General features: G+C 73.1%; 47 protein-coding genes and 2 pseudogenes (1 of these 49 only partly in view). 16 read left to right on the forward strand and 33 right to left on the reverse strand.

The window, feature by feature from the left end:
- From ADK41_RS09365 to ADK41_RS09420, 12 genes and pseudogenes are all read right to left on the reverse strand, one after another.
- On the reverse strand, positions 1 to 846 hold an 846-nt coding region (locus ADK41_RS09365), incomplete at its 3' end, for a sugar phosphate isomerase/epimerase family protein (protein ID WP_432422509.1).
- Between the two features lie 89 nt (positions 847 to 935).
- A complete protein-coding gene (locus ADK41_RS09370; RefSeq protein WP_051842815.1) occupies positions 936 to 1,952 on the reverse strand; it encodes an SCO3242 family prenyltransferase in 1,017 nt (338 codons plus the stop codon).
- A gap of 278 nt (positions 1,953 to 2,230) precedes the next feature.
- Positions 2,231 to 3,400 carry an inositol-3-phosphate synthase gene (locus ADK41_RS09375; protein WP_030819026.1) on the reverse strand — a complete coding sequence of 390 codons (1,170 nt, stop codon included), beginning with the start codon at positions 3,398 to 3,400 and terminating at the stop codon, positions 2,231 to 2,233.
- Between the two features lie 129 nt (positions 3,401 to 3,529).
- Positions 3,530 to 7,246 (reverse strand): ThuA domain-containing protein, encoded by a 3,717-nt coding sequence (locus tag ADK41_RS09380; RefSeq protein WP_030819028.1) that lies wholly within the window; start codon positions 7,244 to 7,246, stop codon positions 3,530 to 3,532.
- Between the two features lie 278 nt (positions 7,247 to 7,524).
- The gene (locus ADK41_RS09385) at positions 7,525 to 8,523 is read right to left on the reverse strand and encodes a sugar phosphate isomerase/epimerase family protein (protein WP_030819030.1); all 999 of its coding nucleotides are present in this window, start codon (positions 8,521 to 8,523) and stop codon (positions 7,525 to 7,527) included.
- A gap of 15 nt (positions 8,524 to 8,538) precedes the next feature.
- Positions 8,539 to 9,747, reverse strand: a complete 1,209-nt coding sequence (locus tag ADK41_RS09390; RefSeq protein WP_030819032.1) for a Gfo/Idh/MocA family protein — start codon at positions 9,745 to 9,747, stop codon at positions 8,539 to 8,541.
- Between the two features lie 80 nt (positions 9,748 to 9,827).
- Positions 9,828 to 10,874, reverse strand: coding sequence for a substrate-binding domain-containing protein (locus tag ADK41_RS09395; RefSeq protein WP_030819034.1), 1,047 nt, complete (start codon positions 10,872 to 10,874; stop codon positions 9,828 to 9,830).
- A 17-nt stretch (positions 10,875 to 10,891) separates the two neighbouring features.
- Positions 10,892 to 11,911 (reverse strand): ABC transporter permease, encoded by a 1,020-nt coding sequence (locus tag ADK41_RS09400; protein ID WP_030819036.1) that lies wholly within the window; start codon positions 11,909 to 11,911, stop codon positions 10,892 to 10,894.
- Positions 11,908 to 13,425 carry a sugar ABC transporter ATP-binding protein gene (locus ADK41_RS09405; protein ID WP_030819038.1) on the reverse strand — a complete coding sequence of 506 codons (1,518 nt, stop codon included), beginning with the start codon at positions 13,423 to 13,425 and terminating at the stop codon, positions 11,908 to 11,910. Before ADK41_RS09405 ends, ADK41_RS09400 begins: the two co-directional genes overlap by 4 nt.
- Positions 13,426 to 13,738: 313 nt before the next feature.
- Positions 13,739 to 14,920, reverse strand: a complete 1,182-nt coding sequence (locus ADK41_RS09410) for an ROK family protein (RefSeq protein WP_030819040.1) — start codon at positions 14,918 to 14,920, stop codon at positions 13,739 to 13,741.
- Between the two features lie 219 nt (positions 14,921 to 15,139).
- Positions 15,140 to 15,406, reverse strand: a pseudogene (locus ADK41_RS09415) (FCD domain-containing protein); the annotation flags it as partial.
- A 15-nt stretch (positions 15,407 to 15,421) separates the two neighbouring features.
- Positions 15,422 to 16,369, reverse strand: a complete 948-nt coding sequence (locus ADK41_RS09420; RefSeq protein WP_030819044.1) for a beta-ketoacyl-ACP synthase III — start codon at positions 16,367 to 16,369, stop codon at positions 15,422 to 15,424.
- Between the two features lie 334 nt (positions 16,370 to 16,703).
- Between ADK41_RS09420 and ADK41_RS42990 the strand changes: the two are divergent.
- A pseudogene (locus ADK41_RS42990) lies at positions 16,704 to 17,053 on the forward strand (2Fe-2S iron-sulfur cluster-binding protein); the annotation flags it as partial.
- Positions 17,054 to 17,073: 20 nt separating this feature from the next.
- Positions 17,074 to 17,922: a formate dehydrogenase accessory sulfurtransferase FdhD gene (fdhD, locus tag ADK41_RS09425; protein ID WP_030819046.1), complete on the forward strand. Its 849-nt coding sequence runs from the start codon at positions 17,074 to 17,076 to the stop codon at positions 17,920 to 17,922.
- Positions 17,923 to 18,116: 194 nt separating this feature from the next.
- On the opposite strand, the gene ADK41_RS09430 is transcribed toward fdhD, so the two are convergent.
- The gene (locus ADK41_RS09430) at positions 18,117 to 19,175 is read right to left on the reverse strand and encodes a bile acid:sodium symporter family protein (protein ID WP_167353462.1); all 1,059 of its coding nucleotides are present in this window, start codon (positions 19,173 to 19,175) and stop codon (positions 18,117 to 18,119) included.
- A gap of 519 nt (positions 19,176 to 19,694) precedes the next feature.
- Here ADK41_RS09430 and ADK41_RS09435 point away from each other — a divergent pair.
- Positions 19,695 to 21,521 carry an AMP-dependent synthetase/ligase gene (locus tag ADK41_RS09435; protein ID WP_030819049.1) on the forward strand — a complete coding sequence of 609 codons (1,827 nt, stop codon included), beginning with the start codon at positions 19,695 to 19,697 and terminating at the stop codon, positions 21,519 to 21,521.
- Positions 21,522 to 21,655: 134 nt separating this feature from the next.
- Positions 21,656 to 22,444 carry an aldo/keto reductase gene (locus tag ADK41_RS09440; RefSeq protein WP_051842818.1) on the forward strand — a complete coding sequence of 263 codons (789 nt, stop codon included), beginning with the start codon at positions 21,656 to 21,658 and terminating at the stop codon, positions 22,442 to 22,444.
- A gap of 369 nt (positions 22,445 to 22,813) precedes the next feature.
- Here the strand turns inward: ADK41_RS09440 and ADK41_RS09445 are convergent, their stop codons facing one another.
- On the reverse strand, positions 22,814 to 23,716 hold the full coding sequence (locus ADK41_RS09445) for a class I SAM-dependent methyltransferase (RefSeq protein ID WP_030819053.1): 903 nt from the start codon (positions 23,714 to 23,716) through the stop codon (positions 22,814 to 22,816).
- Positions 23,717 to 23,881: 165 nt separating this feature from the next.
- Entirely contained in the window at positions 23,882 to 25,606 is a 1,725-nt protein-coding gene (locus ADK41_RS09450) for a glycoside hydrolase family 6 protein (RefSeq protein ID WP_030819055.1), read from the reverse strand.
- 492 nt (positions 25,607 to 26,098) lie between these two features.
- Between ADK41_RS09450 and ADK41_RS09455 the strand changes: the two genes are divergently transcribed.
- Together ADK41_RS09455 and ADK41_RS09460 are read left to right on the forward strand one after the other, a co-directional pair.
- Positions 26,099 to 29,014, forward strand: coding sequence for a glycoside hydrolase family 48 protein (locus ADK41_RS09455; protein ID WP_030819061.1), 2,916 nt, complete (start codon positions 26,099 to 26,101; stop codon positions 29,012 to 29,014).
- A gap of 141 nt (positions 29,015 to 29,155) precedes the next feature.
- Positions 29,156 to 31,819: a cellulose binding domain-containing protein gene (locus ADK41_RS09460; protein WP_030819063.1), complete on the forward strand. Its 2,664-nt coding sequence runs from the start codon at positions 29,156 to 29,158 to the stop codon at positions 31,817 to 31,819.
- Positions 31,820 to 31,889: 70 nt separating this feature from the next.
- Here ADK41_RS09460 and ADK41_RS09465 read toward each other — a convergent pair whose 3' ends face one another.
- From ADK41_RS09465 to ADK41_RS09475, 3 genes are read right to left on the reverse strand one after another with little or no spacing between them, the layout of a single operon-like run.
- A complete protein-coding gene (locus tag ADK41_RS09465; RefSeq protein WP_030819065.1) occupies positions 31,890 to 33,761 on the reverse strand; it encodes a rhamnogalacturonan lyase in 1,872 nt (623 codons plus the stop codon).
- The gene (locus ADK41_RS09470) at positions 33,758 to 34,573 is read right to left on the reverse strand and encodes a class I SAM-dependent methyltransferase (RefSeq protein ID WP_051842781.1); all 816 of its coding nucleotides are present in this window, start codon (positions 34,571 to 34,573) and stop codon (positions 33,758 to 33,760) included. Before ADK41_RS09470 ends, ADK41_RS09465 begins: the two co-directional genes overlap by 4 nt.
- A 5-nt stretch (positions 34,574 to 34,578) precedes the next feature.
- Positions 34,579 to 34,884 carry a 4a-hydroxytetrahydrobiopterin dehydratase gene (locus ADK41_RS09475; RefSeq protein WP_030819070.1) on the reverse strand — a complete coding sequence of 102 codons (306 nt, stop codon included), beginning with the start codon at positions 34,882 to 34,884 and terminating at the stop codon, positions 34,579 to 34,581.
- 135 nt (positions 34,885 to 35,019) lie between these two features.
- Here ADK41_RS09475 and ADK41_RS09480 point away from each other — a divergent pair, with 135 nt between their 5' ends.
- The gene (locus ADK41_RS09480) at positions 35,020 to 35,838 is read left to right on the forward strand and encodes a helix-turn-helix domain-containing protein (protein ID WP_030819072.1); all 819 of its coding nucleotides are present in this window, start codon (positions 35,020 to 35,022) and stop codon (positions 35,836 to 35,838) included.
- Here ADK41_RS09480 and ADK41_RS09485 read toward each other — a convergent pair.
- Positions 35,820 to 36,245, reverse strand: a complete 426-nt coding sequence (locus ADK41_RS09485) for a hypothetical protein (protein WP_030819074.1) — start codon at positions 36,243 to 36,245, stop codon at positions 35,820 to 35,822. The two genes, ADK41_RS09480 and ADK41_RS09485, sit on opposite strands and share 19 nt — an antisense overlap.
- A 222-nt stretch (positions 36,246 to 36,467) precedes the next feature.
- Here ADK41_RS09485 and ADK41_RS09490 point away from each other — a divergent pair, with 222 nt between their 5' ends.
- Both ADK41_RS09490 and ADK41_RS09495 read left to right on the forward strand, forming a co-directional pair.
- Entirely contained in the window at positions 36,468 to 37,331 is an 864-nt protein-coding gene (locus ADK41_RS09490; protein WP_030819076.1) for a helix-turn-helix domain-containing protein, read from the forward strand.
- 69 nt (positions 37,332 to 37,400) lie between these two features.
- Complete coding sequence (locus tag ADK41_RS09495; protein ID WP_030819078.1) at positions 37,401 to 38,216, forward strand: SAM-dependent methyltransferase; 816 nt, start codon at positions 37,401 to 37,403, stop codon at positions 38,214 to 38,216.
- 19 nt (positions 38,217 to 38,235) lie between these two features.
- On the opposite strand, the gene dnaK is transcribed toward ADK41_RS09495, so the two are convergent.
- The 4 genes from dnaK to ADK41_RS09515 all read right to left on the reverse strand — a co-directional run bounded on the left by dnaK (position 38,236) and on the right by ADK41_RS09515 (position 44,047).
- Positions 38,236 to 40,110 carry a molecular chaperone DnaK gene (gene dnaK / locus ADK41_RS09500; RefSeq protein WP_030819080.1) on the reverse strand — a complete coding sequence of 625 codons (1,875 nt, stop codon included), beginning with the start codon at positions 40,108 to 40,110 and terminating at the stop codon, positions 38,236 to 38,238.
- A gap of 86 nt (positions 40,111 to 40,196) precedes the next feature.
- Positions 40,197 to 40,928 (reverse strand): glycerophosphodiester phosphodiesterase family protein, encoded by a 732-nt coding sequence (locus tag ADK41_RS09505; RefSeq protein ID WP_030819082.1) that lies wholly within the window; start codon positions 40,926 to 40,928, stop codon positions 40,197 to 40,199.
- 80 nt (positions 40,929 to 41,008) lie between these two features.
- Positions 41,009 to 41,437, reverse strand: a complete 429-nt coding sequence (locus ADK41_RS09510; protein ID WP_030819084.1) for an OsmC family protein — start codon at positions 41,435 to 41,437, stop codon at positions 41,009 to 41,011.
- Between the two features lie 534 nt (positions 41,438 to 41,971).
- Positions 41,972 to 44,047 (reverse strand): phage holin family protein, encoded by a 2,076-nt coding sequence (locus ADK41_RS09515; protein WP_078661758.1) that lies wholly within the window; start codon positions 44,045 to 44,047, stop codon positions 41,972 to 41,974.
- A 400-nt stretch (positions 44,048 to 44,447) separates the two neighbouring features.
- Here ADK41_RS09515 and ADK41_RS09520 point away from each other — a divergent pair, with 400 nt between their 5' ends.
- Positions 44,448 to 45,221 (forward strand): MBL fold metallo-hydrolase, encoded by a 774-nt coding sequence (locus tag ADK41_RS09520; RefSeq protein WP_030819088.1) that lies wholly within the window; start codon positions 44,448 to 44,450, stop codon positions 45,219 to 45,221.
- Between the two features lie 32 nt (positions 45,222 to 45,253).
- Positions 45,254 to 45,880, forward strand: a complete 627-nt coding sequence (locus tag ADK41_RS09525) for a DedA family protein (RefSeq protein WP_051842820.1) — start codon at positions 45,254 to 45,256, stop codon at positions 45,878 to 45,880.
- Between the two features lie 19 nt (positions 45,881 to 45,899).
- Here the strand turns inward: ADK41_RS09525 and ADK41_RS09530 are convergent, their stop codons facing one another.
- The 5 genes from ADK41_RS09530 to ADK41_RS42050 form a co-directional block, all read right to left on the reverse strand.
- The gene (locus ADK41_RS09530; RefSeq protein ID WP_030819092.1) at positions 45,900 to 46,955 is read right to left on the reverse strand and encodes an MBL fold metallo-hydrolase; all 1,056 of its coding nucleotides are present in this window, start codon (positions 46,953 to 46,955) and stop codon (positions 45,900 to 45,902) included.
- The gene (locus ADK41_RS09535) at positions 46,952 to 48,199 is read right to left on the reverse strand and encodes an aminotransferase class I/II-fold pyridoxal phosphate-dependent enzyme (RefSeq protein WP_030819094.1); all 1,248 of its coding nucleotides are present in this window, start codon (positions 48,197 to 48,199) and stop codon (positions 46,952 to 46,954) included. Before ADK41_RS09535 ends, ADK41_RS09530 begins: the two co-directional genes overlap by 4 nt.
- A gap of 138 nt (positions 48,200 to 48,337) precedes the next feature.
- Positions 48,338 to 48,979, reverse strand: a complete 642-nt coding sequence (locus tag ADK41_RS09540) for a hypothetical protein (protein ID WP_030819096.1) — start codon at positions 48,977 to 48,979, stop codon at positions 48,338 to 48,340.
- Between the two features lie 68 nt (positions 48,980 to 49,047).
- Positions 49,048 to 49,914 carry an RNA polymerase sigma factor SigF gene (locus tag ADK41_RS09545; RefSeq protein ID WP_167353463.1) on the reverse strand — a complete coding sequence of 289 codons (867 nt, stop codon included), beginning with the start codon at positions 49,912 to 49,914 and terminating at the stop codon, positions 49,048 to 49,050.
- Between the two features lie 152 nt (positions 49,915 to 50,066).
- A complete protein-coding gene (locus ADK41_RS42050) occupies positions 50,067 to 50,207 on the reverse strand; it encodes a hypothetical protein (RefSeq protein ID WP_167353464.1) in 141 nt (46 codons plus the stop codon).
- A gap of 160 nt (positions 50,208 to 50,367) precedes the next feature.
- Between ADK41_RS42050 and ADK41_RS09550 the strand changes: the two genes are divergently transcribed.
- From ADK41_RS09550 to ADK41_RS09560, 3 genes are all read left to right on the forward strand, one after another.
- Positions 50,368 to 50,760, forward strand: a complete 393-nt coding sequence (locus ADK41_RS09550; protein WP_030819099.1) for a DUF2795 domain-containing protein — start codon at positions 50,368 to 50,370, stop codon at positions 50,758 to 50,760.
- A gap of 69 nt (positions 50,761 to 50,829) precedes the next feature.
- Positions 50,830 to 51,255: a CBS domain-containing protein gene (locus tag ADK41_RS09555; RefSeq protein WP_030819101.1), complete on the forward strand. Its 426-nt coding sequence runs from the start codon at positions 50,830 to 50,832 to the stop codon at positions 51,253 to 51,255.
- Positions 51,256 to 51,276: 21 nt separating this feature from the next.
- Positions 51,277 to 51,822 carry a type 1 glutamine amidotransferase domain-containing protein gene (locus ADK41_RS09560; RefSeq protein ID WP_030819103.1) on the forward strand — a complete coding sequence of 182 codons (546 nt, stop codon included), beginning with the start codon at positions 51,277 to 51,279 and terminating at the stop codon, positions 51,820 to 51,822.
- Positions 51,823 to 51,834: 12 nt separating this feature from the next.
- Here ADK41_RS09560 and ADK41_RS09565 read toward each other — a convergent pair whose 3' ends face one another.
- Entirely contained in the window at positions 51,835 to 52,122 is a 288-nt protein-coding gene (locus ADK41_RS09565; protein WP_030819105.1) for a DUF6158 family protein, read from the reverse strand.
- A 61-nt stretch (positions 52,123 to 52,183) separates the two neighbouring features.
- On the opposite strand from ADK41_RS09565, the gene ADK41_RS09570 reads away from it, so the two are divergent.
- Entirely contained in the window at positions 52,184 to 53,296 is a 1,113-nt protein-coding gene (locus ADK41_RS09570) for a Vms1/Ankzf1 family peptidyl-tRNA hydrolase (protein WP_030819107.1), read from the forward strand.
- 15 nt (positions 53,297 to 53,311) lie between these two features.
- Here the strand turns inward: ADK41_RS09570 and ADK41_RS09575 are convergent, their stop codons facing one another.
- A complete protein-coding gene (locus ADK41_RS09575; protein ID WP_030819109.1) occupies positions 53,312 to 54,931 on the reverse strand; it encodes an ABC-F family ATP-binding cassette domain-containing protein in 1,620 nt (539 codons plus the stop codon).
- Positions 54,932 to 55,075: 144 nt separating this feature from the next.
- Between ADK41_RS09575 and ADK41_RS09580 the strand changes: the two genes are divergently transcribed.
- Complete coding sequence (locus ADK41_RS09580) at positions 55,076 to 55,915, forward strand: methyltransferase domain-containing protein (RefSeq protein WP_030819111.1); 840 nt, start codon at positions 55,076 to 55,078, stop codon at positions 55,913 to 55,915.
- Between the two features lie 43 nt (positions 55,916 to 55,958).
- Here the strand turns inward: ADK41_RS09580 and ADK41_RS09585 are convergent, their stop codons facing one another.
- The 3 genes in view from ADK41_RS09585 to ADK41_RS09595 are tightly spaced (each overlapping or abutting the next) and all read right to left on the reverse strand, a layout consistent with a single transcriptional unit that may run on beyond the window.
- Positions 55,959 to 56,279 (reverse strand): gas vesicle protein K, encoded by a 321-nt coding sequence (locus ADK41_RS09585; protein ID WP_051842783.1) that lies wholly within the window; start codon positions 56,277 to 56,279, stop codon positions 55,959 to 55,961.
- Complete coding sequence (locus ADK41_RS09590; protein ID WP_030819115.1) at positions 56,276 to 56,464, reverse strand: gas vesicle protein; 189 nt, start codon at positions 56,462 to 56,464, stop codon at positions 56,276 to 56,278. The genes ADK41_RS09585 and ADK41_RS09590 overlap by 4 nt, the downstream gene beginning before the upstream one ends.
- A protein-coding gene (locus ADK41_RS09595; protein ID WP_030819117.1) for a GvpL/GvpF family gas vesicle protein crosses the window boundary here: on the reverse strand, positions 56,461 to 56,475 show its 3' portion. It continues 765 nt past the right edge of the window; 15 of the gene's 780 nt are visible here — the last part of the coding sequence; the start codon falls outside the window, past its right edge — the gene reads right to left on this strand; the stop codon is at positions 56,461 to 56,463. Before ADK41_RS09595 ends, ADK41_RS09590 begins: the two co-directional genes overlap by 4 nt.

The following is a 56,475-nucleotide window of genomic DNA, read 5'->3' on the forward strand; positions in this document are numbered from 1 at the left end:
CTGGTAGCCGGTGGCGGCGAGGGCCGCGAGGACGGGCGGGAAGTCGATCTCGCCGTCGCCGAAGGGGAGGTGTTCGTGGACGCCTCGGCGCATGTCCTCGATCTGGACGTGGCGCAGCCAGGGGGCGGCCTCGCGTACGCAGTCGGCGGGCGGGAGGGGCTCGAGGCACTGGCAGTGGCCGAGGTCCAGGGTGAGGCCGAGGGGCTCGGGGTCGCCGAGCGTGCGGCGCAGGTGGTGGAAGTCGGCGAGGGTGGCGAGGAGGTGGCCGGGTTCGGGTTCGACGGCGAGGGGGACGCCGGCGGTGGCGGCGGCGTCCAGGACGGGGGTGAGGGTCTCGGCGAGGCGTTTCCAGGCGGTGTCCTCGTCGGCGCCGGCGGGGACGATGCCGCTGAAGCAGTGCACGGCGTGCGCGCCGAGGTCGGCGGCGACGCGGACCGCCCGCAGGAGGAGGTCGACGCGGCGGGCGCGGTCGTCCGGGTCGGCGTCCAGCAGCGAGGGGCCGTGCTTGCGGCGGGGGTCGAGCACGTAGCGGGCGCCGGTCTCCACGGTCACGCCGAGCCCGAGCTCGTCCAGCCGGTGCGCCACCCGGCGGGTGCGGGCGGCGAGGTCCGGGGCGAGCGGGTCGAGGTGCATGTGGTCGAGGGTCAGGCCCACGCCGTCGTAGCCGAGGTCGGCGAGGAGGGCGAGGGCGTCGTCGAGGCGGAGGTCGGCGAGGCCGTTGGTGCCGTAGCCGAAGCGGAGGGGGGTGCCGGCGCGCCGGTTCGCGTCCCGGGCCCGGTCCGCGCGTGCGGCTCGGCCCGCGTCCCCGCCCGGGCCGTGACCGCCCCCGGCCGCCTCCCGGCTCATGTGCCGGACCGGGCCGCCGCTCGTGTCCCGGCTCGCCTCCGGGGCCGGGACACGGCTGTCCTCGGTGACGTCCTGGTGCGGGTTCCGGCTCACGTGATGCTCACCTTCCTCATGCCGGCCCTCCTCGCGAACATCCGGCCGGCCGGGGCCAGGGACGCGACCAGGAGGGACGTGGCGGTCGCGCCGGAACGGGCGGCGAGTGCGGCCTGGAGCGGGATCGTGGCGCGGATGCCGCCGCCGACGGCGCGCTGGGTGAGCGGGGGTGAGGGGTTGAGCGCGGCGTGGACGTAGGGCCGGGCGGCCGTGGCGGCGTAGGCGGCGCCCAGGGCGGTGGCGAGGACGGCGGTGGCCCGGGGCGTGCCGCCGGCCGGGCCGGAGCCCGGCAGGCCGGGGGCGGCTGCTGCCCGCCGGCCTGCCGGGGGTCGGATGCGGCGGTGGGTGACCAGCCGGGTCAGCGCCCCCGTCGTCGCGAGGGCCGCCAGCGGGGCCAGGGCCGAGCCGCCGGTGGTCTCCCGGCGGGACACGGCCGTGACCGCGAGGGTGTGGCCGCCGAGCAGCGCGGCGGAGGGCAGGGCGGCACGGGTGCCGCCGCCGGTGGCCGCGGCGCCCAGGAGCAGGTCGAGTCCGCGGGCGGCGGCCATGGCCGCGGGACCGGCGGGCGTGTGCTTCAGGGCGAGGTCGTAGGCCCAGACGGTCGCCGCCAGGGGCGCCGCCACCGCGAGGGCGGGCCGCCCCGCGCCGGCGGCGAGCGCCAGTCCGGCGCCGGTGAGGACGCCGGCGGCGGTGAGGGCGGCGGCCGGGCGGATGCGGCCGGACGGCAGCGGGCGGTGCGGGCGCTCCACGGCGTCCTCGGCGCGGTCCGCCCAGTCGTTCAGGGCCATGCCGGCCTCGTACAGGCACACGGAGGAGCCGATCGCGAGCAGGGTCCGCGGCCCGGGGCGCGCACCGGCCGCCGCCGCGCCGGCCAGGGCGTCGCCGGGGACGGTGAAGAGGGCGGGCAGTCTCAGCAGCTCGGCCCACGCGGCCGGGCGGCGCGAGCGGGGCCGGGATGCGCGGCGCGCGGCGTCCCCGGGCCCCCGGCCTTCCGCCGCTCCCGCGCCGGCCAGGGCCCCGGAGAGGGCGAACAGCGCGGGCAGGCGCAGCAGTCCCCTCCCCGGGCCCACGCGGCCGGAGTCGGGGCGGGGGGTGCGGCGCGCGGCGGCGTCCTTCCGGGTCCGGCCTCCCGTCCCCGCCCCGGGGAGGGCGAACAGCGCGGGCGGGCGCAGCGACTCCGCCCACGCGGCCGCGCGGCCCCGGCGGGGGGTACGGCGCGCGGGGGCCGGGCCGCCGGCCGTCGCCCCGGACGGTGCGGGCGTGTCCCGGGGGACCGGGGCGGTCGTGCGGCTCATCGGCGGGTCCCGCGGTCGTCGGCGTCGGCGCCGTCCCGCAGCCGCTCGGCGAAGCGCCTCAGCTCCGTGTACTGCTCGGCCAGGGACGAGGGGCCGTCGCCGACCGGATCCTTGAAGTAGAAGCCCAGTTCGCTCAGCGGGCCGCTCAGGCCCTTCTGCCGGGCGCGGGCGGTCAGCCGGGCCAGGTCCAGGACGAGGGGGGCGGCGAGGGCCGAGTCGCAGCCCTGCCAGGTGGTCTGGAGGACCATCCGGGCGCCGAGGAAGCCGTCGAAGGCGATGTGGTCCCAGGCCGTCTTCCAGTCGCCGAGCGCGGGCACGTCGTCGATGTGGACCTCGCCCTCGGGGGTGGCGCCGAGGGTGTCGGCGAGGACGCGTTCCTTGCCGGCGTTCTTGGCCGCGGCGGCGGCGGGGTCGGCGAGGGCGGCGCCGTCGCCGCCGCCCAGGAGGTTGGTGCCGGACCAGGCGCGCACGGCGAGGGCGCGCTGCAGGAACATCGGGCCGAGCACGGAGCGCAGCAGGGTCTGCCCGGTCTTGCCGTCGCGGCCCGCGTACGGCAGGCCCGAGGAGGCGGCGAGCGGGGCCAGCGCCGGGTGGTGCAGGCCCGTGGACGGGGTGAAGTTGACGTAGGGACAGCCGGCGCGCAGGGCGGCCGCCGCGTAGAGGGAGCTGGGCGGCAGGGCGCCGTCGGCGGGGGCCGGCTCGGTGGAGGCGACGTTGATCACGACGGCGCCCGCGAGGTCCTGGCGGCGCACGAAGTCGCGGATGTCGGCCGCGAAGACGTCGATCCACTGGTCCCGGGTGCGGCCGGTGTCACCGGGCGGCGGGCCGCCGGGCCTGATCTCCCGGTCGGCGGCGACGAGCTCGGCGTGCACCGCGGACGGCAGGCCGTGCGGCAGGACGCCGCCGTCGGCGAGGTGCTCGGCGCGCTTGGGCAGCGGGCAGTCGAGGGTGTCGTGGCCGCCGAAGACGAGGGAGGACAGCGGCGGCAGACCGCAGGAGGTGAAGTCGGGGGTCTCGGTGACCATGCCGGTCGGCGGGTGGAGTTCGGCGGCGACGGCGGCGCAGCCCGCGATCGCGGTCGTGGCGACGGAGCCGCGCGCGCCGACGAGCCAGACGCCGAAGCGGGGGGCCGGGGCGGGGGTGGGGAGGAACGGTTCGGCGGACATGGGCAGCCTCCTTGTCGTACGCGAACCTGGTGCGAGCGCCGGAGGGGACGAGCGGGGTGCCGGGCACGGGGCCCGGCGGGACGGCGGGCGGAGGTCCGGCGTCCTCCGCCCGCCGCCGTTCCGGTCGCCCTAGGAGGGCAGTTCCTTCAGCTGGATGTTCCGGAAGGAGACCTGGTCGCCGGCGCCGTGGTTCTGCAGGCCGATGTAGCCGTCGGTCAGGCTCCGCTCGGGGTCCTTGTTGGTGAAGTCGTTGATCTTGACTCCGTTGAGGAACACCTGGAGGCGTTCGCCCCGAACCCTGATCTCGTAGGAGTTCCACTGGCCGGGCGGGCGCAGGACCTGGTCACGGGCCTTGATGTTCGCCGACTTGAACGAGTAGACGGAGCCCGTGGTGCGGTCGGCCGCGTCCGTGGCGTCGATCTGGATCTCGTAGCCCTTGTCCACCGCGGACCAGGGGTCGTCGGAGGCCGGGAAGCCCACGAAGACGCCGGAGTTGTCGTCGCCCCGCATCTTCCAGTCGAGCTTGAGCGAGTACGACGTCAGTTCCTTGGCCTGGTACCAGAGCAGCCCCATGCCGCCCTCGGACTCCAGGGTGCCGTCCTTGACGTTGAACTTCCCGGGGCCGGCCTGCTTCCAGCCGTCCAGGGTCCGGCCGTTGAAGATCTCCCGGTAGCCCTTGTCCGGCTTGCAGTCCGCCTTGACCTGGCCGGTGGCGTACTGGAGGCCGCCGAGCAGGTGGGTCCGGAAGGCCTCGTCGGCGTACGACTCCTTGGTGTGGCCGCCGCCGGTGTAGAAGGAGCGGCCGCCGCCGTAGCTCTGGCACCAGGCGATCGGGTGGTCGCCCTTCATGGTGCCGCCCTGGTAGGTCGTCTCGTCGAGGGTGGCGAGGACCTTGGCCTGCTCGCGCGGGTTGGTGCGGTAGTTGTACCACTCGTCGGTGCGCTCCCAGGTGTCGCCCAGGTGCGCGGTGGACGGGTGGTCGTGGTCGTGGACGCGCACGGTGGCCTTCTGGATGGCCGGGTGCGAGTCGAAGTAGGCGCCGACGAGGCCGCCGTAGAACTCCCAGTCGTACTCGGTGTCGGCGGCGGCGTGGACGCCCAGGTAGCCGCCGCCGTTCTTGACGTAGTCCTCGAACGCTTTCTGCTGGTCGGCGTCGAGGACGTCACCGGTGGTGGACAGGAAGGCCACCGCGTCGTACTTGGCGAGGTTGGCGGTGGTGAACTGCCGGGCCTCCTCGGTCGCCGTGACCGAGATGCCGGCCGGGGCGCCCAGCTCCTTCAGCGCGGCGACGCCCTGCGGGATGGAGTCATGGCGGAAACCGGCGGTCTTGGAGAAGACCAGGACCTTCTTGCCGGCCTTGAACGGCTCGGTGGAGAACTCGAAGTCGTCCACGTCGTACAGCGCGCCCTCGCCGCCCCGGAAGACCAGGTAGATCTCCGTGGTCTTCTTCGGCAGCGACCGCAGCGGCACGTCGACGTCCTGGAACGTCTCCCAGCCGCCGGTCGGCGGGATGTACGCCGAGCCGTGCAGCGTGCCGGTGGGCGAGCCGGTGCGCAGCTCGACGAAGCCGCCGGCGCCGCCGGAGGAGGCCCGTACGGTCATCTTCTTCTGCCCGTCGAACTTGTAGGGGCTGAAGGAGATCCAGTCGCCGTCGTGGATGTCGCCGACGGTCTTGCCGCCGTTGGCGCCGGTCTTGTCGATCACCGACACGCCCTGCTGGGCGCCGAAGTGCTCGGCCTGGCGGTGCAGCGGCTGGAGCACGGTGCGGGCGGTGCCGGTCAGCGCCTCCTGGCCGTTCGCCCCGCCGTCGGTGTAACTGGCGCCGACGACACCGTAGATGTTGGCGTTGGGGTCGTGACCGCCGTCCCCGGCGGGCGGCTTGAGGGTGCCCTCACAGCCCGTCTCGCTGGTCAGCTCGTGGGCGTGGGAGTCGTGGCCGAGGCTGTAGGCGACCTTGACCCTGGAGCAGTCGATCCGCTCCTCGGGGTCGGTGACGGTCACCTTGAACGGCACGGGCTCGCCGAAGGCGGCCAGGCTGCCGTTGCCCGGCACGGTGATCCTCACCGTGGGCTCGGTGTTGCCGACCACGATCCGGACGCTGGCGTTCCCGGTGTTGCCCTCGGGGTCCTTCGCGGTGAAGGTCGCGGTGTAGGTGCCGGCCTTCTTGTAGCGGTGGGTGGGGGTGAGGCCCTCGCCCTTGGTGCCGTCGCCGAAGTCCCAGCCGTAGGTGAGGTCCGGGGAGTCGGCGTCCTTGGCGCTGCCGGTGAACCTGACCCTCAGCCCGGCCGCGCCGGACGTCTTGTCCGCGCCGGCCTCGACGATCGGGGAGAAGCCGTCCTCGGCGTTCTCGATCCGGTACAGGGCGGAGTCCTTGTCGCCCTGGAACCAGGACAGACCGTAGTCCAGGACGTAGAGCGCGCCGTCGGGGCCGAACTCCATGTCCATGATCTGGGTGCCGGTCCACGGGAAGTCGTTGATCTTCGCGACCGTGCCGTCCTCGTTCTGCTCGATCCGCTTGATCCAGCGGCGGCCGAACTCGCCGGCGAAGAAGTCGCCGTCGTACGCCTCGGGGAACTTCACCGAGGACTCGAGGTCGGGGTCGTAGCGGTAGACCGGGCCGCCCATCGGGGACTCGGAGCCGCTGCCGAACTCGGGGACGGAGCCGCCGTCGTAGGGGATCCAGGCGGGCTGCGCGGGCGGCAGGTCGACGAGGCCGGTGTTGTGCCGCGAGGTGTTCTTCGGGGCGGCGCAGTCGAACTTCCCGCCGGAGGCTCCGGTGGCGAAGTCGTAGTCGTTGTAGGCGTCGTTGTCGCCGGTGCAGAACGGCCAGCCGAAGTTGGCGGGCTTGGTGACCTTGGCGAACTCGACCTGTCCCGCCGGGCCCCGGTTCGGGTCGGCGGCGCCGGCGTCGGGGCCGTAGTCACCCACGTAGATGGTGCCGGTCTTCTTGTCGATGTTCATCCGGAACGGATTGCGGAAGCCCATCGCGTAGATCTCGGGGCGGGTCCTCTCGGTGCCGGGGGCGAAGAGGTTGCCCTCCGGGACCGTGTACGAGCCGTCCTCGGCGACCTTGATGCGGAGGATCTTGCCGCGCAGGTCGTTGGTGTTGCCGGAGCTGCGGCGGGCGTCGAAGGCCGGGTTGCGGTTCGCCCGCTCGTCGATCGGCGTGTAGCCGTCGGAGGAGAAGGGGTTGGTGTCGTCGCCGGTGGACAGGTAGAGGTTGCCCTCGGCGTCGAAGGCGATGTCGCCGCCGACGTGACAGCAGGTGCCGCGGGAGGCCGCGACGTCCAGGACCTTCTTCTCGCTGGACAGGTCCAGTGTGCCGTTGGGGTTGAGGACGAACCGGGAGAGGCGGTTGACGCCGTCGAACTTCTTGAAGTCCTCGGCGGTGCCGGTCTCCGGGGCGTCGCCCGCGGGGGTGTCGAGCGGTGGGGCGTAGTAGAGGTAGATCGCCCGGTTGTTCTCGAAGTCCGGGTCGATGCCGACGCCCTGCAGGCCCTCCTCGTCGTGGCTGTAGACGTCGAGCTTGCCGGCGACCTTGGTGACGCCGCCCTGGTCGGTGAGGCGCAGTGTGCCGTCGCGCGAGGTGTGCAGGACGCTGCGGTCCGGGAGCACGGCGAGCGACATCGGCTCGCCCGTCTCGGGCTCGCCCTTGGCGAGCGGCACCTGCTGGAACTGCCCCTCGGCGGCCGCCGGTTCGTCGTGCTCCGGGTGGCCGGGGTGGGCGCCGGCGACGGTCGCCGGGGTGCCCACGGCCAGCAGCAGGCCGGTGAACAGGGCGAGCCCGGTGCGAAGTCCGGGACGACGCCTCGTGGTGCGGGTGGATGTGAGTCTGCTTCTGTGCACGAAGTCCCTCCGGGAACGGGATGGGGCCGTACGGAACAGCTGCGAGGACGTGCGGTGCGTGCGGTGCGTGCGGGCGCCGGGGTGCGCCGTCACCCCGGAGACGTGGGTGTCCTGAACACTTCAGGGACGGTAACCGCGTTCTTCCGGGGCGAACACCCCTGGGAACGGAACCGGTCGAACTTTTTCCCACCACAGGACAAAGCGGAATCCGGGCAGGTCGGACCGGGGACCGGCGGATGCGCCGGTCCCCGTCCCCGGCCTGCCGCCGGGCGCTCGGGTCAGCTGTTGAACGCGGCGTCGAAGGACGCGCTGGGCGGCTCGAAGTCGAAGGCCTTGAGGCGAATGAGCGCCTCGGGGGCGCCCTGGAGCCGGTCCATGCCGGCGTCCTCCCACTCCACGGAGACGGGCCCTTGGTAGTCGATGGAGCGCAGCATCCGGAAGACGTCCTCCCAGGGCACGTCCCCGTGGCCGGCGGAGACGAAGTCCCAGCCGCGCCGGGGGTCGCCCCAGGGCAGATGGGAGCCGAGACGGCCGTTGCGGCCGTCGAGGCGCCTGCGGGCCTCCTTGCAGTCGACGTGGTAGATCCGGTCGCGGAAGTCCCACAGGAAGCCGACCGGGTCGAGGTCCTGCCAGACGAAGTGGGAGGGGTCGAAGTTGAGGCCGAAGGCCGGCCGGCGGCCGACCGCGTCCAGGGCGCGTACGGTCGTCCAGTAGTCGTAGGCGATCTCGCTGGGGTGGACCTCGTGCGCGAACCGCACGCCCTCGGCGTCGAAGACGTCCAGGATCGGGTTCCACCGCTCGGCGAAGTCCTCGTAGCCGCGCTCGATCATGGACTCGGGGGCGGGCGGGAACATGGCGACCAGGTGCCAGATGGCGGAGCCGGTGAAGCCGATGACGGTGTCGACGCCGAGGAGGGCCGCGGCGCGCGCGGTGTCCTCGATCTCGGCGGCGGCCCGCTGTCGTACGCCCTCGGCCTCGCCGTCGCCCCAGATGCGGGCGGGCAGGATCGCCCGGTGGCGTTCGTCGATGATGGCGTCGCACACCGCCTGTCCCACCAGGTGGTTGGAGACGGCCCAGCACTTCAGGCCGTACTTCTCCAGGAGCTGGTGGCGGCCGGCGACGTAGGCCGGGTCGGCGAGCGCCTTGTCCACTTCGAAGTGGTCGCCCCAGCAGGCGAGTTCGAGGCCGTCGTAGCCGAAGTCGCGGGCGAGTCGGCAGACCTCCTCCAGCGGCAGGTCCGCCCACTGGCCGGTGAACAGCGTGAAGTCGCGCGGCATCCTTGTCCGTCCTCCTCAGGCGGCGATCGGTGTGTAGACGGAGTTCTTCCCGGCGCTCTCCTCCACCGCCGCCAGGACGCGCTGCACCTGGAGCCCGTCGGCGAAGGAGGGGTCGGGGCCGCGGCCCTCGGCGACCGCGTGGACCAGGTCGCGGGCCTGGTGCACGAAGGTGTGCTCGTAGCCGAGGCCGTGGCCCGGCGGCCACCAGCCCTCGAGGTAGGGGTGGTCGGGTTCGGTGACGAGGATGCGGCGGAAGCCGGCGTGCGTGCCGGGCTCGGTGCCGTCGTGGTACGACAGCTCGTTGAGCCGTTCCAGGTCGAAGGCGAGCGAACCGCGCTCGCCGTTGAGTTCGATGCGCAGGGCGTTCTTGCGGCCGGTGGCGTACCGGGTGGCCTCGAAGGAGGCGAGGGCGCCGGAGGCGAAGCGGCCGGTGAACAGGGCGGCGTCGTCGACGGTGACCTGGCCGGTGCCGGCCGCGGAGACGGCGGCCAGGCCGGCGCCGGCGGCGGTGGGCAGCGGCCGCTCCCGTACGAACGTCTCGGTGAGCGCGGAGACGCCCGCCAGCCGCTCGCCGGCCAGGTACTGCGCCAGGTCGACGATGTGCGCGCCGAGGTCGCCGAGCGAACCGGAGCCGGCCTGCTCGCGGCGCAGCCGCCAGGTCAGCGGGAACTGCGGGTCCACCAGCCAGTCCTGCAGGTACACGACCCGTACGTGCCGCAGCGCGCCGATCCGGCCCTCGGCCACCATCCGCCGGGCCAGCGCGGTCGCGGGGACGCGGCGGTAGTTGAAGCCGACCATCGCCAACTGGCCCCGGGCCTGGGCTTCTTCGGCGGCGCGGGCCATCGCCTCGGCCTCCGCGACGGTGTTGGCGAGGGGTTTCTCGCACAGCACGTGCTTGCCCGCGGCGAGCGCGGCGAGCGCGATCTCGGCGTGGCTGTCGCCGGGGGTGCAGACGTCGACGAGGTCGACGTCGTCCCGTTCGACGAGGGCGCGCCAGTCGGTCTCGGTCTCCGCCCAGCCGTGCCGGTCGGCCGCCGCGCGCACGGCGTCGGCGTCCCGGCCGCAGATCACGGCCATGTCGGGGCTCATCGGCAGGTCGAAGACGCGGCCCGCGGTGCGCCAGCCCTGGGAGTGGGCGGCGCCCATGAAGGCGTAACCGACCATGCCGATGCGCAGCGGTGGCTTCCCCGTCCTGTCCCCGTCGGACGCTTGCGGCTGTGCCATTCGGATGTCCTCCTCGTCGTCGTGGCGGGCGGGGGTGGGCCCCGCCCGTGGGGCTGGTCAGGCCCGTGGGGCGGGGCTCCTCACTTGAAGCCGGTGGGCATGTACTGGTCCACGTTCTCCTTGTCGACGACGGCCGAGTAGCAGGTCACCGACGAGGGGATCTCGAACTCCGCGAGGCCGCCGACGCCCTTGTCCTGGCCGAGGGCGCGGGCCAGGTCGATCGCTGAGGCGGCCATCGTCGGCGGGTACAGGACGGTGGCCTTCAGGACGCCCCTGTCGGCCTTGATGGCCTCGAAGGCGGCGAGCGCGCCCGCGCCGCCCACCATCAGGAACTCGTCGCGCCCGGCCTGCTCGATGGCGCGCAGCGCGCCCACGCCCTGGTCGTCGTCGTGGTTCCACAGCGCGTCGATCCGCGACTGCGCCTGGAGCAGCTGGGCCGTCTTGGCCTGGCCGGACTCGACGGTGAACTCGGCGGCCTGGCGGGCCACCTTCTTGATGTTGGGGTAGTTCTTGAGCGCGTCGTCGAAGCCCTGGGTGCGCTGCTTGGTCAGCTCCAGGTTGTCCAGGCCGGCCAGCTCGACGACCTTGGCGTCCGCCTTGCCCTTGAGCTTCTCGCCGATGTAGTGGCCGGCGTTGAGGCCCATGCCGTAGTTGTCGCCGCCGACCCAGCAGCGGTACGCCTGCGGGGTGTTGAAGATCCGGTCGAGGTTGACGACGGGGATGCCGGCGCGCATCGCCTTCAGTCCGACCTGGGTGAGCGCCTTGCCGTCGGCGGGCAGGATCACCAGGACGTCGACCTTCTTGTTGATGAGGGTCTCGATCTGGCCGATCTGCTGGGCGGTGTCGTTGGAGCCCTCGGTGATCTCCAGGGTGACGTCGGAGTACTTCTCCGCCCGCTTCTTGGCGTTGTCGTTGATGGCGTTGAGCCAGCCGTGGTCGGCCTGCGGTCCGGCGAAGCCGATGGTGACCGGCTTGCCGGGCTTGTCGTCGGCGGCGGGCCGGTCGTTCGCGGCCGGCTTGTCGTCGCTGGACTCGTTGCTGGTGCAGCCGGTGACGAACGCGCCGGCGGATACGGCGGCCGCTCCGAAGAGCAGTCCTCTGCGGCTCGCGAAAGGTGTCTCTGGCATGGCGGTGAACCCTTTCCTCAGGTCGTGCTCGCGGTACGGCGCTGGACCAGCACGGCGGCGACGATGATCGCGCCCTTGGCGATCTGCTGGACGTCGCTCTGCAGGTTGTTCAGGGCGAAGATGTTGGTGATGGTGGTGAAGATCAGGACGCCGAGGACGGAGCCGACGATGGTGCCCCGGCCCCCGGTGAGCAGGGTGCCGCCGATGATCGCGGCGGCGATGGCGTCGAGTTCGTAGAGGTTGCCGTTGGTGTTCTGGCCGGAGCCGGCCAGCACGATCAGCAGGAAGGCGGCGATGCCGCAGCACAGCCCGGACAGCAGGTAGAGGTAGAGCCGCTGGCGGCGTACGTCGATGCCGGCCAGCCGGGCGGCCTCCGCGTTGCCGCCGACGGCGACGGTGCGGCGGCCGAAGGTGGTCCGGTTGAGGAGCAGCCAGCCGATGACGGTGACCGCGGCGAACACCAGGACCAGCGGCGGGACGCCGAGCACGTAGGAGTCGCGTTCGCCGAGGTCGAGGACGCCGTCGACGGTGACGATCTGCGTCCGCCCGTCGGTGATCTGCAGGGCGAGGCCGCGGGCCGAGGCGAGCATGGCGAGGGTGGCGATGAACGGGACCATCCCGCCGTACGCGATGAGCACCCCGTTGACCAGTCCGCACCCCAGTCCGACGAGGACGGCGGTGAAGAGGATGCCCGCGAAGCCGAACTCCTGGGTGGCGACGGTGGTGGCCCACACCGAGGCGAGGGCGACGATCGCGCCGACCGACAGGTCGATGCCGCCGGAGATGATGACGAAGGTCATGCCGACGGTGACGACGCCGATGACGGAGGCCTGGGTGAGGACCAGCTGGAGGTTGCGGGTGTCCAGGAACTGGTCCGGTTTGGTGATGCCGCCGATGAGGATCAGTACGGCGAGCACACCGAGCAGCGACAGCGTGCGGACGTCGGCGCGGAACAACACCGCGCGCCAGGCGGGCGGTTCGCCGGCCGACGGCGCCTTGGGGGCGCTGTCCCGCGGCGGGGAGACGGGCTGCGTCATGACGCCGGGCTTCCTTCCAGGACGAGGTCGAGTACACGGTGTTCGTCGAGTTCGCGGGCGGGCGCCGTGTGGACGACGCTGCCCTCGCGCAGCACCAGGACGCGGTCGGCGAGGCCGAGCACCTCGGGCACCTCGCTGGAGACCAGCAGCACGGCGAGGCCCTCGTCCGCCAGCCGGCGGACGACCGCGTAGAGCTCGGCGCGGGCGCCGACGTCGACGCCCCGGGTGGGTTCGTCGAGCAGCAGCACCCGGCAGCCGCGCAGCAGCCAGCGGGCGAGCACGGCCTTCTGCTGGTTGCCGCCGGACAGGGTGCGCACGGGCACGTTCGGGTTGTCGGGCCGCAGCGACAGCTCGCGGACCGCCGCGCGTGCCGCCCCCAGTTCGGCGCCGCGATCGATCCAGCCGGCCCTGGCGAAGCGGGACATGGAGGAGACCGACACGTTGCGGGTGACGGACTCCAGCATCAGCAGGGCCTGCGCCTTGCGTTCCTCGGGGGCGAGCCCGAGTCCGGCGCGCACGGCGGCCCGTACGCTGCCCGGCTTCAGGGGGCGTCCGTCGACGAGGACCCGGCCGGTGTCGGGCTTGCGGGCGCCGTAGATCGTCTCCAGGATCTCGGAGCGTCCCGAGCCGACGAGTCCGGCGAGCCCGACGATCTCCCCGGGCCGCACCTGGAGGTCGAGCGGGGCGAACTCGCCCTCGCGGGACAGCCCTTCGACGGTGAGCACCGGTTCGCCCCGCGGGGCGGCGGCGGGCCGCTCCGGGAAGACGTACTCGACGTCGCGTCCCGTCATCAGCGCGACGACCTCGCGGGTCGGCGTCGACTTCGCGGGCAGCCCGCCGGCGACGGCGCGGCCGTCCTTCAGCACGGTCACCCGGTCGCCGATGCGGCGGATCTCCTCCAGGCGGTGCGAGATGTAGACGACGGCGACTCCGTCGGCGGTGAGGTCGTCGACGATGCGGAAGAGGTTGTCGACCTCGTCCGGGTCGAGGGCGGCGGACGGTTCGTCCATCACGATGAGCCGCACGTCGTGGGAGAGCGCCCGCGCCATGGAGACGATCTGCTGCTGCGCGGCCGGGAGTTCGCCGACCAGCCGGGCCGGGTCGATCTCGGGGTGGCCGAGCCGCTTCAGCAACCGCGCCGTCGACGCCTTGGCCGTTCCCGAACGGACGACGAAGCCGGCGGTGGTCGGCTCGTGGCCCAGGTGGACGTTCTCGGCGACCGACAGGTGTTCCACCAGGTCGAGTTCCTGGTAGATGGTGGCGATGCCGAGGCGCATGGCGGCGATCGGCGAACGCAGGGTGACGTCCTCGCCGCGCCAGCGGATGGCGCCGGTGTCGGGCTGGTGGGCGCCGGCCAGCACTTTGATCAGGGTGGACTTCCCGGCGCCGTTCTGGCCGAGCAGGCAGTGCACCTCGCCGGCCTGGACGTCGAGGTCGACGCCGTCCAGGGCCCGGACTCCGGGGAACGACTTGGTGATGCCGGACATGCTGAGCAGCGGTGATTCTGGTGCCATGCGGATTCCCCTCGGCGGGCGTACGGGCCGGTGTCAGGGCGATCCCCTTGCGGGGCAGGCGTTTTCGGGCAGGGCGGGGCAGGGCGGTGGCGGTGCCTGGTACGGGTGGGCTGTTCCGTGCGGTGGAAGCGGGTGCCGTGAGCGGGTGCGGTGGAAGCGGGTGCCGTGAGCGGGTGCAGTGGAGCAAGTGCCGTGGAACAGGTACCGGGAGCGGGTGCGGTGGAACAGGTGCCGTGGCGCGGATGTGGTGGTGTCGTGGCTCGGGGAGACGGTGGTGCCGGGAGCAGGTGCGACGAAGGTGCGGTGAGGCTGTTTACGCGGGTGAGAACAGGTGGTCGCTGATGAGCCGGGCCGCGCCGATGACTCCGGCGGTGGGCCCCAGCTCTCCCAGCACGATGGGCAGGTTGCCGGTGGCCAGGGGCAGCGAGCCTCGGTAGACCTGGGTGCGGATCGCGGCGAGCAGGGTGTGGCCGAGGCCGGTCACCCCGCCGCCGATCACCACCAGGCCGGGGTTGAAGAAGCTGACCAGGCCGGCGATGACCTGGCCGGTGCGGTTGCCGCCCTCGCGGATCAGATCGAGGGCGGTGGCGTCACCGGCCGCTGCCGCGGCGGCGACGTCGACGGCGCTGAGCGTGCCGTTCGCCTCCAGCCGGGCGGCGAGTTCGGCGGAGAGCCGCTGTTCGGCGGCCTCCGTGGCGTCCCGGGCGAGGGCCGCGCCGGAGAAGTGGGCCTCCAGGCAGCCCCGGTTGCCGCAGGCGCACGGACGGCCGTCGGGCACGGCCTGGATGTGCCCGATGTCGCCCGCGCTGCCCGTCGTCCCGCGGTGGACCTCACCGCCGACGACGATGCCGCAGCCGATGCCGGTGCCGATCTTGACGCAGAGGAAGTCGGCGACGGTGCGGGCGACGCCCGCGTGCTGCTCTCCCATCGCCATCAGGTTCACGTCGTTGTCGACCATGACCGGGCAGCCGAGGTCCTGGCTGAGCGCCTCCCGCACGGGGAAGCCGTCCCAGCCCGGCATGATCGGCGGAGCCACCGGGATGCCCTCGGGGAAGCGGACCGGGCCCGGGACGCCGATGCCGGCGCCGTCGAACCCCTCCGCGAGTCCCGAGGCCCTCAACTTCGCGGCCATGGCGAGTACCTGCTCGAAGACCGCGACCGGTCCCTCGCGTACGTCCATGGGCTGGTTGATGTGCCCGAGGATCTCCAGCTCGGCGTTGGTGACGGCGACGTCGACCGAGGTCGCGCCGATGTCGACGCCGAGGAACCGCAGGTGCGGGTTGAGCCGGATGTTGTGGGAGCGCCGACCGCCGCGCGAGGCGGCGAGTCCGTCGGCCACGACGAGCTCCGTCTCCAGCAGCCGGTCCACCTCCACGGCCAGTTTCGACCGGGAGAGGTCGACCTGGTCGCCCAGCTGGGCACGGGAGTTGGGTCCGCCGTCGCGCAGCAGCCTGAGCAGTCGGGCCTGGTGGGCGTTGGCGGGTCGCGCTGTCATACGTCTCACGAACCCCTCCCCGACTCGACCGGCCCGTGCGCGCCGGATTCCGGCCACGTGTGTGGCGTGCTTTCGGATGGGAAAGTAGCAGCGCCTGCCGGAGGTGGGAAGAAGTCGCGCAGGAATTGCCCCCTACTTTTTCCACTCACAGGACAAAGGAGTCCGTGAGGGCCCCGGGAAGAAGCCCGCAAAGAGGGTGGAAAGGTGCCTGCGGGTCGCTCAGGAGCCGGCACGCGCAGGGCAGGAGCGTCGGGTGTGCTCGGTGTGTTCGCCCATCAGCCGGGTGGCCGGTTGCCCGTCGTGGGCGTCGACGGCCGCGATCGCCTCGCGGTGCTCGGCCCGGGACCGTCCGCCACGCTGCCGGGCGACGGGCGTGCGGTACCAGCGCACGCGCCGGTCGGCCCGGGCCGCGAGCACGGCGTTCCCGGCCGGTCCCATGACCTTGGCGTGGAAGCGGGCGTCCGCGTCGTCGGCGTCGATCCCTTCGGCCGGGGCCCGGGGTCAGGGACAGCGCACGACCTGCCCCGCGTACGACAGGTTCCCGCCGAAGCCGAAGAGCAGCACCGGGTCGCCGGTCGACACCTCGCCCCGTTCGACGAGCTTGGAGAAGGCGAGCGGGATGCTGGCGGCCGAGGTGTTGCCGGACTCGGTGACGTCGCGGGCGACGACGGCGTTGACGGCGCCGAGCCGGCGGGCGAGGGGTTCGATGATCCGCAGGTTGGCCTGGTGCAGGACGACCCCGGCGAGGTCCTCGGGCGCCAGCCCCGCCTTCTCGCAGGCCTGGCGGGCGACGACCGGCAGCTGGGTGGCGGCCCAGCGGTAGACGCTCTGGCCCTCCTGCGCGAACCGCGGCGGCGTCCCCTCGATCCGCACCGCGTGCCCCATCTCGGGCACCGAGCCCCACAGCACCGGCCCGATCCCCGCCTCCCCGCCCGGGGCGCAGGCCTCCACCACGGCGGCGCCCGCCCCGTCGCCGACGAGCACGCAGGTGGTGCGGTCGGTCCAGTCGGTCACGTCGGTCATCTTGTCGGCGCCGACGACCAGCACCCGGCTCGCGCCGCCGGCCCGTACGGCGTGGTCGGCGGTGGCGAGGGCGTGGGTGAATCCGGCGCACACCACGTTGAGGTCCATGACGGCGGGCCCGGGCATGCCGAGGCGGGCCGCGACGCGGGCGGCCATGTTGGGCGAGCGGTCGATGGCGGTGGACGTGGCGACCAGGACCAGGTCGATCTCGGCGGGCGTCCGGCCGGCCGCCGCCAGCGCCTTGGCGGCGGCGTGCGCGGCCAGCTCGTCGACCGGCTCGTCGGGGCCGGCGACGTGACGGGTGCGGATGCCCACCCGGCTCGTGATCCACTCGTCGCTGGTGTCGACCATGCCCGCCAGGTCCTCGTTGGTGAGCACCCGGGCGGGCTGGTAGTGGCCGACGGCGACGATGCGCGAGCCGATCATGGGTGGGTCCCCCTCGGTGGGTCGGGTGCGGGATGCACCAGTCTGATCAGTGACTCACCGGTACGAGGGCAGGTGAAGCGACAGGAAACGGAGGCGCGGCTTGTCGGCTTCCGTCAGGCCCCGGCGGCCCGGTACCGCCAGGGAGCCGCGGTCACCCGGTGAACGGCCGGGTCGCCTTCCGCACGAGCTCGTACGGCCCGTGGGCGAGCGGCGCCCCCACCCCCGCCCACAGCCGGGCGAAGGCGATCGGCCCGCGGCGACCGGCAGGCGGACTCCGACCGCTCTCACCGCTGTGACCGGTCGTCGGCGGCCTGCTTCGGCGTCCCCCGGCCCGGTCCCGTTCACGGGCCGCGGTTTCGACGCCCGGATCGCCGTCGGGCACGAGGCCCTGCCGACCGACCGGAGGCGCGTGCACTGCGGCGAGCGCATCGGGGTCCGTCCCACCGGGGCCCTGCCGTCCATGCCGGAGTGCGACGTGCGGGCGGCGGGTACCTGGGACGGGCGCGGGCGCGGCGGTCGGAGACGACGACCGTGCGCGCGTACCGCGGAGTGGGACGCGGCCTCGCACTCCGTGTGCAGGACAATGAGATCGTGAAGGTCACCCCGCCGCACGACGGTCCGGTGACCCGCGGCGACCTGTGCGTCAAAGGGCGCTTCGGCGACCGACACGTACGGAACCGGGACCGAGCGGAACGGGTGGGAACATGGGACGAGTCACGGAACGACGCAAGGTGCTCCGCATCCGCGACGGGGCGGTCTCCAGCCGCCCCGACACGCTCGTCGCCGAGGAACCCCTGGAGATCAGGCTGAACGGCAGGCCCCTCGCCGTCACCATGCGCACGCCGGGTGACGACTTCGCGCTGGCGGCCGGTTTCCTGGTGAGCGAGGGGGTGCTCGCGACCGCCTCCGACCTGCAGAACATCGTCTACTGCGCGGGAGCGACGGCCGACGGCTCCAACACCTACAACGTGGTGGACGTGAGGACCTCCCCCGGCGTGGTGATCCCGGACATCACGCTGGAGCGCAACGTCTACACCACGTCCTCCTGCGGCCTGTGCGGCAAGGCCAGCCTGGACGCGGTGCGCACCACGGCCCGCCATCCCATCGCGGACGCTCCCGCGCTGCGCGTGGAGCCGGAGCTGCTGGCGGGCCTGCCCGACCGGCTGCGCGCGGCCCAGCGGGTCTTCGACCGCACGGGCGGCCTGCACGCGGCGGCCCTGTTCGACGAGGACGGCGAGCTGCTCGACGTACGGGAGGACGTGGGCCGGCACAACGCGGTCGACAAGCTGGTCGGCCGTGCCCTGCAGAGCGGAGACCTGCCGCTGTCCCGGACGATCCTGCTGGTCTCCGGCCGGGCCTCCTTCGAGCTGGCGCAGAAGGCGGTCATGGCCGGCGTCCCGATGCTGGCGGCGGTCTCCGCGCCGTCCTCGCTGGCCGTGGACCTGGCGGCGGAGACGGGGCTGACCCTGGTGGGCTTCCTGCGGGGCGGTTCCATGAACGTGTACGCGGGTGAGGAGCGCATCGCCCTGCGGGCCGCGGCCGCCCGGGGCTGACCGGCTCCCCCGCCGTACGGTGGCGGGACCCTGCCGGCGGGGAGCGCCCCCGCGCCGCGGGGCCCCGGCCCCGGCCTTCGCCGGGCGCAGTCGGCGCCGCGGGGCCCCGGCCTCCGGAACTCCATGACGGACGCGGCGGCACGGACGCCGCCGCGCGGCGGACCTGCCGGAGACGTCCGGGGCCGCCGTGGTGCTCAGCCGGAACGCGTCCCCGTGCCGGCCCCGGTCCGCGACCGTCCGGCCCGGTCCGGCACGGTGGCCTCCTCGACGGGGTCGTGCGAGCGCCGCTTGGCGATCACCGCGCACACCATCAGCTGCATCTGGTGGAACAGCATCAGCGGCAGCACGGCCAGCGAGGCCTGCGCCCCGAACAGCACGCTCGCCATGGGCAGCCCGGCGGCCAGCGACTTCTTCGAGCCGGCGAACTGGATCGCGATCCGGTCCTCCCGGCCGAATCGCAGCGCCTTGGCGCCGTACCAGGTCAGCAGCAGCATCACGGCGAGCAGGACGGCCTCGACGGCGAGCAGCCCGCCGAGCCGGGCGGGGCTCACCTGGTGCCAGACGCCCCGCACCATGCCCTCGCTGAACGCGGTGTAGACGACGAGCAGGATCGCACCGCGGTCGACCAGCCCCAGCGCCCTGCGGTGCCGGGAGACGAAGGAGCCGATCCAGCGGCGCAGCAGCTGCCCGGCGACGAACGGCACCAGCAACTGGAGCACGATCCGCACCACCGACCCCGCGGAGAACCCGCCCGCGCCGTTGCCCAGCAGCGCCGCCGCGAGCAGCGGGGTGACGACGATGCCGACGAGCGAGGAGAAGGAGCCGGCGCAGATCGCGGCGGGCACGTTGCCGCGGGCGATCGAGGTGAACGCGATCGACGACTGGATGGTCGAGGGGACCAGGGTGAGGAAGAGCAGACCTTGGTGGAGCGGGTCGGTCAGGAGGACCGGGACGAGTCCGCGGGTGGCCAGTCCCAGCACCGGGAAGACGACGAAGGTGCAGGCCAGCACGGTGACGTGGAGCCGCCAGTGCCTCAGTCCGTCCAGCGCCTCGCGGGTGGAGAGCCGGGCGCCGTAGAGGAAGAACAGGAAGGCGATCGCGGCGGTGGAGGCTCCGGAGGCGACGTCGGCGCCGGTCCCCCGGGCGGGGAGCAGCGCGGCGAGGCCCACCGTTCCGAGCAGCAGCAGGATGTACGGGTCGATCGGCGGCCGACTCGGCCGGCGCAGGCGTTTCACGGTGCTCCACTTGCTCATGTGCTCGGTGCTCGGGGGGTACGGGCGTCCCCTCCCCATCCTGCTCCCTCCCGTCGTGACCGGGAATCCGGTACACCGCTCTCACCGTCATCACGTTCCGCGACGACCGCCGCCGCCCCGGCCGCATGGACGACCCGGCGCACCTGCGGACGTTCCCGTCGGCGGCGCGGACGCCGAGCTTCAGGCGGGCGGCGACCGGCCGCACCGGGGCGGGCGGGGGTGACGTTCCGGCCGACGCGCACGCCGGGATCGACGGGGCCCGCGCGACGCCCCAAGGGGTGGTCATGAGGCCGTACGGATTCGGTGGAGATCGCTCCACCGAAACTTACTCCGCCGTCAGGTTTCTGTCCGGTCCTTCCCCGTCTGGACGCATTTTCCTCCCCCGACCGGTGCGGACGAGCGCTCGGTCCGGTTCTCGTCCCCCTCCCGCCCTCCCTCCGCGTGGGGTAGCTTTCACGGCGCCGTGCGGGACGAGGGCGTCGCCGCACCCTTCCGGGCGCCGAGGAGCGGGGAGCGGGATTGCGCGAGTTCACCAGCCCTCCGCCGGCCTTGGAGCCGCCGGTGGGCGGTCTGGCCGACGTGGTCTTCCGGTACGCCGAGGAGGACCCGTCGCGCGTCGCGCTCGGCCGCAAGGACGCCGCCGGCCGGTGGCGGGACGTGACCAGCGCGGAGTTCCGCGACGAGGTGCTGGCCCTCGCGAAGGGACTCCTCGCGGACGGCGTCCGGTTCGGCGACCGGGTCGCGATCATGTCCCGCACCCGGTACGAGTGGACGCTCTTCGACTTCGCGCTGTGGGCGATCGGCGCGCAGGTCGTGCCCGTCTACCCCACGTCCTCCGCCGAACAGTGCCGCTGGATGCTGCACGACGCGGAGGTGACGGCCGCGGTCGTGGAGCACGAGGACCACGCGATGACGATCGCCACCGTCATCGACCGGCTGCCGCGGATGCGCCGGCTGTGGCAGCTCGACGCGGGCGCGGTGCAGGAGCTGTACGACGCGGGCGCGCACCTCGACGACGACGTGGTGCACCGGCACCGGCGGGCGGTCACCCCCGACTCCGTCGCGACGATCATCTACACCTCGGGCACCACCGGCCGCCCCAAGGGCTGTGTGATCCCGCACGGCGGCTTCATGTACGAGGCGGACACCGTCGTCGAGCGCTGGGAGCCGGTGTTCCGCTCCCGCAGGGGCGACGAGGCGGCGACGCTGCTGTTCCTGCCGCTCGCGCACGTGTTCGGGCGGATGGTGGAGGTCGCGGCGATTCGCGGGAGGGTGAAGTTCGGCCATCAGCCCCAGCTGAACGCGGCGGCGCTGATCCCCGATCTGGCCGCGTTCCGGCCGACGTTCTTCCTGGCCGTCCCGTACGTCTTCGAGAAGGTGTTCGACGCGGCGCGACGCAAGGCGGAACGGGAGGGCCGTTCGGGACCGTTCGAGAAGGCCGTCGACGTGGCCGTCACGTACGCGGACGCCATGGAGGCCAAGGCCTGGGACACCGGCCCCGGCCCGTCGGCCGCGCTGCGGATGCAGCACCGGCTCTACGACAAGCTCGTCTACTCCAGGATCCGCGCGGCGATGGGCGGCAGGATCCGGCACGCCATGTCGGGCGGTTCGGCGATGGACCGCCGGCTCGGGCTGTTCTTCGCGGGCGCCGGAGTGCACGTCTACGAGGGGTACGGCCTCACCGAGTCCACGGCGGCCGCCACCGCCAACCCGCCCGAGCGCACCCGCTACGGCAGCGTCGGCCGGCCGATTCCCGGTGTCACCGTGCGCATCGCGGACGACGGCGAGATCTGGCTGCACGGCGACAACGTCTTCGCCGGCTACCTCAACGATCCCGGGGCCACCGGCCGGACCCTGCACGACGGCTGGCTGGCCACCGGTGACCTCGGCTCCCTCGACGAGGACGGCTACCTCACCCTCACCGGCCGCAAGAAGGAGATCCTGGTGACCTCCGGCGGCAAGAGCGTCTCGCCGGGGGTGCTGGAGGAGCGGGTGCGGGACCATCCGCTGGTCGACCGGTGCATCGTCGTCGGCAACGACCGCCCGTACGTCGCCGCGCTGGTCACCCTGGACCAGGAGGCCGTCGAGCACTGGCTGGCGATGCGCGGCAGACCGCGGATGTCACCGGCCGAGCTGGTGCGCGACACGGAGCTGGAGACGGAGGTGCGGCGGGCCGTGGTCACGGCGAACACCCTGGTCTCGCAGGCCGAGTCGATCCGCACGTTCCGCATCCTGGCACAGCCGTTCACCGAGGAGCACGGGCTGCTCACGCCGTCGCTCAAGCTGAAGCGGCGGGCGATCGAGAAGACGTACGCGACCGAGGTCGAGGCGCTCTACCGGGCATGAATTTCCCGGTCAGGAATGCATCACGGGCCGTGATCGTTGACGATGGGGGTAATACCTGTAGTACCTGACCACAACCGAAGGATCGAGAGCTCGTGAGCAAGGTCCCCCCGATCATCCTGAACAACGGCGTCGAGATGCCCCAGCTGGGCTTCGGCGTCTGGCAGGTTCCGGACGCGGAGGCCGAGACGGCCGTGACGACGGCGCTGGAGGCCGGCTACCGCAGCATCGACACCGCGGCGATCTACGGCAACGAGGAGGGCACCGGACGGGCCCTCGCGAAGTCGGGCGTCCCACGCGAGGAGCTCTTCGTCACCACCAAGCTCTGGAACAGCGACCAGGGGTACGACTCCACCCTGCGGGCGTTCGACACGTCCCTGTCGAAGCTCGGTCTGGACTACGTGGACCTCTACCTGATCCACTGGCCGACGCCCGCCCGGGACCGGTACGTCGACACGTACAAGGCGTTCGAGAAGCTGCTCGGCGACGGCCGGGTCCGCGCCATCGGCGTGTCCAACTTCCTGCCGGAGCACCTGGACCGTCTGACCGCCGAGACGTCCGTCGTCCCGGCGGTCAACCAGATCGAGCTGCACCCCCACCTGCAGCAGCAGGCCTCCCGCGAGTACCACGCGGAGCGGGGCATCGCGACCGAGGCGTGGTCGCCGCTCGGTTCCGGCAAGGGGATCCTGGAGATCCCGGCGATCGTGGCGATCGCGCAGAAGCACGGACGCACGCCGGCGCAGGTGGTGCTGCGCTGGCACCTCCAGCTGGGCAACGTCGTCATCCCGAAGTCGGTGACGCCGTCCCGGATCGAGGAGAACATCGACGTCTTCGGGTTCAGCCTGGACGCGGAGGATCTCACCGCGATCAGCGCGCTGAACGAGGACCGGCGCATCGGGTCGGACCCGGCGGAGTTCAACGACTGACCTCGCGCACCCGACGGCCTCCCCCTCTGCCGGGGGAGGCCGTCGCGCGTCCGCGGGACGGTGCTCGGCCGGGCCGGCCGACGGGCCGTACGGCGCCGGCGCCGGCCGTCGACGCCGGGCGGCCGCGCCAGGGCCCGCACGACGGAGGAGCCGGTGATCCGGCCGGCGGTGAGCAGGCGCCCGGGCGGCAGGCCGCCGCGGACGTCCCGGAACGGGATCTCCACCCGGCCGGGCGCGCCCCGGGGGCGCCCACGCCCCGCTCGGCGACCTGCCGCCGCGTGTTCCCGGCGAGCCGGGCCACCGCCCTCCCCCGCTCCCGGCCTCGCTCGAGCCGGGGCCCTCACAGGGAGGGCTCCCCGGGTCGGGCCGTCACACGGGCCGCACCGCCGAGTGGACCGTGTGGGCCGCCAGGACGAACACGTCCGGGCGGTGGTGGACGCTCGCCTTGTCGTCGGGGTCGAGGAGGCGGTCGAGGGTGGCGCGGTCGTCGGCGTCCAGGTCCTCGCCGATGACCTCGCGGGTGCGGGTGAGGGCGGTGACCACGTAGGCGCGGGCGCGGTCCGTGACCGGGGCCGGGAGGTCGAGGAGGAAGGTGCGCGAGCGGGCGTGGCGCAGGCCGGCCGAGGCGAGCAGGGCCGGCCAGTCCTCGACGACGGCCACCGAGCCCGGCAGTTCGGCCCGCATCCGGCCGAACCGCTCCTCCTCCGCCGCGTCGACGCGCGCCTGGAGACCGGGCCGGCCGAACCCGATGTCGCGGGGCAGGAACCGGGGAGGCAGACCGCCCTCCATCACGGCCAGCGTGCCACCGGGCGCCAGCCGCGCCGCACAGGCGGCCAGCGCTGCGGCCTGGTCCCCGAGGTGGTGCACGCTGCGGCTGGCCCACAGCAGGTCGGCCGGATAGTCCAGCTCGCCGAGCACCTCGGGGAGTTCACCGGCGAGGGTGTCGAAACGGTCGCCGACGCCCTGGCGCCCGGCCCGGGCCCCGGCCCGCTCCAGCAACGGCTCGGAACCGTCGACGGCCACGATCCGCGCACCCGGGAAGGTCTCGGCGAACAGACACGCGATGACGCCGGGGCCGCTGCCCGCGTCCACGATCAGCCCCGGTTCCGTCACCTCCTTCGCCAGCCAGTTCAGGGCCCGCTCGTAGAGCGGTGTGAACAGCTCCGCCTGGGATTCGAGCAGGGGGGCCAGCTCGGCCCAGTCGTGGTCGTGGTCGTGACCGTGGTCGTGCGTGTGCCGGTGGTCGTGCTCGTGCTCGTGCTCGTGCGCCATGGTGCTCAGCCTCTCCGCTCGGATGCCGCCAGGGTGCGACGACGCACCGGGAGCGGGCAATCGACGTTGCCGCTTCCGCAAAAGGGTGCCGTGCGAGGAGACGTGCGGCGGTCCGCCGGGGCGGGACCGGGCGGGTCCCGCCCCGGCGGACCGGTGGTCAGCCCGTCACGACAGCGGCGGGTACGCGTTCTTCATCAGCTCCTGGAACTGGGCGGAGAACCAGTGCCCGGAGATCGGGGCGTCGGCGAGGGCGCCCGACTTGTTGTTGTCGTTGCGCGGGTTGCCGGTGTACGTCGGGTCGCACATCCGGTCGAAGCCCTTGCCCTCGTCGTTGTCGATGGCCTTGCTCGCCCCGTCGGACTCACCCGGGGGCTTCATCCACACGTAGGCGTCGATCCCGGGCTCCGGGGAGGCCTTCGGCCGCTCACCGAGTCCGGCTCCCGACTGGTTGCACCAGTTGCCCGTGTTGAACCGGCGGTCGTAGCGGCCGCCGTCGACGTAGGTGTCCACGCTGGTCGTGGCGCCGGGTCCGGTGGGCCGGTTCGCGCCGCCCCAGCCGTTGCGGGAGGTGTCGATCAGCATGCCGATCTTCGAGTCGAAGCCGAGCGAGACCAGCTTCTCGCGCAGGGCCTGGGCGTACGACAGCTCGTCGACGTAGCGGTTCCAGCTGACCCACTTCGACTCGCGCACCGACTTGCCGGCCACGTTGTCGTTGATGGAGAAGTGGTCCTCCTTCAGCGCGCTGTAGTTGGCCGTGTTGGCGATGAAGCCGTGCACGTCGGCGACGGTCGCGCCCTCGGCGGTGGCGGCCTGCTTGAACATCTCGGCGGAGGCGCCGAAGTTGTCGTCCCAGCCCAGCCAGCCGTGGTGGCCGGCGTCCACGTAGTTGTAGACGTTGGGCACGTCGCCGAGCTTGTTGAGGGCGTAGCCGACGCCCTTGACGTAGTTGCCGTTGGCCTTCATCACGTCGCAGTTGGGCGTGGCGGTGCCCCGCGGGGAGACGTTGGTGACCAGGTTCGGCAGGGAGTCGATCTCGACCGTGGTGACGATCCGCAGCGAGGCGTACTTCGAGTCGGCGAGGATGGCCTTGATCGGGTCGATGTACTGCGTCTTGTACTTGTCGATCTCCGTCGGGCCGAGCTCGCCGTTGGAGGCGAGGGCGGCGCAGTCACGGCCGGGCAGGTTGTAGATGACCAGCTGGATGACGAGTTCGCCGGAACCCTTCTGCCGCAGGGCCTCGTCGAGGTGGTCGCGCAGGCTCATGCCGCCGTTGACGCCGTTGATGGCGGCGGTGCGGTCCAGCCAGACGCCGGTGGGCTGGTTCGCGATGCGGCTGCCGCCGGGCTCGGCGGCGGCCTTCTCGGACCACTCGGGGTTCACGTACACCTTGGCGCCGTCGTAGGGGTTGTTCACCCGGTTGCCGGGCGGATCCGTCGGGTCCGTCGGGTCCGTCGGGTCGGTGGGACCGCCGGAGTCGACGTTGCAGGTCACGCCGTCGAGGGTGAAGGTGGCGGGGACGGCGTTGCTGCCGCTGTAGGTGCCCTGGAAGCCGAAGGAGGTCGAGCCCCCGGTGGCGAGGGTGCCGTTGTAGGACTCGTTGGCGGCGGTGACGTTGGCGCCGGACTGGGTCACCTTGGCGTTCCAGCCGCTGGTGACCTTCTGGTTGCCGGCGTAGGACCACTTCAGCGACCACGACGACTTGGCGGCGCTGTTGTTGGTGATCGTCACGGACGCGGTGAAGCCGGTGGCCCACTGGTTCTGCACCTTGTAGTCCACGGTGCAGGGGACGGCGGCCGCGCCGGTGCCGCCGGGGACGGCGGCGATCGCCGTCCCGGTGGCGCCGGCGACCAGCGCCATGGCGGCGAGAAGCGCGGTTCTGGTGCGACTCATGGTGCGGGTTTCCTATCCGTAGGGGGCTGTCCTTCTCGAGCGCGCGCGGACGATCGCGCGGCCTGGTGCCTTACGGGTGGGAGAGCCGTCCGGGCCTGGTCGGGACAGGCCTGTGGCGCCGGCCGGGGAGTTTCCGGGCAGCACGGACGGCAGGTGGATCCCACGGAACGAGCGACCCCGCGTCAGGTGCTCCACACATGCACGGGGATGGCTGAAAGTACTGAACGCGGGGGGTGGCGCATGAGCGACTCCTTGCAGGTCGGACGCGTCAGGACGGACGCGTCGACTGGTGGAACCGCTCCCACTGGTGACATGAAGTTAGCGCCAAGTGACGGCAAAGAACAGAGGGACTGCCGACTTTCCCCCAGCTCGAGCCGTCGAATGTTTTCGATTCGCCCCAAGGCTTGACCGCTCCCTACCCCATCCCCACTATGGGAGCGCTCCCACTGGTTCAAGGCTTGACATGTCCGAGTCGCAGGAGGAACCAGCACCATGCATCCCCCACCCAGGAGACGCAGAGGCTTCCGGCGGTTACTGACGGCCGCCGCGGCCGCTCTCGCGCTTCCCCTGACGATGCTCTCGACCGGTTCGACCCCCGCTCAGGCGGCCGCCGTCCAGTGCAGCGTCGACTACAAGACGAACGACTGGGGCTCCGGATTCACCGCGGAGCTGACCCTCACCAACCGCGGTGCGGACGTCATCGACGGCTGGACCCTGACGTACACCTACGCGGGCAACCAGAAGCTCGTGAACGGCTGGAACGGCAGCTGGACGCAGTCCGGCAAGACCGTGACCGTGAAGGACGCCGGGTACAACGGCCGGATCGCCGCCGGCGCCGCCGTCACGACCGGCGGCCAGTTCACCTACAGCGGCGGCAACGCCGCGCCCACGTCCTTCGCGATCAACGGCACCCCCTGCGTCGGCGCCCACCAGCCGCCGATCACCGTACTGACCAGCCCCCAGGCCGGCGCCGTCTACACGCAGGGCGAGACGGTCCCGCTCGCCGCCACCGCGGCGGCGGCCGACCAGGCCACCATCACCAAGGTGGAGTTCTACGACGACACCGAACTGCTGGGCTCGGACAGCAGCGCGCCCTTCGCGCTCTCCGTCGGCGGCTTGACCGTGGGCAGTCATTCGCTGGTGGCGAAGGCGTACGACAGCATGGGCGCCTCCGCCGACTCGACCCCGGTCGGCATCACCGTCGCCTCGGGCCCCGCCGTGGTGGCCACGCCATCCCAACTGGGCGTTCAACAGGGCAAGTCGGGAACGTACGAGGTGAAGCTGTCCAAGCAGCCGAGCTCGAACGTGACCGTCGCGACGGCCCGGGCGAGCGGCAACTCGGGACTGTCGGTCTCCGGCGGCGCGTCGCTCACCTTCACACCGTCGAACTGGAACACCGCGCAGAAGGTGACGATCGCCGCCGACTCCTCGGGCAGCGGCTCGGCGGTCTTCGAGTCCTCGGCGCCGGGCCACGCCAAGGCGGCGGTCACCGTGACGCAGCTGGGCGCCCAGAAAGCGTACGACGCGCGTTTCCTGGAGCTGTACGGGAAGATCACCGACCCGGCGAACGGCTACTTCTCGCCGGAGGGCATCCCGTACCACTCGGTCGAGACGCTGATCGTCGAGGCGCCGGACCACGGTCACGAGACCACCTCGGAGGCGTACAGCTACCTGCTGTGGCTGCAGGCGATGTACGGCAAGGTGACCGGTGACTGGTCGAAGTTCAACGGGGCCTGGGACATCATGGAGAAGTTCATGATCCCGACCCACGCCGACCAGCCGACGAACTCCTTCTACAACGCCTCGAAGCCGGCGACGTACGCACCCGAGCACGACACCCCGAACGAGTACCCGTCGCAGCTCGACTCGGGCGTCTCGGTCGGCCCCGACCCGATCGCGGCCGAACTGAAGTCCGCCTACGGCACGGACGACGTCTACGGCATGCACTGGATCCAGGACGTCGACAACGTGTACGGCTACGGCAACTCGCCCGGCAAGTGCGAGGCGGGTCCGTCGGACACCGGGCCGTCGTACATCAACACCTTCCAGCGCGGCCCGCAGGAGTCGGTCTGGGAGACCGTCCCGCAGCCCACCTGCGACGCCTTCAAGTACGGCGGGAAGAACGGCTACCTGGACCTGTTCACCAAGGACGCGTCCTACGCCAAGCAGTGGAAGTTCACCAACGCCCCGGACGCCGACGCGCGTGCCGTGCAGGCCGCGTACTGGGCGGACCTGTGGGCCAAGGACCAGGGCAAGGGCTCCCAGGTCTCCGCGACGGTCGCCAAGGCCGCGAAGATGGGCGACTACCTGCGCTACTCCATGTACGACAAGTACTTCAAGAAGATCGGCAACTGCACCAGCCCGTCCTGCCCGGCCGGCACCGGCAAGGACGCCTCGCACTACCTGCTGTCCTGGTACTACTCCTGGGGCGGCGCCACCGACACCTCGGCGGGCTGGGCCTGGCGCATCGGCTCCAGCCACGCGCACGGCGGCTACCAGAACCCGCTCGCCGCGTACGCGCTGAGCACCTACGCGCCGCTGAAGCCGAAGTCGGCGACGGGCGCGGGCGACTGGGCGAAGTCCATGCAGCGGCAGCTGGAGTTCTACCGCTGGCTGCAGTCCGACGAGGGCGGCATCGCGGGCGGCGCCACCAACAGCTGGGCGGGCCGGTACACGACCCCGCCGTCCGGGACCCCGACCTTCTACGGCATGCACTACGACGAGAAGCCGGTCTACCACGACCCGCCGTCCAACCAGTGGTTCGGCTTCCAGGCGTGGTCGATGGAGCGGGTCGCCGAGCTGTACCAGCAGACCGGCAACGCGCTCGCCAAGTCGGTCCTCGACAAGTGGGTGGACTGGGCGCTGTCCGAGACCACGATCAACCCGGACGGCTCCTTCCGGATCCCGTCGACGCTGCAGTGGTCGGGCAAGCCCGACACCTGGAACGCGTCCTCGCCCGGCGCCAACAGCGGACTGCACGTCACCGTCGCCGACTACACCAACGACGTCGGTGTGGCCGCGGCGTACGCCAAGACGCTGACGTACTACGCCGACCGCTCCGGTGACACGGAGGCGGCGACCACGGCGAAGGCTCTGCTCGACGGCATGTGGGAGAACAACCAGGACGCGCTCGGCATCGCCGTCCCGGAGACCCGCGCCGACTACAACCGCTTCGACGACCCGGTCCACGTCCCCAGCGGCTGGAGCGGCACCATGCCCAACGGCGACGCGATCAACTCGTCGTCGACGTTCGAGTCGATCCGCTCCTTCTACCAGGACGACCCGGCGTGGTCGAAGATCGAGTCCTATCTGGCGGGCGGCGCCGCGCCCACCTTCACGTACCACCGGTTCTGGGCCCAGGCCGACATCGCCCTGGCCATGGGCTCGTACGCGGAGCTTCTCGAATAGCCCCCGCCGACGCTCCGCGGACCGGTCCCGGCACCTGACGCCGGGGCCACACGGCCGGGTGGTCCCACGCGCGCACGGTGGGGCCGCCCGGCCCTCGCACGCTCTCCCCACTCCCCCTCCCCCCAAGAGGAAGGAACCTCCGTGCGAAGAACCCGCATCCTCACGACCGTGCTCGCACTGGCGGCCGGTCTGCTCGCGGGCGGCCCGCCCGCCCTGGCCGCCGGCGCCCCGGAGCCGGCCACCACGCTCGCCGCCGACACCTACACCTGGAGGAACGCGCGCATCGACGGCGGCGGCTTCGTGCCCGGCATCGTCTTCAACCGAAGTGAGAAGGACCTGGCCTACGCCCGCACCGACATCGGCGGCGCCTACCGCTGGCAGGAGCCGACGAAGAGCTGGACCCCGCTCCTCGACTCGGTCGGCTGGGACCACTGGGGCCACACGGGAGTGGTGAGCCTCGCCTCCGACTCCGCCGACCCCGACCGGGTGTACGCGGCGGTCGGCACGTACACCAACGACTGGGACCCGACGAACGGCGCGGTGCTGCGCTCCACGGACCGGGGCGCGAGCTGGAAGAAGGCGGATCTGCCGTTCAAGCTGGGCGGGAACATGCCGGGACGGGGCATGGGGGAACGGCTGGCGGTCGACCCGAACCGCAACAGCGTGCTGTACCTGGGCGCGCCCAGCGGGAACGGGCTGTGGCGATCGACCGACGCGGGGGCGAACTGGTCGAAGGTCACGTCCTTCCCCAACCCCGGGAACTACGCCCAGGACCCGAGTGACACGTCCGGGTACGCCTCCGACAACCAGGGCGTCGTCTGGGTCACCTTCGACGAGTCGACCGGCGGCGCGGGGACGGCGACGAAGACGGTCTACGTCGGCGTCGCCGACAAGGAGAACGCGGTCTACCGGTCGACGGACGCCGGCGCGACCTGGCAGCGGATCGCCGGGCAGCCGACCGGACACCTGGCGCACAAGGGCGTCCTCGACGCCGAGAACGGCTACCTGTACCTCGCGTACAGCGACACGGGCGGCCCCTACGACGGCGGCAAGGGCCGGCTGTACCGGTACGCGACGGCGACCGGCGCCTGGACGGACATCAGCCCGGTGGCGGAGGCCGACACCTACTACGGCTTCAGCGGTCTGACCGTGGACCGGCAGAACCCCGGCACGGTGATGGCGACGGCGTACAGCTCCTGGTGGCCGGACACGCAGATCTTCCGCTCGACGGACAGCGGCGGCACGTGGACGCAGGCGTGGAGCTACACGTCGTACCCGAACCGGGAGAACCGCTACACGATGGACGTCTCGTCGTCGCCGTGGCTGACCTGGGGCGCGAACCCGTCACCGCCCGAACAGACCCCGAAACTGGGCTGGATGACGGAGGCGCTGGAGATCGACCCGTTCGACTCCGACCGGATGATGTACGGGACGGGCGCGACGGTCTACGGCACGGAGAACCTGACGAACTGGGACGACGACACGTCGTTCACCATCACCCCGATGGTGCGCGGCCTGGAGGAGACGGCCGTCAACGACCTGATCTCTCCCCCGTCGGGCGCCCCGCTGATCAGCGCGCTCGGTGACGTCGGCGGCTTCCGGCACACGGACCTCACCAAGGTGCCGCCGATGATGTTCACCCAGCCGAACTTCACGTCGACGACCAGTCTGGACTTCGCCGAGACCGACCCGGACACGGTGGTCCGGGCCGGCAACCTGGACTCCGGTCCGCACATCGCGTTCTCGACCGACAACGGCGCCCACTGGTTCGCGGGGACGGACCCCTCGGGCGTGAGCGGCGGCGGCACGGTCGCGGCGGCGGCCGACGGCAGCCGGTTCGTGTGGAGCCCGCAGGGCGCGGGCGTGCACCACACGACCGGGTTCGGCACGTCCTGGTCGGCGTCGAGCGGCATCCCGGCGGGGGCGGTCGTCGAGTCCGACCGGGTGGACCCGAAGACGTTCTACGGCTTCAAGTCCGGGAAGTTCTACGTCAGCACGGACGGCGGCGCGACGTTCACGGCGTCGGCGGCGACGGGGCTCCCGGCCGGCGACAGCGTGCGCTTCAAGGCGCTCCCGGGGGCGAAGGGCGACATCTGGCTGGCGGGCGGGGCGAGCGACGGTCCGTACGGCCTCTGGCACTCCACGGACTCGGGCGCGACCTTCACCAAGCTGCCGAACGTCGACGAGGCCGACACCGTCGGCTTCGGCAAGGCGGCGCCGGGCGCCTCGTACCAGACCCTCTTCACCAGCGCGGAGATCGACGGCGTGCGCGGCGTCTTCCGCTCCACGGACCGGGGCGCGACCTGGACCCGCGTCAACGACGACGCCCACCAGTGGGGTTGGACCGGCGCGGCCATCACGGGCGACCCGCGGGTCTACGGCCGCGTCTACGTGGCGACCAACGGCCGCGGCGTCGTCTACGGCGACCCCTCGGACACCGGTGGCGGCACGGATCCGGAAGAGCCCGAGGAGCCCGGTCCGTCGGGCGTCTGCGAGGTGACCTACAAGGTCACCAACCAGTGGACCGACGGCTTCCAGGCCGACGTCCGGCTCACCAACACGGGCTCGGCCGCCTGGAACGGCTGGTCCCTGAACTGGTCCTTCGCCAACGGCCAGAAGATCTCCCAGCTCTGGAACGGGTCCCCCACCCAGTCGGGCGGGGCGGTGACGGTACGCAACACCGACTGGAACGGCACGGTGGCGGCGGGCTCGTCGGTCGCCTTCGGCTTCACCGCGACCCGGTCCGCGGCGAACAGCGCACCGACCGTCTTCCAACTGGGCGGACGGACCTGCGCGGTTCGCTGAACACGTGAGGAGCCCCCGGCCCGCCCGTACACCGGTACGGGCGGGCCGGGGTTTCGATCAGGAGGTCCGCTCAGGGGGTGAAGACCGAGGGCCTGGGCGGGGTGGGCATGCCGGCGCCGATGAAGAAGCCGGTGTGCGGGGGCTGGTTGTAGGCCGTGTTCTGCCAGGCCAGGGACGTGCGGTACAGGGTGTCGTGGAGGAGGGTGGTGATGCGCCGGTCCGTGTCGTGGGGGGTGGAGTAGATGCGCAGGTTCTTGTTGTCGCCGGTGCGCCAGACGACCTCCTCGCGCCAGTCGCCCAGGATGTCGCCGGACAGGACCGGGGTGGCCTTGGTGCCGTTGTTCGAGGACACACCCGAACCGGTCAGCAGACGGGTGTCGGAGGACGTGCCGTACTTGTCGATGCGGGTGCCGTCGAGGAGTTCGCGGACCGGGTCGCCGTCCCACCAGGCCAGGAAGTTGGTGGAGGAGGGCTTGCGGCCCTTCGTGCCGCCGCCCTCGTCACGGATGCCGCCGTCGGAGGACGACCACATCTCCGGGCCCGAGTTGCCCGACCAGATGTCCCCCGCGACCCCGCGGCCGTTGTCGCAGCAGGCGCCGAGCTTCCAGCGGACCGCGCCGTTCGCCGGGTCGATGTACAGCGCGGCGGGCTGGCCCGTGGACTCGGAGACCTTGTAGTACTCCAGGCCGGGGGTCGACGGGTCGAGGTCGCCGAGGTGCTGGGCGTCGCCGTGGCCGGTCCTGGTGGTCCACAGGCCGTTGCCGTTGTCGTCGACGGCCATCGCGCCGTAGACGATCTCGTCCCGGCCGTCGTTGTCGACGTCGCCGACGGAGAGGGCGTGGGAGCCCTGGCCGTCGTACCCCTTGCCGCTGTTGGTGGAGGAGTTGGTGTCGAAGGTCCAGCGGCGGGTGAACCGGCCGTCCCGCCAGTCCCAGGCCGCGATCACCGTGCGCGTGTAGTAGCCGCGGGCCATGATCAGGGAGGGGCGGGCGCCGTCCAGGTACGCGGTGCCGGCGAGGAAGCGGTCGACGCGGTTGCCGTAGGAGTCGCCCCAGGAGGAGACCGTGCCGCGGGCCGGGACGTAGTCGACGGTGCCCATCGCCCTGCCGGTCTGCCCGTTGAACATCGTCAGGTACTCGGGGCCGGACAGGATGTACCCGCTGGAGTTGCGGTGATCGGCCGAGGAGCTGCCGATGACCGTCCCGGTGCCGTCCTTCGTGCCGTCGGCGGTCTTCATGGCGACCTCGGCCTTGCCGTCGCCGTCGTAGTCGTACACCTGGAACTGCGTGTAGTGGGCGCCGGAACGGATGTTGCGGCCCAGGTCGACGCGCCACAGCCGGGTGCCGTCCAGCTTGACGCCGTCGACGATCGTGTTGCCGGTGTAGCCGGACTGGGAGTTGTCCTTGGCGTTGGTGGGCTGCCACTTGAGCACGATGTCGAGGGCGCCGTCGCCGTCGAGGTCCCCGACGGAGGCGTCGTTGGCCTCGTAGGTGTAGGAGACGCCGTCGGGTGTGGTGCCGCCGGACGGCGGACTGATCGGCACGTCCTTGTAGCCGGTGCGGAACTGGACGGCATGGACCGAGTCGCCCTGCTCGGCGCCGTTCACCACCGCGCGGACGGTGTAGTCGGCGCTGGAGGGCGCGCCGGAGTGGAAATAGGTGGTGGAGCCGGTGACGGGGCTGGAGTTGACCTTGGTGCCGGCCCGGTAGACGTTGAACGCGACGTTGTCCGGGTCGGTGCCGAGCCAGCGCCAGCTGACCAGGTTCCCGCTGCCGGTGTGCACGCTGACGACGCCGCGGTCCAGCTTCTCGACCTGCCGTGCGGTGGCGGCCTCGGCGGGCGCGTCCGACAGCACGGTCAGACCGGCGCCGGCCAGCGCCGCCACGGCGAGCGCCGCGGGCAGGACGACACGGCGTCCGCGGCGCCTGTGGGGGTGGGTCATGGGAGGGGCCTCCTGGGAGGACGGATGGGTTCCGCCTCTCGGTCGCCGCCGAAGCGCTCCGGGTTGCCGCCCCATGGCTTCCGGTACGCCCTGAGCCGGAACACGGGGTCGGCGCGGGGCCGGTCCTGGTCGGGGAGCCCGGCCAGCCGGGCGGCGAACTCCTCGGCGAGAGGTTCGCCGGGCGGCAGGGTGACGAACCAGCCGCGCCGCAGGTCCGCGATGGCGCGGCGGGGGCTGCGGCCCTGGCCGCGCCCCCGGAAGCGGGCCTCCCCGGCGGGGAGCAGACCGTGCCCGGCGGCGCAGGCGTCGACGGTGTCGGGGGCGTCGGGGACCGGGCTGCGCGGGCGCGCGGCGAGGATCGCGTCGATGTCGCTGCCGACGTTGTGGGAGGCGCCCTTGTGGACGGTGGTGACGTACACCCCGCCGGGCCGCAGCACGCGGGCGCACTCGGCGACGACCGCCCGTACGTCCTCGGGGCCGGACATCAGGTGCAGCAGCCACACGCTGACGACGGCGTCGAATTGGGCGTCGCCGAAGGGCAGCCGGCGGCCGTCGGCGCGGACCACGGCGCCCGGCAGACGGACGGCGGCCATCCGGGTCATCGTCGGGGAGAGGTCGGCGCCCGTGACCCGCAGACCGGCGCGGGCGGCGGCCAGCCGCCGGGTCACGATGCCGGTGCCGCACGCCACGTCCAGCAGGTCCCGCGCGCCGCCCGGTACGAGGCCCGTCACCGCGTCGGCGGCGGCCGCCGCCCGCGGTTCACCGCCGCGCAGGACGTCGTACCGTTCCGCTTCCTCGTCGTAGTCGAGCACGCGCCTCAGTGTGCCCCGTGTCCGGGCGCCAGGTCCTCCACCCTGCGGGCGAGCTCGAGGTCCTTCTCCGTGACGACGCCGCCCGCGCTGTGGGTGTGCACGGACAGGGTCACGGTGTCGTAGCCGAGGGTGAGGTCGGAGTGGTGGTCGAGCTCCTCCTGCACCTGGGCGACGTGGACGACCATCGCCGTCGCCGCGAAGTGCGAGCCGAGCCGGTAGGAGCGGGTGATCCGGTCGCCGTCGAGCGACCAGCCCGGCAGCTCGGCCAGCCGCTCCTCGATCTCCTTCTGCGACAGCGGTTCGACGGACATGGGATGCGCTCCTTCACCGGTTCGGGTCCCGCGGTCCCGTGCGGGACTCCCAGGCTTTCACAGAAGACCCCCCGGGGCCCTGGCCGGGCGCGGACCCTTCCCCCGGCGGGGCCGTTCCTCGACTACCGTCCTGGCATGACCACTGTCACGTCCGGTACCGCTTCCCGCACCGGGGGCGTGGGCCCCCTGCTGCGCGCCTGGCGGGAGCAGCGGCGGGTCAGCCAGCTGGAGCTGGCCCTGCGCGCCGATTCCTCCGCCCGGCACATCAGCTTCGTCGAGACCGGCCGCTCCCGGCCCAGCGAGGAGATGGTGCTGCGGCTGGCCGAGCACCTGGACGTACCCGTGCGGGAGCGCAACGCGCTGCTGCTGGCCGCCGGTTACGCGCCCCACTACCCGGAGACCCCGCTGGACGACCCGGCGCTGGAGGTCGTGCGCACGGGCATCGAGCGGCTGATCGGCGGCTTCGAACCGTATCCGGCGCTGGTGGTGGACGCGATGTACGACGTCGTGGCGGCCAACCGGGGGGTCATGGCGCTGTTCGACGGCGTCCCGGATTCGCTGCTGACGCCGCCGCTGAACGCGGTGCGGCTCACCCTGCACCCGCGGGGGCTGGCGCCGCGGATCCGGAACCTGCGGGAGTGGCGCGGCCATCTGCTGGAACAGATGCGGCGGCACATCGCCCTGCACCGCTCGGAGCGGCTGCGGGCGCTGTACGACGAGGTGGCGGCGTTCCCCGTGCCGGACACCGCCGGCCGGCAGGAGGAACCGGCCGAGCCGGTGGCGTACTTCGCGCTGCCGATGCTGATCGAGCACCGGGGGCGGACGCTGTCGTTCGTCTCGTCGATCTCCACGTTCAACACGCCCATGGACGTGACCGTCGCCGAGCTGGCCGTGGAGACGCTGCTCCCGGCGGACCCGGCGACGGCCGAGTACCTTCAGACCTGGCTGAGCTGACGCTCCTTCAGCGCCATGTGCTGAAGCAGGGCGAAGCCCGCCACGGTGAGCGCCTGGAGGACCGTCCACACCGCGCCCGCGGTGGTCGGGGTGAGCCACAGCGCGAGGGCGGCGAGACTCGCCGCCGTCCAGGCGAGATTGGCCTCGACGACGATCCGCACGCCGGGCGCCGGCGGGTGCGGCCGGGCGGCCAGCAGGCCCACGCCGGCCGCGTACACCGCGAGGAACGCGCCGAGCCCGAGCAGCAGGCCAAAACCGGCTCCGAGGAACCGGCCGAGCGGTCCGGCCAGGGCGAGGTAGGCGACGGCGTTGGCACCGGTCACCACGGCGTCGAGGGCCAGGAAGCGGCGCAGCATGCGCTGCGGCTCCACGGTCCGGGCGAGCACGGCGAGCTGGGTCGTGGACATGACGCGTCCTCCTCCGTCGGGGTCGGTTGCCGGGTCCCGGGCCGGAGTGCGCCGGCCCGGGACCCGGTGCGTCCACGATCCCGCGCGGGTGGGACCGGGTCGATTACCTCCCGGGTCATGTCACGGGGACCGTGGAAACAGGGCGGTCGCCCGCGGCTCGTGAGAGCCTCGGAGGGACATGACAGACTGGGCGCGTGCCCGGACGCGTTGGGGAGGCGTGGCGTGAGTGAGCGGCGGGCCGCACCCACCGTGGGCCAAGTGGTCCTGGGAAGGCGGCTGCAGGAACTGAGGGAGGCGGCGGGCCTCTCGCGGGAGGAGGCCGCCCGCATCCTGCGGGTGGCGCCCGCGACCGTACGGCGGATGGAGACCGCCGAGGTCGCGCTGAAGATCCCGTACGTCCAGCTGCTGCTGGGCGCCTACGGGGTGCCCGAGGCCGAGTCCGTCGCGTTCGTCGAGCTCACCGAGGAGGCGAACCGGCCGGGCTGGTGGCAGCGGTACGGCGACGTGCTGCCCGAGTGGTTCAGCCTGTACGTGAGCCTGGAGGGCGCCGCCCGCATCATCCGCTCCTACGAGCCGCACTTCGTGCCGGGCCTGCTGCAGACGGAGGGGTACGCGCGTGCCGTGCTGGAGGCCGGGACGATCGGGAACATCGGGCCCGAGGCGGTCGAGCGGCACGTGGCGCTGCGCATGGAGCGCCAGCGGCTGCTGGAGCGCCCCGACCCGCCGCACCTGTGGGTGCTGATGGAGGAGACGGTGCTGCGCCGTCCGGTGAGCCTCGACGGCCGGGTGATGCGCGACCAGCTCGACAAGCTCCTCGAGTACTCCGCGCGGGACCGGGTCACGCTGCAGATCGCCGAGTTCGCGGACGGGCCGCACCCGGGGACGTACGCGCCCTTCTCCCTGTTCCGGTTCGCCGAGCCGGAGCTGCCGGACATGGTGTTCACCGAGTACCTGACCGGCGCCCTGTACCTGGACTCCCGCAAGGAGGTGTCGGCGCACCTGGAGGTCCTGGACCACATGACGGCGCGGGCGGCCTCGGCGCAGCGCACCGAGAAACTGCTGCGGGAGTGGCGCGAGCACTACTGAGCCGCGCGCCCGGGCACGCCTTCGCGTCCATGAGGAACCCATGAGGAATCCACGAGGAGAGGACCGCCCATGACCGGATCCGACACCGCGCCCGTCCGCATCGACACCAGCCGGCCGCATCCGGCCCGGGTCTACGACTGGTGGCTCGGCGGCAAGGACAACTACCCGGTGGACGAGGAGCTGGCGCGCGGGATCCTCGCGGCGGACGGCACGGTGTTACGCGGGGCGCGGGCCAACCGCCGGTTCATGCACCGGGCCGTGCGCACCGTCGCCGAGGCGGGGATACGCCAGTTCCTGGACATCGGCACGGGCATCCCCACGGAGCCCAATCTGCACCAGGTGGCGCAGGGGGTCGCCACGGAGTCCCGCGTGGTGTACGCGGACAACGACCCGATCGTGCTGCGGCACGCCGAGGCGCTGCTGCACGGCACCGCCGAGGGCAGCACGCGGTACGTGCACGCCGACGTGCGGGACGCGGACACCCTGCTGCGCCGGGCCGCCGAGTCGCTGGACCTCGGCCGGCCCGTGGCGCTGTCGCTGGTCGCGCTGACCCACTACCTGGACGACGACCCGGACGGCGACGACGTGTACGGCCTGCTGGAGCGGTACACGGCCGCGCTGGCGCCGGGCAGCTACCTGATCCTCTCCCAGGTCACGCCCGATCTGAGCCCCGAGGCCGTGGAGCGGGCGGCGCACCTCTTCGCACGCGGCGGCACGCCCTTCCACCCGCGCTCGCTGGCCGCGTTCTCCCGCTTCTTCACCGGCCTCGAGCTGCTGGGCCCGGGGGTCATCCCGGTGCACGGGTGGCGTCCGGCGGCGGAGGACGTGGCGGCGCAGGCGGAGGGCATCGTGCCGGTCTACGCGGGGGTCGCCCGCAAGCCGTGACCGCGGCCGGTGCGGCGGGTCAGGCGGCGCCGTCCTCCCGCCGGCCGGTGTCCTTGTCGTCGTCGACGATCTCCGCGTCGACGACGCCGTCGTCGTCCTGCGGGGCGGTGTGCTGTCCGGTTCCCCCGGCCGGGGTCTGCTGGGCCTGCGCGTACATCGCCTGGCCCATCTTCTGGCTGACGGTGGCGAGTTCCTCGACGGCGGCGCGCAGTTCGGCGGTGTCGGAGGACTCCTGCCCCAGCAGCCGCTTCACCTCCGTGACGGCCGACTCGACCTCGCTCCTGGTCCCGCCGGGCACCCTGTCGGCGTTGTCGTGCAGGAACCGCTCGGTCTGGTAGGCGAGTTGTTCGGCCTGGTTGCGGGTCTCGGCGGCCTCGCGGCGTTTGCGGTCCTCCTCGGCGTACTGGTCGGCGTCGCGCATCATGCGGTCGATGTCGTCCTTGGGGAGGGCCGATCCGCCGGTGACGGTCATCTTCTGTTCGCGGCCGGTGGCGAGGTCCTTGGCGGAGACGTGCATGATGCCGTTGGCGTCGATGTCGAAGGCCACCTCGATCTGCGGGATGCCGCGCGGGGCCGGGGGCAGGCCGGTGAGGTCGAAGACGCCGAGCTTCTTGTTGTAGGCGGCGATCTCGCGTTCGCCCTGGTAGACCTGGATGCCGACCGAGGGCTGGTTGTCGGTGGCGGTGGTGAAGATCTCCGAACGCCGGGTGGGGATCGTGGTGTTGCGTTCGATCAGTTTGGTCATGATGCCGCCCTTGGTCTCGATGCCCAGGGACAGCGGGGTGACGTCGAGGAGCAGCACGTCCTTGACGTCGCCGCGCAGGACGCCCGCCTGGAGGGCCGCGCCGAGGGCCACGACCTCGTCGGGGTTGACGCCCTTGTGCGGCTCCTTGCCGGTGAGTTCGCGGACCAGGTCGGTGACGGCGGGCATCCGGGTGGAGCCGCCGACCAGGATGACGTGGTCGATCGCGGAGAGCTCCACGCCGGCGTCCTTGACGGCCTGGTGGAAGGGCTTCTTGCAGCGCTCGAGGAGATCCGCGGTGAGCTCCTGGAACTGGGCGCGGGTGAGCTTCTCGTCGAGGTGCAGGGGGCCTTCGGCGGAGGCGGTGACGTAGGGCAGGTTGATCGAGGTCTCGGTGGACGAGGACAGCTCGATCTTCGCCTTCTCGGCGGCCTCCCGCAGCCGCTGCACGGCCATCTTGTCCTGCGCCAGGTCGACGCCGTACTGCCCCTTGAAGCGCTTGGCGAGGTACTCCACGACGCGTTGGTCCCAGTCGTCGCCGCCGAGGTGGGTGTCGCCGTTGGTGGCCTTCACCTCGATGACGCCCTCGCCGATGTCGAGCAGCGACACGTCGAAGGTGCCGCCGCCCAGGTCGAACACCAGGACGGTGTGGTCGTTCTCCTTGTCCAGGCCGTACGCCAGCGCCGCCGCCGTGGGCTCGTTGATGATCCTGAGCACCTTCAGGCCGGCGACCTCCCCGGCCTCCTTGGTGGCCTGCCGCTGGGCGTCGTCGAAGTACGCCGGCACGGTGATGACCGCGTCGGTGACGTCCTCGCCGAGGTAGGCCTCGGCGTCCCGGCGCAGCTTCTGCAGCACCCGGGCGGACAGTTCCTGCGCCCGGTAGCGGGTGCCGTCGACGGAACCCTGCTCGGGGAACCGCCAGTGCGCGTCGCCCATGTACCGCTTGACCGAGCGGGCGGTGCGTTCGACGTTCGTCACGGCCTGCCGTTTGGCGACCTCGCCGACCAGCACCTCGCCGTTCTTGGCGAAGGCCACCACCGAGGGGGTGGTGCGGGCGCCCTCCGCGTTGGCGATGACGGTGGGCTCACCACCCTCCAGCACGGCCACCACCGAGTTCGTGGTTCCCAGGTCGATTCCGACCGCACGTCCCATCGCTGTCCCCTTCCGCCAGGGCACCTCTCCGGACTTCCAGCACAAAACTTGAGTGGATGATTGTCAATAGGTTGAGCGGGTGGTTGTCAATGAGACGCACGGTCGCGCAGGGCCACGGCGCGGCGGGGCCGGTCGGTGACCAGCACGTCCACGCGCGGGTCGCCGAGGAAGCCGCGCAGCGCCGCGTCCTCGTTGACCGTCCACACCATGGTGAACAGTCCGCCCCGCGCCGCCTCGCGCAGCACGGTGGCGCGGGCCAGCCGCCAGTGCGCGGCGACGCCGTGGGCGCCGCAGGCGCGGACCCGGCGCAGGGGCAGCAGCTCGCCGATCCGGGTCCGCACCAGCCGGCCCCGGCGGATATCCCCGCCGTCCCGGCCGAGGGACAGCACGGTGCGCACCCGTGGGCGGGCGGCGGTGAGGGCGGCGACGGAGCTGTCCTCGAGGGTGGTGGCGACGAGTCCGTCCTCGCCGAGCAGGGCGACCGCGCGGTCGATCAGCTCCCTCTCGTAGCCGGTCTCCTTGAGGTCCAGATGGGCGACGAGCTTCCCGGCGACCAGCTCCATCACCTCGTCCACGACGGGCACGGGGTAGCCGGCGCGCTCGTTCAGCTCGGCGTGGGTGAGCGTGGACAGCGGCGGGCCGGTGCGGCCCGCGCGGGGGTCGTGGTGGACGACGAGGATTCCGTCCGCGGTGCGCCGCACGTCGAGCTCGACGTACTCCGCGCCGGACGCGAGCGCGTCCTCGTACGCCTCCCGGGTCGCCGGGGCGGCGCGCTCGGAGCCGCCCCGATGGGCGGAGACGGCGGGGCGTGGCGTCATGGTGGTCGGCTCCGGGTGGGAATGTGCCGCAGGCCGCCCCGGGAGGGAGCGGCCTGCGGTGGTGCGGTGCGGCGAGCGGGTCAGGCGAGCTTCGCCGTCAGGGTGATGTCCGTGCCCTTCAGCGCCTGGCTGACGGGGCAGTTCACCTTGGCGTCCTCGGCGGCGGCGACGAAACCGGCCTCGTCCAGGCCGGGCACGGAGCCCTCGACCGTGAGGTGGATGCCGGTGATGCCCTCGCCGGGCACGAAGGTGACGTCGGCGGAGGTGGTCAGCCGGGTCGGCGGGGTGCCGGCCTTGTCGAGACCGTTGGAGAGGGCCATCGAGAAGCAGCTGGAGTGCGCGGCGGCGATCAGCTCCTCCGGGCTGGTCTTCCCGTTCGCCTCCTCGGCCCGCGACGCCCAGGTGACCGGCTGCTCGGCGATGGCGCCGGAGGAGTCGAAGGCGACGACCCCGCTGCCCTTGAAGAGACTGCCTTCCCAAACGGTGTGTGCGGAGCGCGTGGCTGCCATGACGCATCCTTTCGAAAATGTCCGGCCGTGTGTCCGGCGGTGCTCGGTCCGGGTGCCCGGATCACCGGGCGCCCTCCCCCATCCGATCACATCACGGCTCAACTCACCCGGAAGACGGGCCCCCTCGCGGTGAACGGCAGCCGCGCGCCCTACGGAAGCGGGACCCCTCCGCAGGTCCCGGTGCGCCGCCCGGACGGGGGCGCGGGTGTCCGGACGGGAGCGGGCCGTCCCAAAGGGCCGGTCCGGTCGGTCCTCGCGTGGGCGCGGTCGCCGTGCACCGGGGCGGCGCAGCCGTGCCGGGCCGGCTCCCGCGGGCCGGCCCGCTCCGTCCCCCCGCGGCCGTCGAGGAACACCATGAGCCGGGGCCCCCGACGGCGGCCCCGGCGGCGGGGAGGTCCCGCAGGACGCGGTCCGGGACGCACAGGACGTCCGCGCGCACCGCCGGGTCCGGTTTCCGGAGCTCGTCCGGCGTGTGCCCGGCGGCCGGTCCGGCGCGCCGTCGTCCGCGGCCGTCGCCGGCGGATCAAGGGCCGCTCAGGCCGCGCGTTCCCGGTCCGGGGTCACGGGCAGGTCCGCCTCGCCCGACTCGGCCAGCCAGCGGCGCAGCACCTGGTGGACCTGTTCGGCGCCGGCGAGTTCCGTGCCGTCGGGGACGGGTGCGGACAGGGCGAGCGGGGACAGCAGGAAGGGGCGGGTCTGGGCGCCGCCGAGGCCGCCGTGGGAGCCGATCTGCTCCTCGAAGGCGAGGACCTCGCCGTCGGCGGGGTCGTGGAAGGAGTTGACCATGATGTCGGCGGTGTGCGGGAAGGTGTGGGTGCGGCGCACGACGTCGGCGGCGCCGGGGCCGAAGGCGGCCAGCGGGCCGGGGTCGTCGTCCAGTTCGTCCAGCGGGATCTCCGCGCCGTACGCGCCGAGGACGACCCCGCCGTGGCGTTCGCTGCGGACGAGGAGGAAGCCGATGCCGGGGTGGTTGGCGAGGGTCGCCAGCAGGGCGGGGTGGCGGGCGTCGATCTCCTCCTTGGTCATCCGGTGCGGCACGTCCGGGAAGGAGACCAGGCCGAGGTTGCCGGAGGCGAGCACGACGGGTTCGGAGCCGCGGGAGGGGCGGTAGTGCTCGGCGCCCTCCTCGACGGGCCGGCGCAGCGCCGCGCGGACGGCGGCGCGGGCCTCGGCGCCGCTGTGGGTGCGCCCGGCGCGGCGCGGCACGGGCAGTCCGCAGCCGGCCCGCACCAGGTCGCCGAGGGTGAGGCCGTAGCGGGAGCGGAAGGTCTCGCCGGGGCTCTGCCCGTGGTCGGAGAGGACGACGATCCGGTACGGGCGGGGGGCGTGCTCGGCGACGTTCTCGATCAGGGCGAGGGCGCGGTCGAGGCGCTGGAGGACCTTCTCGGTGTCCCGGCTCACGGGCCCGGAGTGGTGGGCGACCTCGTCGTAGGCCACCAGGTCCGCGTAGACGGCGGTGCGGCCCACCAGCAGGTCGCCCATCACGGCGGCGACCACGACGTCCCGTTCGACGACGGTCGCGAAGGCCCGTACGAACGGGTAGAGCCCGCCGCGCGAGACGCGCGGGCGCTGTCCCCGGAACCTGGCCCGGGTGGACTGGCCGATCTCCCGGCCCGCCTCGGCGACGAAGGACAACGCGGTGCGCACGGCGTTGGCGGGGTCGGAGAAGTACGCGAAGTAGCCCGCGCGGGAGCGGGCCGCCGGGCCGCGCCGGCGGGTGGTTATGGAGAGCACCAGGGCCTGTTCGTGGGCGCCGCCGCTGAAGAGGTTGCCGCGGCTGGCTCCGTCGTCGGCGAGCAGTCCGGCGTGGCCGGAGTGCTCGATGGCGCGGGCCTGGAGTTCGGCGGCGCTGGTGGGCCGGTTGCAGACCATGACCTCGCGGCGGGCCTTCTCGTACCAGCGGAAGGCGGGGACGTCGTGGTTGCTGCCGTGCAGGATGCCGAGCTGGCTGGCGCCGGTCTGGCTGGACCAGTCGGTGCGCCAGGGGGTGAGGCGGTGGGAGGGGCGGTCGCCGCCGGTGCCGGTGCCGAGCCAGCGGGCGGCGGTGGGCATCAGTCCCTTGTCGACGGCGTGCAGCAGGACGTCGTGGCCGACGCCGTCGAGTTGCAGGAAGACGGTGCCGGGGGTGGTGGGGCAGGGCGGGGCGGAGCCCCGTCTGCGGTGGGCGAGGCGGTAGAGGCGGCGGCGGTAGGCGTCGTCGTCGCGCACGGCGAGGGCGGCGCCGGTGGCGGAGGCGACCGCGGACATGACTGCGGCGACCACGACCGCCGTCTCCGGTGCGGCGGCGCCGCGTTCGACCGGTGTGACGTGCAGGGCCAGCCACAGCAGGGCGCCGTTGAGGAAGAACACCAGCAGACCCAGGACGAGCGCCGGCACCAGCAGCAGCAGGCGCACCAGCAGCGGCCAGACCAGGGCGGAGAGCAGACCGAAGGCGCCGGCGCCGAAGGCGGCGGTGACCGCGATGTCCGTGGCGCTGTCGCCGTCGGCCGAGCGCAGCCGGAAGTCGGGCAGGATGCCGGCGAGCAGCAGCATGGTGAGCGTGGAGACCACCCACACGGCGACACTCCGCCCGATCTGACTGGCGACCCGTCGCCACCGCCCGCCATCCACGCCCGCACACCTCACGTCCCGGCCGACCTGGCCCGTCTCCACCCTGTCACAACGGCCGGACGCGGCGTTCCGTCCCCGTCGCACGGGCCGGCGGCGGCTCGGCGAGCGTCGTGCCCGGCCGTCGGCGGCGACGGCCGCCGGCGCACACGCGCCTTCACCGCCGCGTCGCACGACGGTTCCGCACGGCCCGCCGTCCCCGCCCCGCGCACTCCCGTCCGGACTCCCCCGCGGAGGACGGCGCGTGTTCCGGCACCCGCGGGCTCGGCGCCACGAACAGGTCGGTCCCGGGCCGCGCTCCGTCCCCCGCACCGGCCCCGTGACGCCCCCTCGCCTCCGGTCCTCGCCGCCGGCCCTCCTCCTGCGCGTAGGCTTCGGGGAGTCGCACGAGGGAGGCGCGAAGGTGGCGGTGGAGGTCACGTGGTGGGGTCACGCCACCTGTACGGTCGAGGACGCGCGCACGCGGGTGCTCACCGACCCCCTGTTCGCCCGCCGGTTCGCCCACCTGCGGCGCCGGCGCGGCGCGGTGCCGCCGGCCGAGGCCCGGCGGGCGGACGTGGCCCTGGTCTCCCATCTGCACGCCGACCACCTGCACCTGCCGTCGCTGGCCCGGCTCGCGCCGGGCACGCGCCTGCTCGTGCCCCGGGGCGCGCGACGCGCGGTGCCGGGGCTGCGCCGGCTCACGCACCTCGCGGTGAGCGAGGTGGCGCCCGGCGATGTGACGAGGGTCGGCGGACTGGTCGTACGGGCCGTGCCCGCGCGCCACGACGGGCGGCGGCTGCCGGTCGGGCCGCACCGCTCCCCCGCCCTCGGCTACGTCCTGGAGGGCGAGGCGCGGACGTACTTCGCCGGGGACACCGGCCTGTTCGACGAGATGGCCAAGGACGTCGGGCCGGTCGACGTGGCGCTGCTCCCGGTGGGCGGCTGGGGGCCGTACCTGGGCGAGGGGCATCTGGACGCGGGACGCGCGGCCGAGGCGCTGGCCCGGCTGGGGGCGTCCAGCGCGGTGCCGGTGCACTACGGCACGTACTGGCCGATCGGGATGGACGCCGTGCGCCCGCACGAGTTCCACGCGCCGGGGCAGGAGTTCGAGCGGCAGGCGGCCCGGCACGCGCCCGGCGCGTCGGTGCACCGGCTGGGGCACGGGGAGCGCGTGCGCCTGGAGGTCGCGCGGTGATCCTTCCCGCCGCCCCGGGCCAGGCGGCCGGTGTGTCGCTGTCGTCGGTGGCCCTGCCCGCCGTGGCGCCCGGGTTCACCCAGCAGGCCGTCGGCTATCCCTCGCTGTTCCTGCTGGTGCTGATCGGGGCGCTGGTGCCGGTGGTGCCGACGGGCGCGCTGGTCAGTTCGGCGGCCGTGGTCGCCTTCCACCGGGCGGCGCCGTTCTCGATGGCGCTGGTGTTCGTGACGGCGTCGCTGGCGGCGTTCCTCGGGGACGTGGCGCTGTACTGGCTGGGGCGGCGCGGCATGACGTCGAAGAACGGCTCGCGCTGGCTGGAGGCGATCCGGGAGCGCGCCCCGGAGGACCGGCTGGCGTGGGCGCAGCGCAAGCTCGCCGACCACGAGGTGGCGGTGCTGGTGCTGTCCCGGCTGATCCCCGCCGGGCGGCTGCCGGTGATGCTGGCCTGTCTGGTCGCGAAGTGGCCGGTGCGGCGCTTCGTGCGGGGCAATCTGCCGGCCTGCCTGGCCTGGGCGGCGACGTACCAGCTGATCGGTGTCCTCGGCGGTTCGCTGTTCGCCGAACCGTGGCAGGGCGTGCTGGCGGCGATCGTGTTGACGGTGCTGATCAGTGTGGCGCCGGGCCTGTGGCGGCGGATGCGGGGGACGGCGGCGGGGTGAGGCGTGCGGGCGGCCCCGGTCACGTCAGGATCCGGGAGCCGCCCACCGGCAGGTCCCACAGCCGCTCGCGGGGCAGGCCCGTCCTCTCCCAGGCGGCGCGGACCCGGGTGAGCGGTTCCAGGACCGGTTCCGCGGACAGGACGAACGTGCCCCAGTGCATGGGGGCCATGTGGCGCGCGCCGAGGTCCTGGGCGGCGCGCACCGCCTCCTCCGGGTCGCAGTGGACGTCGGCCAGCCACCAGCGGGGGTCGTAGGCGCCGATGGGCAGCAGGGTGAGATCGATGCCGGGGTAGCGGCCGCCGATGCGGGAGAACCAGTGGCCGTAGCCGGTGTCCCCGGCGAAGTGGACGCGCCGCCCGTCGGGTCCGGTGAGCACCCAGCCGCCCCACAGGGAGCGGCAGGTGTCGGCGAGGGTGCGCTTGGACCAGTGATGGGCCGGCACGAAGTCGAAGCGGACTCCGCCGAGTTCGGCGGCCTCCCACCAGTCGAGCTCGGTGACGCGGGTGAACGCGCGGCGGTGGAACCAGGGGGCGAGCCCGGCCGGCACGAACATGGGGGTGTCGCGCGGCAGCCGGCGCAGGGTGGGGGCGTCCAGGTGGTCGTAGTGGTTGTGGCTGATGACGACCGCGTCCACGCGCGGCAGGGCCTCCCAGGGGACGCCGACGGGGGTGATCCGGGCGGGCGTGCCGAGGATGCGGCGGGACCAGACCGGGTCGGTGAGCACGGTGAGCCCGCCGATCCGCAGCACCCAACTCGCGTGCCCCACCCAGGTGACGGCGACCGTGCGGGCGTCGACGCGGGGCAGCGGGCCGGGGGCGCAGGGCAGCCGGGGGATGTCGGCGAGACCGTCCGGGGTGGGCCGTACGGCGCCCTCGCGGGCGAAGCGGGCGAGGGCCTTCAGGCCGGGCAGCGGGGACGTCAGCCGGTCGTGGAAGGTACGGGGCCACACCCGCCGTTCGGCGAGCGGGCGGGGTGCGGCCAGGGGCGGGTGCGGGGCGGCGGCCGGATCGCCGGCCTCCCGGGCGCCGGGTTCCGGAGCGGCCGTTCCGGTGGTCGATTCGGGGCGCTGCGTCATCGAGGGGGCTCCCGTCGCCGAGCGTCGTCACGGAGATCGTCGAAGACCGTCGTCAGTCGGGTCAACGCGCTTCGCACCTGCGGCAGTTCCAGGGGCGCGGGTGAGCTCAGGCCCTCCGCGCGCAGTGCGGCGGTGTCGCCCAGCAGGGGGGCGGTGGACAGCCGTACGCGCGGTGCTTCGAGATCGTCGCCGAAGCGGTGGCCACCCGGTGCGGGCATGCCGAGCCGGGTGGTGAGGAAGTCCTCCAGTTCCTGGGCGTCGCCGATGCCGTGCGCGTCGAGCGCGGGGGCCAGGGGGGTGAGGTCGACGTACAGGTGCCGGCCGCAGCAGGGCGGCCGGGCGAGGGCGCCCGCGGCGACGACGGCATGGTGCGCGGCGGCGGCCACGCGCGCGTGCAGGCGTACGCTGCCGGCGACGCGCGCGGTGACCGGTTCGGGCTCGGACAGCGCGTACGCCGCCGCGGCGGCGACGGGTGCGGCGACGCGCGCGTCGAGCGCGGTGAGCACGTCGAGCACGCGCGCGTGGAGCGCGTCGCCGTCCTCGCCCGCCGGGAAGCGGGCCACCGCCGCCGGCCAGCCCGGCGGGAGCAGGGCGCCGGCCAGGTCGGTGACGACGGTGACCCGGTCGGGCAGCATCTCGGCGGGGCTGAGCAGCACGGTGCCGTGCGGGTCGTGCAGGGTGTCGCGCCAGGTCTCGTCGCTGACCAGGTGGAGCCCTTCGGCGACGGCGGCCTCCAAGGTCTCGTGCAGCAGCTCGGGCGGGGTGACGCCGGCGGTGGGGTCGTCGGCGACGGAGAGCACCAGCAGGCGCGGGTCGCCGCCCTCGGCCCGCAGTCGGCGCACGGTCTCCAGCAGGGCGTACGGGTCGGGGACGCCACCGTTCTCGGCCGGGGTCGGCACCGGGAAGGCGGGGCGGCCGAGCAGGCGGGCGTAGGGGACCCACCAGGCGGCGCAGGGCCGGGGCACCAGGACGTCGCCGCCGAGGGCGGCGGTCAGCGCCACCAGCAGGGCGGGCGCGCCGGGGGCGACGGCCACCCGGTCGGGGGCGGCGGGCAGTCCGCGCCGGTCGCCGTAGCCGCAGGCCGCGTCCAGCAGGGCGGGCCCGCCGCCGACCGGTTCGGCGGCGGCGCGGGAGGCCGCGGCGGCGAGTACGGCGGACAGCTCGGGCAGGACGGGCAGCCCGTCCTCGGGGAGCACCGGCCCGAACCGGACGGGGCCGTGACCTTCCGGATCCGTCCGCCGCATCCCTACCTCCGCGCAGTCCCTGGTGCCGGTGCCGTGGCGCCCGCTCGTGCCCCGGACGACCTTCCTTGGGCCAGTCAGTACCCAGCGTGCCGCCTGCCATGGGCGCCGGGCCGGGCCGGGCCGCGCACGGCGCGGGCGTCAGCCGTCCGTGCGGGCGGTCCGGTCGCGGTGCACGCGGTGCGCGGCGGCGGCGCACGCGCCCGCGATCAGCAGACCGCCGGCGACCAGCGCGGGCACGGAATCGGTGAAGGCGCCGCCCCCGCCCGCGTGGACGCCCTGGTACGCGGGGGCACTGGCGCAGGGGGTGGCCTTCGACCCGGTGGGCTCGGGGGCGGGGGGCTTGTACGCGGTGGGTTCGGGCTTCGGCGCCTTCGGTCCGACGGCCCCGGGTTCGTCGGGGTCGCTTTCCTCGGGGTCCTCGGCATCCTCGAGGCCCTTGAGTTCCTCGGCATCCTCGGGCTCCTCGGGGGCGGGGATCCCCGCCTCGAGGCCCTCAAGGCCCTCGGGTCCCTCGGGATCCTCGGGACCGAGGCCGGCGTCGGATTCGGCGCCGGGCCCGTCCAGGGCCGTGCTCTTCGGTACGGCCGCCTCCGGCCCGCCCGGTTCCGGGGCGTCCGGTTCCCACCCGTGTTCCCCCGGTTCCGGGCAGGGCGCGTGGGAGGCGGCGCCCCAGGAGGCCCCGTCGTCCGGAACGGTGCCCGCGAACACGGCCGGCGCGAGCGCCACGAGGGCGGCGCCGGTGGCGGTGGCGAGGGACAGGGCACGGGCGGTGCGGCGCATGGTGCGGGCTCCTTCGAGCGACGGCGGGGCACGGCGTGCGGTCACGCCCCACAGCCATCACAGCCCCGTCACCGCCGCGGCGCTCGCCGCCGGACACCATTGGCGGGACCGGGCTCGCCCGTGCGGGTGAGGGGCCGCTGCCTCTCGCCGTCGTCCCGCATGACCTGCTCCCGTACCCGCCCGCAGCAGCGGCTGATCAGGCGGGAGACGTGCATCTGCGAGATGCCCAGCTCCTCGGCGATGCTGCTCTGCGTCATGTCGCCGAAGAACCGCATGTAGAGGATGGCCCGCTCCCGCTCGGGCAGCGCGGCCAGCCGTTCCCTGACGGCCTCGCGGTCGACCACGGTGTCCAGTGCCGGGTCGGGCGCGCCGAGCGCGTCGCCCAGCGAGTAGCCGTCGTCGCTGCCGGGCAGCTCGGCGTCCAGGGACAGTGCGGTGAAGCTCTCCAGCGCCTCCTGCCCGGTCCGCACGTCCTCCTCGCTCAGATCGGCGTGCTCGGCGATCTCGGCCACGGTCGCCCGGCGGCCGGAGACGGTCTGGGACAGGTCCTGGGAGGCGTGCCGGACGCGGTTGCGCAGCTCCTGGACCCGGCGCGGTACGTGCAGGGTCCACATGTGGTCGCGGAAGTGCCGTTTGATCTCGCCGGTGACGGTCGGCACGGCGTAGCTCTCGAACGCGTTGCCGAGCTCGGGGTCGTACCGGTCGACGGCCTTGACCAGGCCGAGCGCGGCGACCTGGTACAGGTCGTCGAAGCTCTCGCCGCGGCTGCGGAAGCGTCCGGCGAGGCGGCCGGCCATGGGCAGCCAGGCCTCGACGATCTCGTCACGGAGCGCGTCCCGCTCCGGGCCCGGGGCCAGTGCGGCGAGCCTGCGAAAGGCGTCCGCGGTGTCGGGGGCGTCGTCGTGAGGGTGTTTCGCGCTCGCTCGGGTCGGCATGGTGCGTCGCAGCTCCCTCGGGGGGTGCTCGGGGACGGACGGTCACCGTGGCGAGCGCACCGGTCGTGGAGCGGGTACGCCCGCAGCGGCGCGACACCGCCTCCACGGACGTGCCTCCTGTCCGAAGCACTGGACCTGCGCCTGCCCCCGTCTCACCGTCCCAAACTCCCCAGCCGGGCTTCGGACGGGTCGGCCTCGGGCGGTGCGGGTGGCAGCACGAAGTCCTCGTAGCGGCCCAGCATCAGGATCACGCCGAGCATGAGGGGCGGGATGAGCACGGCTAGCACCGCCATGGCCTGTCCTTTCCGGGAGGCGCGTGGGGGGCGTGGGGGTGCGGGTCTCCCGCCTTCCGGCGGCCAAACACCGGGCCGCGACGATCCGGTGCACGAACCCCTGTGTCGCCCTCCGCTCCTCGGGTACGCGGTGCGGACCCCGAAGGATCTGGAGGGAGACATGCAGCGAGGCAGCGACCGGCTCAGCGTCCACCGCGACGACGAGATGAAACACGAACTGCAGGGCCTGCTGCGGTCCGGGCACCCCACCCGCACCGAGGAGTGGCACGACCCGGAGCCGTTCGCCGACGACGACCCCGAGGTCGCGCGCGGCCCGGTGACGCCGGGCCGCGGCCCGACGTCCCTGGAGTCGGTGCGGCTGGAACTGGCCAGGATCCTGGGCCGCGGGGCGTTCCCCGCGGGACCGCGCCAGCTGATGCGCGCCCTGGACCGGCGGTACGCGCCCGACGCGCTCATCGAGGCGCTGGAGCGGCTGCCCCACAAGGACCGCTACGGCAGCGTCCAGGAACTGGCCGAGGCGCTGACCCGGTCCCGGCAGACGGAGACCGCGTAACCGGTCCGTCGGGGCGCCGCGGCCGGCCGCGGCGCCCCGACGGCCGGGATCGGAGGGAGGGCCCCGGTCATGGCCGAGTCCGTCAAGGACGTGATGACCCCGGGCGTGGTCGCCGTGCGCCCGGACGCCTCGATCGTCGAGGCGGCGCAGCTGATGCGCACCCAGGACATCGGCGACGTGGTGGTGGCCGACGGGCAGCGGGTCGTCGGCGTGCTCACCGACCGCGACATCACGGTCCGCGCGGTCGCCCGGGGCGCGGATCCGCTCGGGGTGAGCGTGGGATCGGTCTGTACGCCGGACCCGTTGACGCTCGCCCCGGACGATCCGGTGTCCTTCGCCGTCGCCCTGATGCGTGAGCACGCGATCCGCCGGATCCCGGTGGTCGAGGGCGGTCTGCCGGTCGGGCTGGTGAGCCTCGGCGACCTGGCCGAGGCGCGGGACTCCGGCTCGGCACTGGCCGACATCAGCCGTGCACGACCGGACAGGAACAGTTGAACGAAAGGACGTAGAGGCATCATGCGTATCGCATTCCTGACCGCGCCCGAGGGCGTGGAGCAGGTGGAACTGACCGAACCGTGGCAGGCGGCCGTGGACGCCGGTCACGAACCCGTGCTCGTGTCGACCAAGCCGGGGAAGATCCAGGCGTTCAATCACCTCGACAAGGCGGACACCTTCCCCGTGCAGGAGGTCGCCGGCGAGACGTCGGCGGACTCCTTCGACGGGCTGGTGCTGCCGGGCGGGGTGGCCAACCCCGACTTCCTGCGCATGGACGACAAGGCCGTCGCGTTCGTGCGGGACTTCTTCGCCCAGGGCCGGCCGGTCGCCGCGATCTGCCACGCCTCCTGGACCCTGATCGAGGCCGACGTGGTCCGCGACCGGGTGCTGACCAGCTGGCCCAGCCTGCGGACGGACCTCCGCAACGCCGGCGCCACCTGGGTCGACGAGCAGGTGAAGGTGTGCGACCACGGGTCGAACAAGCTGGTCACCAGCCGCAAGCCGGACGATCTCAAGGCTTTCTGCGAGACCTACCTGGAGGTGTTCGAGGCGGAGACGGCCGCGTAGGCCGAAGGCCGGTCAGGTGCCCGGGGTCGTGGGCGTCGCGGTGTCCGCGGCGCCCCGTTCCCGGGCGCCTTCGCGTGTGCGGCCGGGGGCCACCGGGCGGTTCGGATTGCGGCGCAGGTACTCGCCCTCCAGCTGCGCCATCCGCTCGTTGTGGGCGCGCAGCGCGCCGTTGGAGCCGTACAGCAGTGTGTCGTGGCGCGTGCGGTGGATGGTCTCCAGCTCCTTCATGAGCTGCTGGTCGTCCAGGCGGTCCGGCTCGACTCCGGTCATCGTGGCACCCCGCTCGTCGTGTGCGTTCATGCGGCCCGGGTACCCGCCCGGCCGGCACAGCACCACCTCGAACGGCAACCGGGAGGGAGCCATGGAACTCGCTTTCCTGCAACCACTCTACGAACGTCCCGGCCCCTGGGCCTCCGTCTACGTCGACACCTCCCGGCACACCGAGCACACCCCCCGGGAACGACGGCTGAAGGCCCAGGCACTGGCCGGTGAACTGGCCGACCAGGGGGCGGACGAGGCGACCTGCCGGGCGGTGCGCCACGCGCTGGAGGAGTTGCGGCACTCCAGCGAACCGCACGGCCGCGCGCTGTTCGCCCGGGACGGCGAGGTGGTGCTCGACCCGCCGCTGGCCCGGTCCCCGCAGCGCGACCGGGCCGAGTGGGCGCCGCTGCCCAGGGTCGCGCCGCTGCTGGAGCTGGCCGGCGAGGACCCGGTGTGCATCGTCGCCTACGTCGACCGCAGGGGCGCGGACTTCGAGCTGCGCAGCGCGCTCGGCCGGGACGACGTCGGCAGTGTGACCGGACGGCAGTGGCCGCTGCACCGGACCGGTTCCGTCGACTGGTCGGAGCGCCATTTCCAGCTGCGGGTGGAGAACACCTGGGAGCACAACGCCGCGGAGATCGCCGACGCGCTCGCCGTCTGCCACGAGGAGACCGGCGCCGACCTGCTGATCCTCGTCGGTGACGACCGTGAGCAGCGCTCCGTGCGGGAACGGCTGCCGCAGCGGCTGCACGACCTGGTGGTCGAGGCCTCGCACGGGGCCGGCAGCAGGCTGCTCGACGAGGACGTGGAGCGGATCCGCGCGGATCACGTCCAGGGCCGGGCCGCGGCGGAGCTGGAGCGGTTCCTCGCCGCCCGCAGCCCCGACGACGAGGGCCGCACGGGCGCCGTGGAGGGCGTGCCGGCGCTGGTCGAGGCCGCGCGCGAGCACCGGATCGACGAGCTGCTGATCCGGCCGGACTCGCCCGACGCGCACCGCGAGGTGTGGATCGGTGAGGATCCGGACCAGCTGGCGGTGCGGCGTACGGACCTGAAGGTGCTCGGCGAGCAGAACTCCTGGTCGGCGCGGGCGGACGACGCGCTGATCCGGTCCGCGGTCGCGACGGACGCGCCCACGCTGTCGGTGGCCGCGGCCCCGGGTGCGCGGGACGACGCGCCGACCGGCGGACTGGGCGCGCTGCTGCGCTGGAAGTGACCCGCGGGACGCCTCCTAGCGCACTCGTTCCACCCGGCGTTCGTCCCAGACCGGTTCGGGGGTCTCCCTGACGCGGCCGTCGCTGCCGAAGACCAGGAAGCGGTCGAAGGAGCGGGCGAACCAGCGGTCGTGGGTGACGGCGAGGACCGTGCCCTCGAAGCTCTCCAGGCCTTCCTGGAGGGCTTCGGCCGATTCCAGGTCGAGGTTGTCGGTGGGCTCGTCGAGGAGCAGGGCCGTGACGCCCTGGAGTTCCAGGAGCAGGATCTGGAAGCGGGCCTGCTGGCCGCCGGAGAGGCGCTCGAAGGTCTGCTCGGCCTGCTGGGTCAGTTCGTACCGGCGCAGGCGTGACATGGCGGCGCCCCGGTCCTGGGAGTGTTCGGCCCACAGGATGTCCAGGAGGGTGCGGCCCAGCAGTTCGGGGTGGGCGTGGGTCTGCGCGAAGTGTCCGGGCAGCACGCGCGCGCCGAGTCGCCAGTTCCCGGTGTGGGCCACGTCGTCGCCGGCGAGCAGGCGCAGGAAGTGGGACTTGCCGGAGCCGTTGGAGCCGAGCACCGCGACCCGTTCGCCGTAGAAGACCTCCAGGTCGAAGGGTTTCATCAGGCCGGTGAGTTCGAGCCGCTCACAGGTGACGGCGCGCATCCCGGTGCGGCCCCCCTTGAGGCGCATCCTGATGTCCTGCTCGCGCGGGGGCTCCGGCGGCGGTCCCGCCTCCTCGAACTTGCGCAGCCTGGTCTGGGCGGCGCGGTAGCGGGACGCCATGTCCGGGCTGTTCTCGGCTGCCTGGCGCAGCGTCAGGACCAGCTTCCTCAGCTGGGCGTGCTTCTCGTCCCAGCGGCGGCGCAGTTCCTCGAAGCGGGCGAAGCGTTCCCGCCGGGCCTGGTGGAAGGTGGCGAAGCCGCTGCCGTGCACCCATGCGTCGGCGCCCGCGGGGCCCGGTTCCAGGGAGACGATCTTCTGGGCGGCGCGGGCGAGGAGTTCGCGGTCGTGGGAGACGAAGAGGACGGTCTTGCGGGTCTCGGCGAGCCGTTCCTCCAGCCAGCGCTTGCCGGGTACGTCGAGGTAGTTGTCCGGCTCGTCGAGCAGCAGCACCTCGTCGGTGCCGCGCAGCAGCGCCTCGAGGACCAGGCGCTTCTGTTCGCCCCCGGAGAGGGTGCGGACCTCGCGCCACTGCGCCTTCTCGTACGGCACGCCCAGCGCGGCCGTGGTGCAGATGTCCCACAGCGTCTCGGCCTCGTACCCGCGCGCCTCGGCCCAGTCTGCGAGGGCCTGCGCGTACGCCAGCTGGGCGGCCTCGTCGTCGACCGTCATGATCGCGTGTTCGGCGGCGTCGACGGCACGGGCGGCCTCGCGGATCCTGGGCTGCGCCACGGAGACCAGCAGGTCGCGCACGGTCGTGGCGTCCCGTACGGAGCCGACGAACTGGCGCATCACGCCGAGGCCGCCGGTGACGGTGACGGAGCCGCCGTGCGGCTTCAGCTCGCCGGAGAGGAGGCGCAACAGGGTCGTCTTGCCCGCGCCGTTGGGCCCGACGAGGGCCACGACGGCCCCCTCCCCCACCCGGAAGGAGACATCGCCCAGCAGCGCCCTCCCGTCGGGGAGGTGGTACTCGAGGTGCGCGGCTTCCAGATGACCCATGACGGGAATTGTGCGGGGTCGCCGGCGCGGGCGGCAAACGGTTTTCGACAGGGGCGTACCAGAATGTGAAACGCATATCTCACCATACGGCCGGCGGGCGTAGCGTGAGTGCCCTCCTACGAGAGTGGAAGGGGTGGGTTCGTCATGCCGGAAGCGCGGGAGACCGCCGTCTACACGCACGGCCACCACGAGTCGGTGCTGCGCTCGCACACCTGGCGGACCGCCGAGAACTCGGCGGCGTACCTCCTCGGGGTCCTCAAGCCCCACATGCGGATCCTCGACGTCGGGTGCGGGCCCGGCACCATCACCGCCGACCTGGCGGGGCTCGTCCCCGACGGGCACGTCACCGGCCTCGACCGGGAGCCGGGGATCCTGGAGCGGGCCCGGGCGGTGGCCGGCGAACGGGGGCTGAGGAACACCGACTTCGCGGTGGGGGACGTGCACGCGCTGGACTTCCCGGACGACACGTTCTGCGTGGTCCACGCCCATCAGGTGCTCCAGCACGTGGGCGATCCGGTGGGGGCGCTGCGCGAGATGCGGCGGGTGACCAAGCCGGGCGGGTTCGTCGCCGTACGGGACTCGGACTACGCGGCGATGACCTGGTATCCCCCGTCGGCGGGCATGGACGACTGGCTCGACCTCTACCGGCGGGTGGCCCGGGCCAACGGGGGCGAGCCGGACGCCGGGCGGCGACTGAGGTCCTGGGCGCTCGCCGCGGGTTTCACGGACGTCACCGCGTCCTCGGGCACCTGGACCTTCTCGACCGCCGGGGAGCGGGCCTGGTGGAGCGGCCTGTGGGCGGACCGCACGGTGGCGTCGGCCTATGCCGAGCGGGCGGTCGACGGCGGCCACGCCACCCGGCAGCAGCTGCGGGACGTGGCCGGGGCGTGGCGGGAGTGGGGCGACCGGGACGACGGCTGGTTCAGCGTGCTGCACGGGGAGATCCTCTGCCGCAAGGAGGCCCGAGCCGCGTCGGCGAGGTGACGGCGAGGCCCCCGGGACGGGGTCCCGGGGGCCGGCCCCGGGTTCAGTCCCGGGGAAGCAGCGGTCCGAGCGGCCCGAGGTCCAGGTTCAGGTCCTCGGGCCGCAGTCCGTAGCGGTTGCGCAGTTCCGCCATGCGGTCCTCGAGCAGCATGAGGGTGAGCCCGACCCGCTCCTCCTGCTCCTCGCTCAGGTCCCCCTCGTCGAACCGGCGCACCGCCTGCCGCTCCATGAGCTGGCGCAGCAGTTCCACGACGGTGAGCACCAGCTTGATCAGGTCGCGTTCGACCGTGTCCGGCTCCAGGTCCAGGCTCCTGCGCCGACTGTCGTGCGGCTCGACGTGCCGCCCGCCCGGGCCGGCCGTCACCGCGACTCCTCGAAGGGCGAGGGGACCCGCGCGTTCACGGAGCTGATGAGCGCGTTCAGGTCGATGCGGACCAGGTCGACGTCCGCGATGCGCAGCGTGATGTCCCCCTTGATGACGACCCCGCCGGCCAGCAGCCGGTCGAGCAGGTCCACCAGGGCTATCTCGCGGCGTTCGACGACGGTCACGGGCCCTCCTT

The sequence above is a fragment of the Streptomyces caelestis genome (assembly GCF_001279005.1).
Taxonomy (GTDB): Bacteria; Actinomycetota; Actinomycetes; order Streptomycetales; family Streptomycetaceae; genus Streptomyces; species Streptomyces heliomycini.

Coding starts and splice junctions, on each gene's coding strand:
- ADK41_RS09485 (WP_030819074.1), bottom strand. CDS start 36,245: ATGTCCACGACCCAGCTCGCCGTGCTCGCCCGGACCGTGGAGCCGCAG.
- dnaK (WP_030819080.1), bottom strand. CDS start 40,110: ATGGGACGTGCGGTCGGAATCGACCTGGGAACCACGAACTCGGTGGTG.
- ADK41_RS09450 (WP_030819055.1), bottom strand. CDS start 25,606: ATGAGTCGCACCAGAACCGCGCTTCTCGCCGCCATGGCGCTGGTCGCC.
- ADK41_RS09565 (WP_030819105.1), bottom strand. CDS start 52,122: ATGAACGCACACGACGAGCGGGGTGCCACGATGACCGGAGTCGAGCCG.
- ADK41_RS09495 (WP_030819078.1), top strand. CDS start 37,401: ATGACCGGATCCGACACCGCGCCCGTCCGCATCGACACCAGCCGGCCG.
- ADK41_RS09570 (WP_030819107.1), top strand. CDS start 52,184: ATGGAACTCGCTTTCCTGCAACCACTCTACGAACGTCCCGGCCCCTGG.
- ADK41_RS09465 (WP_030819065.1), bottom strand. CDS start 33,761: ATGACCCACCCCCACAGGCGCCGCGGACGCCGTGTCGTCCTGCCCGCG.
- ADK41_RS09550 (WP_030819099.1), top strand. CDS start 50,368: ATGCAGCGAGGCAGCGACCGGCTCAGCGTCCACCGCGACGACGAGATG.
- ADK41_RS09395 (WP_030819034.1), bottom strand. CDS start 10,874: ATGCCAGAGACACCTTTCGCGAGCCGCAGAGGACTGCTCTTCGGAGCG.
- ADK41_RS09475 (WP_030819070.1), bottom strand. CDS start 34,884: ATGTCCGTCGAACCGCTGTCGCAGAAGGAGATCGAGGAGCGGCTGGCC.
- ADK41_RS09575 (WP_030819109.1), bottom strand. CDS start 54,931: ATGGGTCATCTGGAAGCCGCGCACCTCGAGTACCACCTCCCCGACGGG.
- ADK41_RS09420 (WP_030819044.1), bottom strand. CDS start 16,369: ATGATCGGCTCGCGCATCGTCGCCGTCGGCCACTACCAGCCCGCCCGG.
- ADK41_RS09430 (WP_167353462.1), bottom strand. CDS start 19,175: ATGAGCAAGTGGAGCACCGTGAAACGCCTGCGCCGGCCGAGTCGGCCG.
- ADK41_RS09440 (WP_051842818.1), top strand. CDS start 21,656: ATGCCCCAGCTGGGCTTCGGCGTCTGGCAGGTTCCGGACGCGGAGGCC.
- ADK41_RS42050 (WP_167353464.1), bottom strand. CDS start 50,207: ATGGCGGTGCTAGCCGTGCTCATCCCGCCCCTCATGCTCGGCGTGATC.
- ADK41_RS09390 (WP_030819032.1), bottom strand. CDS start 9,747: ATGGCACAGCCGCAAGCGTCCGACGGGGACAGGACGGGGAAGCCACCG.
- ADK41_RS09400 (WP_030819036.1), bottom strand. CDS start 11,911: ATGACGCAGCCCGTCTCCCCGCCGCGGGACAGCGCCCCCAAGGCGCCG.
- ADK41_RS09580 (WP_030819111.1), top strand. CDS start 55,076: ATGCCGGAAGCGCGGGAGACCGCCGTCTACACGCACGGCCACCACGAG.
- ADK41_RS09555 (WP_030819101.1), top strand. CDS start 50,830: ATGGCCGAGTCCGTCAAGGACGTGATGACCCCGGGCGTGGTCGCCGTG.
- ADK41_RS09530 (WP_030819092.1), bottom strand. CDS start 46,955: ATGACGCAGCGCCCCGAATCGACCACCGGAACGGCCGCTCCGGAACCC.
- ADK41_RS09480 (WP_030819072.1), top strand. CDS start 35,020: ATGACCACTGTCACGTCCGGTACCGCTTCCCGCACCGGGGGCGTGGGC.
- ADK41_RS09385 (WP_030819030.1), bottom strand. CDS start 8,523: ATGCCGCGCGACTTCACGCTGTTCACCGGCCAGTGGGCGGACCTGCCG.
- ADK41_RS09545 (WP_167353463.1), bottom strand. CDS start 49,914: ATGCCGACCCGAGCGAGCGCGAAACACCCTCACGACGACGCCCCCGAC.
- ADK41_RS09535 (WP_030819094.1), bottom strand. CDS start 48,199: ATGCGGCGGACGGATCCGGAAGGTCACGGCCCCGTCCGGTTCGGGCCG.
- ADK41_RS09510 (WP_030819084.1), bottom strand. CDS start 41,437: ATGGCAGCCACGCGCTCCGCACACACCGTTTGGGAAGGCAGTCTCTTC.
- ADK41_RS09375 (WP_030819026.1), bottom strand. CDS start 3,400: ATGTCCGCCGAACCGTTCCTCCCCACCCCCGCCCCGGCCCCCCGCTTC.
- ADK41_RS09455 (WP_030819061.1), top strand. CDS start 26,099: ATGCATCCCCCACCCAGGAGACGCAGAGGCTTCCGGCGGTTACTGACG.
- ADK41_RS09560 (WP_030819103.1), top strand. CDS start 51,277: ATGCGTATCGCATTCCTGACCGCGCCCGAGGGCGTGGAGCAGGTGGAA.
- ADK41_RS09445 (WP_030819053.1), bottom strand. CDS start 23,716: ATGGCGCACGAGCACGAGCACGAGCACGACCACCGGCACACGCACGAC.
- fdhD (WP_030819046.1), top strand. CDS start 17,074: ATGGGACGAGTCACGGAACGACGCAAGGTGCTCCGCATCCGCGACGGG.
- ADK41_RS09410 (WP_030819040.1), bottom strand. CDS start 14,920: ATGACAGCGCGACCCGCCAACGCCCACCAGGCCCGACTGCTCAGGCTG.
- ADK41_RS09405 (WP_030819038.1), bottom strand. CDS start 13,425: ATGGCACCAGAATCACCGCTGCTCAGCATGTCCGGCATCACCAAGTCG.
- ADK41_RS09505 (WP_030819082.1), bottom strand. CDS start 40,928: ATGACGCCACGCCCCGCCGTCTCCGCCCATCGGGGCGGCTCCGAGCGC.
- ADK41_RS09540 (WP_030819096.1), bottom strand. CDS start 48,979: ATGCGCCGCACCGCCCGTGCCCTGTCCCTCGCCACCGCCACCGGCGCC.